This is a genomic window from Phycisphaerales bacterium (assembly GCA_029268515.1).
Taxonomy (GTDB): Bacteria; Planctomycetota; Phycisphaerae; order Phycisphaerales; family SM1A02; genus JAQWNP01.
This window is the reverse complement of sequence record JAQWNP010000012.1, coordinates 1-57,671: the sequence shown is the minus strand read 5'-3', so window position 1 is coordinate 57,671 and position 57,671 is coordinate 1. Positions and strand designations below refer to the sequence as shown.

51 protein-coding genes and 1 tRNA gene (1 of these 52 running past the window's edge) are annotated in these 57,671 nt (G+C 51.5%); 22 read left to right on the top strand and 30 right to left on the bottom strand.

Going from position 1 to position 57,671, the window contains the following annotated elements:
• Together P8J86_08880 and P8J86_08875 are read right to left on the bottom strand one after the other, a co-directional pair.
• A protein-coding gene (locus P8J86_08880; protein MDG2054808.1) for an ABC transporter ATP-binding protein crosses the window boundary here: on the bottom strand, positions 1–1,429 show its 5' portion. Its footprint begins 545 nt before the window's first position; the window shows 1,429 of its 1,974 coding nt (coding positions 1–1,429); the start codon lies at positions 1,427–1,429; the stop codon falls past the left edge of the window.
• Between the two features lie 245 nt (positions 1,430–1,674).
• Positions 1,675–1,747 (bottom strand) — tRNA-Gly (locus P8J86_08875).
• A gap of 76 nt (positions 1,748–1,823) precedes the next feature.
• On the opposite strand from P8J86_08875, the gene P8J86_08870 reads away from it, so the two are divergent.
• Positions 1,824–2,678, top strand: coding sequence for a TVP38/TMEM64 family protein (locus tag P8J86_08870; protein ID MDG2054807.1), 855 nt, complete (start codon positions 1,824–1,826; stop codon positions 2,676–2,678).
• 114 nt (positions 2,679–2,792) lie between these two features.
• Entirely contained in the window at positions 2,793–3,983 is a 1,191-nt protein-coding gene (locus P8J86_08865) for a sulfotransferase (protein MDG2054806.1), read from the top strand.
• Here the strand turns inward: P8J86_08865 and P8J86_08860 are convergent.
• From P8J86_08860 to P8J86_08825, 8 genes are all read right to left on the bottom strand, one after another.
• A complete protein-coding gene (locus tag P8J86_08860) occupies positions 3,967–5,172 on the bottom strand; it encodes an acyl-CoA dehydrogenase family protein (GenBank protein MDG2054805.1) in 1,206 nt (401 codons plus the stop codon). The genes P8J86_08865 and P8J86_08860 overlap by 17 nt on opposite strands.
• Before the next feature lie 13 nt (positions 5,173–5,185).
• Complete coding sequence (locus tag P8J86_08855) at positions 5,186–9,121, bottom strand: FtsK/SpoIIIE domain-containing protein (GenBank protein ID MDG2054804.1); 3,936 nt, start codon at positions 9,119–9,121, stop codon at positions 5,186–5,188.
• 334 nt (positions 9,122–9,455) lie between these two features.
• Positions 9,456–10,022: a hypothetical protein gene (locus tag P8J86_08850; protein MDG2054803.1), complete on the bottom strand. Its 567-nt coding sequence runs from the start codon at positions 10,020–10,022 to the stop codon at positions 9,456–9,458.
• Positions 10,023–10,048: 26 nt separating this feature from the next.
• Positions 10,049–10,321: a WXG100 family type VII secretion target gene (locus tag P8J86_08845; protein ID MDG2054802.1), complete on the bottom strand. Its 273-nt coding sequence runs from the start codon at positions 10,319–10,321 to the stop codon at positions 10,049–10,051.
• Between the two features lie 30 nt (positions 10,322–10,351).
• The gene (locus tag P8J86_08840; protein MDG2054801.1) at positions 10,352–11,080 is read right to left on the bottom strand and encodes a peptidylprolyl isomerase; all 729 of its coding nucleotides are present in this window, start codon (positions 11,078–11,080) and stop codon (positions 10,352–10,354) included.
• 36 nt (positions 11,081–11,116) lie between these two features.
• Complete coding sequence (locus tag P8J86_08835; protein ID MDG2054800.1) at positions 11,117–11,680, bottom strand: GNAT family N-acetyltransferase; 564 nt, start codon at positions 11,678–11,680, stop codon at positions 11,117–11,119.
• Positions 11,681–11,799: 119 nt separating this feature from the next.
• A complete protein-coding gene (locus P8J86_08830) occupies positions 11,800–12,804 on the bottom strand; it encodes a DUF1570 domain-containing protein (GenBank protein ID MDG2054799.1) in 1,005 nt (334 codons plus the stop codon).
• Positions 12,805–12,872: 68 nt separating this feature from the next.
• Positions 12,873–16,052, bottom strand: a complete 3,180-nt coding sequence (locus P8J86_08825) for a valine--tRNA ligase (protein ID MDG2054798.1) — start codon at positions 16,050–16,052, stop codon at positions 12,873–12,875.
• Here P8J86_08825 and P8J86_08820 point away from each other — a divergent pair.
• Positions 16,051–17,103, top strand: coding sequence for a tetratricopeptide repeat protein (locus tag P8J86_08820; protein ID MDG2054797.1), 1,053 nt, complete (start codon positions 16,051–16,053; stop codon positions 17,101–17,103). The two genes, P8J86_08825 and P8J86_08820, sit on opposite strands and share 2 nt — an antisense overlap.
• A gap of 40 nt (positions 17,104–17,143) precedes the next feature.
• On the opposite strand, the gene P8J86_08815 is transcribed toward P8J86_08820, so the two are convergent.
• Complete coding sequence (locus P8J86_08815) at positions 17,144–17,452, bottom strand: hypothetical protein (GenBank protein MDG2054796.1); 309 nt, start codon at positions 17,450–17,452, stop codon at positions 17,144–17,146.
• A 325-nt stretch (positions 17,453–17,777) separates the two neighbouring features.
• On the opposite strand from P8J86_08815, the gene P8J86_08810 reads away from it, so the two are divergent.
• The gene (locus P8J86_08810; protein ID MDG2054795.1) at positions 17,778–20,060 is read left to right on the top strand and encodes a S41 family peptidase; all 2,283 of its coding nucleotides are present in this window, start codon (positions 17,778–17,780) and stop codon (positions 20,058–20,060) included.
• Positions 20,061–20,106: 46 nt separating this feature from the next.
• On the opposite strand, the gene P8J86_08805 is transcribed toward P8J86_08810, so the two are convergent.
• Positions 20,107–20,280 (bottom strand): hypothetical protein, encoded by a 174-nt coding sequence (locus tag P8J86_08805; protein ID MDG2054794.1) that lies wholly within the window; start codon positions 20,278–20,280, stop codon positions 20,107–20,109.
• A 297-nt stretch (positions 20,281–20,577) separates the two neighbouring features.
• On the opposite strand from P8J86_08805, the gene P8J86_08800 reads away from it, so the two are divergent.
• Positions 20,578–21,663, top strand: a complete 1,086-nt coding sequence (locus P8J86_08800) for an endonuclease/exonuclease/phosphatase family protein (GenBank protein MDG2054793.1) — start codon at positions 20,578–20,580, stop codon at positions 21,661–21,663.
• On the opposite strand, the gene trpB is transcribed toward P8J86_08800, so the two are convergent.
• Together trpB and P8J86_08790 are read right to left on the bottom strand one after the other, a co-directional pair.
• Positions 21,660–22,871 carry a tryptophan synthase subunit beta gene (gene trpB, locus P8J86_08795; protein MDG2054792.1) on the bottom strand — a complete coding sequence of 404 codons (1,212 nt, stop codon included), beginning with the start codon at positions 22,869–22,871 and terminating at the stop codon, positions 21,660–21,662. The genes P8J86_08800 and trpB overlap by 4 nt on opposite strands.
• Positions 22,872–22,901: 30 nt before the next feature.
• Positions 22,902–23,756: an alpha/beta fold hydrolase gene (locus P8J86_08790; GenBank protein MDG2054791.1), complete on the bottom strand. Its 855-nt coding sequence runs from the start codon at positions 23,754–23,756 to the stop codon at positions 22,902–22,904.
• A gap of 73 nt (positions 23,757–23,829) precedes the next feature.
• On the opposite strand from P8J86_08790, the gene rsmD reads away from it, so the two are divergent.
• The 4 genes from rsmD (at position 23,830) to P8J86_08770 (ending at position 28,722) form a co-directional block, all read left to right on the top strand.
• Positions 23,830–24,441 carry a 16S rRNA (guanine(966)-N(2))-methyltransferase RsmD gene (rsmD, locus tag P8J86_08785; GenBank protein ID MDG2054790.1) on the top strand — a complete coding sequence of 204 codons (612 nt, stop codon included), beginning with the start codon at positions 23,830–23,832 and terminating at the stop codon, positions 24,439–24,441.
• Positions 24,442–24,450: 9 nt separating this feature from the next.
• Entirely contained in the window at positions 24,451–25,698 is a 1,248-nt protein-coding gene (locus P8J86_08780) for a CCA tRNA nucleotidyltransferase (protein ID MDG2054789.1), read from the top strand.
• 256 nt (positions 25,699–25,954) lie between these two features.
• Positions 25,955–27,343, top strand: coding sequence for a hypothetical protein (locus P8J86_08775; protein MDG2054788.1), 1,389 nt, complete (start codon positions 25,955–25,957; stop codon positions 27,341–27,343).
• A 77-nt stretch (positions 27,344–27,420) separates the two neighbouring features.
• Positions 27,421–28,722, top strand: a complete 1,302-nt coding sequence (locus P8J86_08770; GenBank protein ID MDG2054787.1) for a hypothetical protein — start codon at positions 27,421–27,423, stop codon at positions 28,720–28,722.
• A gap of 2 nt (positions 28,723–28,724) precedes the next feature.
• Here P8J86_08770 and P8J86_08765 read toward each other — a convergent pair whose 3' ends face one another.
• Positions 28,725–29,024, bottom strand: a complete 300-nt coding sequence (locus tag P8J86_08765; GenBank protein MDG2054786.1) for an FHA domain-containing protein — start codon at positions 29,022–29,024, stop codon at positions 28,725–28,727.
• 311 nt (positions 29,025–29,335) lie between these two features.
• Here P8J86_08765 and P8J86_08760 point away from each other — a divergent pair, with 311 nt between their 5' ends.
• The 3 genes from P8J86_08760 (at position 29,336) to tsaE (ending at position 32,583) form a co-directional block, all read left to right on the top strand.
• Entirely contained in the window at positions 29,336–30,691 is a 1,356-nt protein-coding gene (locus P8J86_08760) for a glycosyltransferase N-terminal domain-containing protein (protein ID MDG2054785.1), read from the top strand.
• Positions 30,692–31,028: 337 nt separating this feature from the next.
• Positions 31,029–31,967 carry a thiamine-phosphate kinase gene (gene thiL / locus P8J86_08755; protein MDG2054784.1) on the top strand — a complete coding sequence of 313 codons (939 nt, stop codon included), beginning with the start codon at positions 31,029–31,031 and terminating at the stop codon, positions 31,965–31,967.
• Positions 31,933–32,583 carry a tRNA (adenosine(37)-N6)-threonylcarbamoyltransferase complex ATPase subunit type 1 TsaE gene (gene tsaE, locus P8J86_08750; protein MDG2054783.1) on the top strand — a complete coding sequence of 217 codons (651 nt, stop codon included), beginning with the start codon at positions 31,933–31,935 and terminating at the stop codon, positions 32,581–32,583. Before thiL ends, tsaE begins: the two co-directional genes overlap by 35 nt.
• A 26-nt stretch (positions 32,584–32,609) precedes the next feature.
• Here the strand turns inward: tsaE and P8J86_08745 are convergent, their stop codons facing one another.
• Entirely contained in the window at positions 32,610–33,107 is a 498-nt protein-coding gene (locus tag P8J86_08745) for a transcriptional repressor (GenBank protein MDG2054782.1), read from the bottom strand.
• A gap of 76 nt (positions 33,108–33,183) precedes the next feature.
• Here P8J86_08745 and P8J86_08740 point away from each other — a divergent pair, with 76 nt between their 5' ends.
• The gene (locus tag P8J86_08740; protein ID MDG2054781.1) at positions 33,184–34,299 is read left to right on the top strand and encodes a DUF3524 domain-containing protein; all 1,116 of its coding nucleotides are present in this window, start codon (positions 33,184–33,186) and stop codon (positions 34,297–34,299) included.
• A gap of 142 nt (positions 34,300–34,441) precedes the next feature.
• Here P8J86_08740 and P8J86_08735 read toward each other — a convergent pair whose 3' ends face one another.
• From P8J86_08735 to ubiE, 3 genes are all read right to left on the bottom strand, one after another.
• Positions 34,442–35,779, bottom strand: a complete 1,338-nt coding sequence (locus tag P8J86_08735; protein ID MDG2054780.1) for an aspartate kinase — start codon at positions 35,777–35,779, stop codon at positions 34,442–34,444.
• A gap of 75 nt (positions 35,780–35,854) precedes the next feature.
• Positions 35,855–36,928 carry a protein-methionine-sulfoxide reductase catalytic subunit MsrP gene (gene msrP / locus P8J86_08730; GenBank protein MDG2054779.1) on the bottom strand — a complete coding sequence of 358 codons (1,074 nt, stop codon included), beginning with the start codon at positions 36,926–36,928 and terminating at the stop codon, positions 35,855–35,857.
• A gap of 10 nt (positions 36,929–36,938) precedes the next feature.
• Positions 36,939–37,718 (bottom strand): bifunctional demethylmenaquinone methyltransferase/2-methoxy-6-polyprenyl-1,4-benzoquinol methylase UbiE, encoded by a 780-nt coding sequence (ubiE, locus tag P8J86_08725; protein ID MDG2054778.1) that lies wholly within the window; start codon positions 37,716–37,718, stop codon positions 36,939–36,941.
• A 115-nt stretch (positions 37,719–37,833) separates the two neighbouring features.
• On the opposite strand from ubiE, the gene P8J86_08720 reads away from it, so the two are divergent.
• From P8J86_08720 to P8J86_08710, 3 genes are all read left to right on the top strand, one after another.
• Complete coding sequence (locus P8J86_08720; protein MDG2054777.1) at positions 37,834–38,703, top strand: M48 family metallopeptidase; 870 nt, start codon at positions 37,834–37,836, stop codon at positions 38,701–38,703.
• A 162-nt stretch (positions 38,704–38,865) separates the two neighbouring features.
• Complete coding sequence (locus tag P8J86_08715) at positions 38,866–39,786, top strand: amidohydrolase family protein (protein MDG2054776.1); 921 nt, start codon at positions 38,866–38,868, stop codon at positions 39,784–39,786.
• A gap of 42 nt (positions 39,787–39,828) precedes the next feature.
• Complete coding sequence (locus P8J86_08710; GenBank protein ID MDG2054775.1) at positions 39,829–40,512, top strand: hypothetical protein; 684 nt, start codon at positions 39,829–39,831, stop codon at positions 40,510–40,512.
• Positions 40,513–40,573: 61 nt separating this feature from the next.
• Here the strand turns inward: P8J86_08710 and rplU are convergent, their stop codons facing one another.
• Entirely contained in the window at positions 40,574–40,900 is a 327-nt protein-coding gene (gene rplU / locus P8J86_08705; GenBank protein MDG2054774.1) for a 50S ribosomal protein L21, read from the bottom strand.
• Between the two features lie 303 nt (positions 40,901–41,203).
• On the opposite strand from rplU, the gene P8J86_08700 reads away from it, so the two are divergent.
• The 4 genes from P8J86_08700 to P8J86_08685 are packed head-to-tail and all read left to right on the top strand — an operon-like array spanning position 41,204 to position 45,495.
• Positions 41,204–42,811, top strand: a complete 1,608-nt coding sequence (locus P8J86_08700; GenBank protein MDG2054773.1) for a hypothetical protein — start codon at positions 41,204–41,206, stop codon at positions 42,809–42,811.
• A 4-nt stretch (positions 42,812–42,815) separates the two neighbouring features.
• Entirely contained in the window at positions 42,816–43,619 is an 804-nt protein-coding gene (locus P8J86_08695) for an SDR family oxidoreductase (protein ID MDG2054772.1), read from the top strand.
• A complete protein-coding gene (locus P8J86_08690; GenBank protein MDG2054771.1) occupies positions 43,616–45,076 on the top strand; it encodes an aldehyde dehydrogenase in 1,461 nt (486 codons plus the stop codon). Before P8J86_08695 ends, P8J86_08690 begins: the two co-directional genes overlap by 4 nt.
• Positions 45,073–45,495, top strand: coding sequence for a RidA family protein (locus P8J86_08685; GenBank protein ID MDG2054770.1), 423 nt, complete (start codon positions 45,073–45,075; stop codon positions 45,493–45,495). The genes P8J86_08690 and P8J86_08685 overlap by 4 nt, the downstream gene beginning before the upstream one ends.
• Here P8J86_08685 and P8J86_08680 read toward each other — a convergent pair.
• Genes P8J86_08680 through P8J86_08655 form a run of 6 tightly spaced genes read right to left on the bottom strand, consistent with a single transcriptional unit; the run spans position 45,492 to position 51,818 of the window.
• Positions 45,492–46,115, bottom strand: coding sequence for a cyclase family protein (locus P8J86_08680; GenBank protein ID MDG2054769.1), 624 nt, complete (start codon positions 46,113–46,115; stop codon positions 45,492–45,494). The two genes, P8J86_08685 and P8J86_08680, sit on opposite strands and share 4 nt — an antisense overlap.
• A gap of 2 nt (positions 46,116–46,117) precedes the next feature.
• Positions 46,118–46,915 carry a tryptophan 2,3-dioxygenase family protein gene (locus P8J86_08675; protein MDG2054768.1) on the bottom strand — a complete coding sequence of 266 codons (798 nt, stop codon included), beginning with the start codon at positions 46,913–46,915 and terminating at the stop codon, positions 46,118–46,120.
• A gap of 14 nt (positions 46,916–46,929) precedes the next feature.
• Positions 46,930–48,258, bottom strand: a complete 1,329-nt coding sequence (locus P8J86_08670) for an NAD(P)/FAD-dependent oxidoreductase (GenBank protein ID MDG2054767.1) — start codon at positions 48,256–48,258, stop codon at positions 46,930–46,932.
• Complete coding sequence (gene kynU, locus P8J86_08665; protein ID MDG2054766.1) at positions 48,255–49,574, bottom strand: kynureninase; 1,320 nt, start codon at positions 49,572–49,574, stop codon at positions 48,255–48,257. Before kynU ends, P8J86_08670 begins: the two co-directional genes overlap by 4 nt.
• Positions 49,562–50,605: an amidohydrolase family protein gene (locus P8J86_08660; protein ID MDG2054765.1), complete on the bottom strand. Its 1,044-nt coding sequence runs from the start codon at positions 50,603–50,605 to the stop codon at positions 49,562–49,564. The genes kynU and P8J86_08660 overlap by 13 nt, the downstream gene beginning before the upstream one ends.
• A gap of 58 nt (positions 50,606–50,663) precedes the next feature.
• Positions 50,664–51,818 carry a hypothetical protein gene (locus tag P8J86_08655; protein ID MDG2054764.1) on the bottom strand — a complete coding sequence of 385 codons (1,155 nt, stop codon included), beginning with the start codon at positions 51,816–51,818 and terminating at the stop codon, positions 50,664–50,666.
• A gap of 132 nt (positions 51,819–51,950) precedes the next feature.
• Between P8J86_08655 and P8J86_08650 the strand changes: the two genes are divergently transcribed.
• Entirely contained in the window at positions 51,951–52,433 is a 483-nt protein-coding gene (locus P8J86_08650; protein ID MDG2054763.1) for a hypothetical protein, read from the top strand.
• A 6-nt stretch (positions 52,434–52,439) separates the two neighbouring features.
• Here the strand turns inward: P8J86_08650 and P8J86_08645 are convergent, their stop codons facing one another.
• Positions 52,440–53,444 carry a YHYH protein gene (locus P8J86_08645; GenBank protein MDG2054762.1) on the bottom strand — a complete coding sequence of 335 codons (1,005 nt, stop codon included), beginning with the start codon at positions 53,442–53,444 and terminating at the stop codon, positions 52,440–52,442.
• A 171-nt stretch (positions 53,445–53,615) separates the two neighbouring features.
• Entirely contained in the window at positions 53,616–55,259 is a 1,644-nt protein-coding gene (locus P8J86_08640) for a hypothetical protein (protein ID MDG2054761.1), read from the bottom strand.
• Between the two features lie 49 nt (positions 55,260–55,308).
• Here P8J86_08640 and P8J86_08635 point away from each other — a divergent pair, with 49 nt between their 5' ends.
• The gene (locus P8J86_08635) at positions 55,309–56,238 is read left to right on the top strand and encodes a sulfotransferase (GenBank protein ID MDG2054760.1); all 930 of its coding nucleotides are present in this window, start codon (positions 55,309–55,311) and stop codon (positions 56,236–56,238) included.
• Between the two features lie 4 nt (positions 56,239–56,242).
• On the opposite strand, the gene P8J86_08630 is transcribed toward P8J86_08635, so the two are convergent.
• Both P8J86_08630 and P8J86_08625 read right to left on the bottom strand, forming a co-directional pair.
• The gene (locus tag P8J86_08630) at positions 56,243–57,274 is read right to left on the bottom strand and encodes a hypothetical protein (GenBank protein ID MDG2054759.1); all 1,032 of its coding nucleotides are present in this window, start codon (positions 57,272–57,274) and stop codon (positions 56,243–56,245) included.
• A 203-nt stretch (positions 57,275–57,477) separates the two neighbouring features.
• Positions 57,478–57,671: hypothetical protein (locus tag P8J86_08625; GenBank protein MDG2054758.1), on the bottom strand; the 194-nt coding region annotated here is incomplete at its 5' end.

Here is a 57,671-nt window from a genome sequence, read left to right as displayed (position 1 = left end):
CGGTGAGATCGATGCCGTCTAGAAGAATACGCCCTTGAGTGGGGTCGTAGAATCGTGCCACAAGATTACATAGCGTCGACTTGCCGCTGCCACTGGCACCAACTAAAGCCACCACTTGGCCCGGTGCAACCTCAAAGGAAATGTCTTTCAACACTGGCTCAGTCGTACGGGGGTAACAGAAACTGACGTTTTGAAGGGTAATGCGTCCATCTACCTGGGCTGCTGAAATGAGGCGCTTCCCTGAAGTGGCATGTTCTGTTGGTTCTTCAAGTAGATCAATGAGTCGGTCTAAGCCAGCCAAACTGCTCTGGAATTGAGTGGCGCTGGCGGCGAGTGTTGCCAGCGGGGCTAGTAGCATCGCTAGATACGTTAAGAACATGACGAGATCACCAACGGTCATTGCTTTTGACTCGGCCAATGTGCCGGCCGCTACAGCAGCCCTGTCAGAGATAATTTGAGTGGCGCCGTACCATAAAAGTAGGGCCGTCGCGGCTGGAATCAGAATAGACCAAGCAATGTCCACCCCACGAGACCACCACCAGGCCAACAGCTCCTGTCGTGCGAGTAGGTGGTTGTTAAGTGCGAAGCGGTTTCGTTCAGTGGTCTCTCTTCCAAAGGCTCTGACCACGCGCATGCCACCAAATGACTCTGTGGCATGGGCATCAGTATGCTGGCGGGTATGCCGTACATCGCGCCACAATGGCCGGATGCGGTTAATCCAAGTCCGGTGGGTCAGAAACACCAATGGGAAGAGGATGATCGCCCCCAAGAGCATGGTCCAATCCACCACAGCCAAGATAAAAAGCACACCGATGAGCTGAATGATTGCTTTGGCTGGGTTATAGACCATTCCAAAAATCAACTCAGCAACAGCCCCAGCATCTTCACGAAGAATGCTTGAAGCGCCACCAGATTTGAGTTCGTAGACACGGTGCAGCGGTAGATGGGCTGCATGTCTAAACGCAAGGCGACGCACACGGACCTGCAACCGCTTGGTCGTTCGTGTGGCTCGCCAGCGTGTCCACATTCCTATGCTGAGCCCCACGATCGCAATCAGTAGGCTTCCTGCTGCCAGGCAGGCAAGGAGCCAGCCCGGTTGAGCAATGAAAGGCAGCGCATCAATTGACCAGCTCGGGAGCGGCTGGTCTCCTAAGACATTGTCAAATACAACTTTGGTGGCAGCGGGAGGTATGAGTGTGAGTATTGTCGCAACTGCTAATGCCAGTAGTGTGAGCGCAAGGCTTCTTCGCTCTTGGCGAAGTAGCCGCCAAAACCAGCCGACCAGTTTTTTAGTAGGCCTTTGTCGTACATACTGTCGGCGAGCTAGTTCAGCTGGAGCGATATCGCCACTATGCGCATTGCGCTCGCCACGTGCGGCGCGGCGATACGTGGTAAAACGTCTGCGAGAGGAGTGATGGCGAGGTTCCATAGCCACGCATCATAGCGCAATGCTTGATAAAAAAAGCAAAGTCAGGCCTGGGCATCTTGGGAGGTCTGCGGCCCATGGTCTTTTTTAAATCTTCCCAAGGCCACATTGAATCATCGATTTCACAGGAGGCGGTGGTAGCTGGAGCTTCGCCAGGTGTCCCAGGGCCAGTTTCTCTTTGATGCCGAGACATTGGACGCCTAGTGCAAAGCAACACACCCCAGTCCGGAGACTGAGGTGTGTTTATAAGCGGGTGACCGGGTTCGAACCGGCGACATTCAGCTTGGAAGGCTGACGCTCTACCAATTGAGCTACACCCGCAAGGACCTATAGGTTAGCAAGCCACCGAGCGGCTGTAATGTTGGGGCGCAGATTGCAAGGAGACGCAGAATCGCCGATGCTATGTAGGTGTTTCAATAGGATTCCGGATCTCCGCTCTTGTATGGACAACTTGCCGCAGCGAAATATGGTCTTGATTCACTCCAATCTGATAAGTGACTCGATCAAGCACACGGTTCAGGACCATCGCCGTTGGGTCAAGATCATCGTTCGCGTTGTCATTTCATTGGTCATTCTGGGCCTCATTGCCATCTTGGCGATCGTAGGGGGCCACTGGTTTGGGCCGGTCGAGGCATGGATTGAACGGCAAGGGATTTGGGCACCGGTGCTGTTTGCCGGAATCTTTCTTGTGTTGGTGATTTGTTTTATCCCTGAAGCAGTTCCTTCGCTTACGGCTGGAGCCTTATTTGGGCTGTGGTGGGGCTGGCTTTTTGTCATTGTGATGGGCTTTATCTCGGCCATCGTGTTGTTTTTTTTATCGCGATATGTGCTGAGGCGACCTGTCGAGAGGATGATGAAAAAGCACCCCAAGTTTGCGGCAATTGATAAGGCAACTGGTCGAGAGGGCTTTAAGATCATGCTTTTGTTGCGATTGGCACCCATTGCCTTCTCTCCGCTGTGTTACGGGCTTGGGGCGACGCGTGTCACTTTCAAGGCCTACTTCATGGCACTGATTGGAATGTTGCCCGGGAATTTTGTGACCGTCTATTATGGAACAGCAGCCAAGCACGTCGCCAGACTGGCCAGTGGGGAAGAGAAAGGGTCAGTCATTTACTACGTTGGACTTATTGTTGGCCTTGTGGCAGCAATAGCAGCAGTTGCCGTCGTAGCTCATGTTGCTCGTCGAGCGCTCAAGAATGCAGTGGAAGCCAGTGAAAAGGCCTCTGCTGCTATGCCTGCTGAAGGGGCTTAGGACTCGTTTTATTACGGGCTTGGCGGCAGAGATTATAATGAAATGCTGTAGATAATCGTAGGCATTTGATTGTGAATTTGAGGTCCTAGTTTATATAAGAGGCGATGCAGCTAAATGACACAAGTTGAAGTTCCAACGATCAGCCAAACAGATCGAATCGTTAAGCCGATATTTATCTCCGGATTAAGAAAATCTGGCACGTCTATGAGTTTCAATCTCTTGGATGGTGTTCCCGGCACATATACATATCCTCGAAACGAAGTGCACTTTTTTAGTTACACCGATTCATCGCACATCACGAGTAACCGGCGGCGGATTTCAGGGCCGATGGAAGATCGCGTCGAAGCAATCTGCGCTGACAAGTGGTTTAGGCCACAACCAAAGAGCAGCGGGAAAAAATCATACTATTCTGCAATTTCATTCAAAGAACAGTTGTATAAGCGACTTGATGGCGGACTTATTCAGACCGATGGTGATTTACTGGAGTCCATTCTGTGTGCTGGGGTGCATGCCACTGCTGATTATGCTGGGCAGCCTATTGATCAAATGAGTGTTGTTGTGAAAGGGGTCCAGCAAGCAGAGTTCTTTCCGGAGTTATTGTCTTACTTCCCTGATATAAAATTCATTTATGTGCTCAGGAATCCGTTTGGCCAGTTGAATTCAGCAATTCACAATCTGCGTCATGCCCAGATGGGAAAGCAAGAGCAGTCGCGGATTGACAATGACTCTAAGAAATTGCATAAGAAGCTCAAGTATCCTTATTTGGGGCAGCGCATCTTAGAGATGCGATTGAGTTATTACTTCATGCGTAAATGGGCCGGATTACATCCAGATAATTTTAGGATCCTGGTTTATGATCGGTTGCTTGATAACCCAGAAGCGGAGCTTCGCCCATTAGCAGACTGGCTGGGTGTTGAGTTTGACCCAATCATGACCCAAGTAACAGGGCAAAATGGCAGCAGTCAGCGAACACGATCTGGTTGGTCGCTTCAGGGTGAGCGTAAGGCTGGTGAGATTAGCAAGGCACCAATGACAGCTTGGAAGGAACAGTTGCCAGGTGGTGTCCAGAAGTTAGTGCGGCAGCTCTTTCGTGATGTGCTTCAGGAATTCGACTTTGACTCCAAGGGTGCGAGTGCATCGAGGTGGCGAAGATTTGATCGGTCAGAGGACCTGCGTACTTATGTAGCCAATCGGTTCTTGTTTTCAAAGGGCATACGTCGCATGGTGGGCCCCGACAACAATACCGAAAAGCCGCGCGTAGATCGTTCAGAGTTGATGGCCGGAGCAGTTATCGAAAAGCGCTGATCCCGGTCAGTGCTCTTCCTAGAATCAGGGTATGAATATCATGTGTGCCCTCATACGTGCGCACCGATTCAAGGTTGCACAGATGTCGCATCACATGATGTTCGTTTAGGATGCCGCTGCCGCCCAGTAAATCTCTTGCTTGGCGCGCAACTGTAATTGCAATCTCGACATTGGCTCGTTTTGCCAATGAGATTTGAACAGTTGTCGCATGGCCAGCATCTTTGAGTTGGCTAAGTCGCAGGCATGTGAGTTGTGCTTGGGTAATTTTTGTGGCCATGTCAGCAAGTTTGGACTGCACAAGTTGAAAGCGAGCAAGTGGTTTTCCGAATTGTATTCGTTCTAATGCGTAGTCACGCGCTTTTGTAAAGCAAGAATGGGCGGCGCCGACGACTCCAAAGGCAATTCCATATCGTGCTTGATCTAGACATGCGAGTGGGCCATTTAATCCTGTTGCGTTTGGGAGAATCGATGCTTCCTCGGCGACGCAGTTCTTTAGTTCAATGCAGCCTGTTGTACTGGCTCTCAGTGATAGTTTTCCCTTTATCTGACTTGCGGAATATCCAGTTGAAGTTGTGTCTACGAGGAATCCTCGGATTGCAGAATCCGGAATGTCACCAACGTTTGAATCGTCACGTACTTTGGCCCAGATGACGGCAACGTCAGCAATGGTCGCATGGCCGATCCATGTCTTAGAGCCGTTGATGATCCATTGGCCATTCTGAAGAGAGGCGGTGGTGTTCATGCTGCCAGGATCTGAGCCATGGCTTGGTTCTGTGAGTCCAAAGCAACCTAGTTTTTGGCCACTGGCCAAGAGCGGGAGCCAGTGTTCTTTCTGTTGTTCGCTTCCAAATAGTGCAATAGCACTCATTGCCAGTGCGCCTTGTACCGAAGCGCAGGTGCGAAGTGCACTGTCACCCGCTTCAAGTTCTTGCATGATGAGGCCGTATGTCAGTGCGTCGAGTCCTGGGCAGCCGTAGCCTTTAATAGACGTTCCAAAGGCGCCCATTGCGGCCATCGGAGCAATCAGATCGGTTGGGAAGGCATCATCTTCGTATGCATCTGGCATGCGAGGTAAGGCGCTATTTTGGACCCATTCGCGTACGCGGTCACGGCTTGCTCGCTGCTCTGGGGTAAGTAGTTCTTCAAGCCTGTAGAGGTCTAGGTTTTGCAAGGGTTCTGAAGTGGCCACTAATCATGCCTCCTTAGCCTAGGCCATTCTTATTGCCCAAATGTTGAGCTACAAATTCTAATATCGTATTTTCTGGCATCGCGTACGGGCGAAACTTCTCAGTTTGTGCTAGTTCATCCCGGTAAATAAGTGCTCTGTGCATGCCGAGATTGGCAGCAATTGGCGAATCAATAAGTGTCGCAGAATCACTTGTGCTCATTTGAAAGAGCACTCGATTTGATAGCTCTCGCAAGCTCTGCCGATCAAAGGCGCGTTCCATGTTATTGACGGTGTCGCACCAGGTGATCACATGTATCCCATGAGCTGGTCCCTCTTGAAGCAGTTCTTTGAGCTGCTTGTCGGGCGTGGGGGTCGCATCCTCGTCTACTGAGAAGCTGAAATCATCATCGCCACGGCGGAAATCTCTGAAGCGATGTAGTGCATGAATAAATACGAATACGGGTGGCTCGTCTGAGATGCGACCTTCCTGTCGACGACTCAGTTCAGCTGATACAACATCCATAAGCTCTGGCGCCTGCCGCCAATTGCCGAAGTTGTATTCATGATCGCTATGACTTAGGACACTCTGTAAGAAGCCATGTCGTGTATCTTCAGGATTGGTCGCATCGAGCAGCACAATGTTAGAGAGTTTGTCTGATATCTTCGAAGGTTTCACCTGTGCTGTAATACTGATAAGGCTGCTGGCCATCATGGCGAGCGCTGATTCATCGCGTTGCCCAACGATAATGAGATGTGAGCCAGTTTCACGTTTCAAGGCACATGCGGTGGGGTCTTTTATGGCAATAGCTTCGCCGAGCCAGCAATTGACTAATGTTGGGCTCGGTTTTCGGTGGTCTTCCTGGAGGCAAGTGGTCAGGAGCTGGTTTCTTTCAAGATGTGCTGGCACATTGCCTTCGAAGATTGCGGGTGGTGGGTAGTTGCCTTGTGGAGGTTCGGTTTGGAAACGATTCTGCACATAGCCTAAGTATTTATCTCGATCGGCATCATCAAGCCAGACAACTTGGAAGGGGCTGTTGCCTTCAACCTGTCCATTGGCATCGTTGTAGATTGCTTCGCCTGGCCGTGAAAGCAGGCGGGCGGCATCATTGTCTTCACCAAGAACCATGTGAGCATCGGCTTCACTGCACTGTAGCGCAATGCGAATATTCATTTGTCCAATCGTGCTGCGAGCCAGGGAATAGGCGCCACCGAGTGTCTGAGATCCGAGTAGTACATGAATGCCAAAAGCACGTCCTTGGCGCACAAGGCGGTCCATGAGCAATGCGGCATCTTGAGCGACTTTGTCCTCTTCGATAAAGAGCTCTTGGAATTCATCGATGATGAGCAGTGATCGCGGCATTGGTTGCTCTGGATGGGCCGCTCGGAATCCAGGTAAATCTTGAACGCCAGCATCTCTAAAAAGTGCGCCCCGACGGCGAAGCTCTGAATCTAAGCGGTCCAGAACGCTGATTCCAAATTCTCTGTCTGACTCTATGGCGATCACGCGAGCGTGTGGAAGTTCATGTGTGGCATATGTTTTGAATTCCACACCCTTCTTGAAATCGATGAGATAGCATTCGACCTCATCTGGGCTATATCGCATCGCCAAATTAGTGACCAGAACATGCAGTAGTGTGGATTTTCCGGAGCCAGTTTTGCCAGTAAGCAGGACGTGTTGAGAGGTTCCTTTGCCCAGTGCAAGGTACTGCATTTTGTTAGCACCATTGAGCCCAAGTGGAACAGTAATTGCATCAGTCGTTGATTCTTGCCAGAGGCTGTCGGCATCTGGGCTCACCATATGGAATGGGACTTCAACGCGGTTTGCAGATTGCGCAAGTGGGCCCAATACATGAAGTGTTTCAGTGAGTTGTTCTGATGAAGGAGGGAGTTCGGTCGAAAGCGGAAGGTCCGCAAAAGTCTCATCCTGCCAAGTGAACTGATCCTCCCGATGAATAAGAGTCACCGCGCCTCGCTCGAGCTCTTCAAGATCAAAGCCACTCGGTAATTTCTCAGCGGTGTCCATGGTCATCAATGTGAATACGCCACAGCGTGGCCCACTATTAATAATGCTAGCGAGGCGGCGGGTTGCAATCTCACTGAATTGATTTGGGAAGTCTGCGATAACCAGGAAGCGATATGGTTCGGCAATTGGTCCGGCTTGCTGATTGTAGTGTGCAATGGTTGGAAATTCATTGCGCAGGTACTTCTGTATCACTACTTCCATGTGGTCGGTTAGATCGGCAAGTCGCTGTTCAAAGTGGCGGGAATCTGACCAGATCTTGTCGAGTGCAAAAGCGTTTTCGTAATCAGCGAGATGCATAAAGCCTGCAAAGCTTTGGCCAAGCCCAATGGGATCAAAAATGGTAAAGCGAACTTTGCCTGGCGGTAGTGCCGTAAGGAGTCTAAACATGGTCGCACTAATGACATCAATTCCATTTGCCCTTGAAGCGCCCGTTGTTTTGATCAATAAAGAGCTGGCAATAGGGAAGTCCAGGATTGCTGGCAGTGCAACCTTTTTAGGGCAAGGGAATGCAAGGCGTGCATCTGTTGGGATTGCATGAGGGATTGCTGAAAAATCAAGATCCAGCGAACCAAACTGAATCATGTCGGGAAATGTTGTAGGCGCTTGGTATGGACGGCTCTCGTGGTCTGAGCCGAAAATAGTCTTAGCTCGCTCGTTGATCTTTAGGAGCGTTGACCAATGTTTTTCAATGCCTGTGTCCCACTGTTTTTTTAGTGACTCAAAATCCTCGTCATGCGTCGAGTGGATTTTATCTGCCTTCTGCTTATGTTCGTGTTGTTCCTTTGAGAGATCGTCTTGATGGGTTTGAGTTGTGGTGGCAACCAGTTGCTCGTATTCGCTCTCAATAAGGGGGAGTGTTTCCTTCTTTTTTTTGTCGATATGCTCAAGTCGCTGTTCGTAGCGGATCTGTGCTTGATCTTGCCGTCGTTGGCGGTGCTCGCCGAGTCCTTCGATACGGGGCTCATAGGTATCCTTGACTCGAGTAATCTCCTTGTCTCGCTCGCTTTGGAGCGAAAACTCCATTTGTTGCATTGCTTGTTCAGCTGCTTCAATGCAGTCATTTACGGATGCAAGTCCGCGCCGGATACTCTTTTCTAGATGGAGGCGTATCTCGGCAGTTTGCCGGCGTGTGACAAGGTATGCGATCAATGTCCAAACAATAAGAATGCCTACAGTTACAGCGGAGCTGGTCGTGATCCATGTCGACAATTGATTGCTAAATACAAGCCAGCCGCAACCAAAGATAATGGTGCCTGTAATAATAAGAACGAGAAGAATACTGAGTGGATTGAGGCATTTTGGGATCCAAAGTTGGCGGAGATTTGCAAAGCCCCGCTGCGCATCTTGGAGTGATGAGTGCAGTGTGTGTGTGGGGTTGTCGCCTTTTTCCACACGTTCAAGATTTGTACTGTTGATGCGAGGCTGCCAATACCTCTTTAGTGTTCGTGAGCTTAGGCGTGCGATCTCTGAGATTTGCTTTGCGGTTTCTTCAATGTTGTCTTTGCGAACCAGGAACTGCTCTCTCGGTTGTTGCTGATTGGCCTCATAGACTGACTCAGCGATCCACTGGCCAAACTCTAGGTTGTCCTTTGACTTTTTAGATTGGGTCAGGTCTCGCTGATGGATGCTCTTGAGCCGATTCTGGAGTCCTTCCTCAGCCGACTTAACGCTCAACTTGAAAGTTGATTCGCACTGATGAATTGCTTTTGTTCGCTTTTCTTTCGCCTTGATGAGTCCTGATTTGTGGGCCGTCTCAATTGCCGAAAGAGTGTCAGCGTGTTCTTTTTCGAGATGGGCAAGGCCGCTTTCTTTGGCTTCGTTGGTCGCTCTTTCAGCAGCATGCCGCTGCTCAGTGAGTTGCTTGATCTGCTGAATCGCCAGTCGCTGCTTGGCGCTCAGAGTTTCGTTGTTGCCATCAGCGTTGATGGAGTTGGGATCAGCGGTCATCAGGTCGGGCTCCAAGGGCAATAAGATTCTGCTTTAGCAGCCTCTACGCAGCGGCTATTCTAAATCAGAATTGGCCTGTTGGTGCGTGGGGTGGGTCCATTGGTGGAGTATGAGTTTCATGGGTCAGGGCATCATCCGCAGTCACGCTTGACTTGTTGAATGATCTGGGACATCTGTTCCATGCCGTCGCAGGCTGACTTGACGCAAGGTCGGAGCGATTCGATATACCGTTCTCCGAAGCTCTTGGCGGTTGCATCGCCCCAGACAGTGGAGGTCTTTTCCCAGGCTATACATAGTTCCTTATAGGTGAGCTGAAGCTTACTTCGTCCTGCACTCATTCTGATTCCTCTGATTTTGGAGACATGTTCCCATCTTGGCCGGCCGAGGGTCGTCGTGGCGAGGGGCTCGACTTGCCATGTACGGGCTTGGTTTGAACATATGCTTCGAGTGCTCTGGCCATCCGTTCGAGCTCAGCCACCGCCACAGGTACTTGGTGATCGGCTGCATGTCCGAGTTGTCCCGTCTGAGCCTTGTACAAAGCGACTTCTCTCGGAAACATCTGTCGCCATTTTCGAATCGCAACAAGTTTCTGTTTAGCTTCCTCAACGGCTCGTTCGCATTTATCAAATCTTCGTTTCTCGAGAAGGCATCGGCCTCGATCATTTCGGTTATTCATGAGGCACCGTTGAAGATCGAGTTTGGCATCCGCCATCGCTCGTTCCCTCCGTTTGAGCTCACGTTTCCAATGCTGGGGTCGGTCATTCTCCAGCCAGCTCATCATCTTCTTGACATTTGCATCCACATCACCAAGTGACGCCCTCGCATTTTCTGCGAACGAGATAAGTGCCACTCGGGTGTCGAGTAATGCTTCGAAACTTCGAATGTCGGCAGGGTTAGACATTTTATCGAACGGCGTAGCGTTTAGTTCTATCGCTGTTGTAGGTACTCATCAATCCGATCTGCTTTGCGAAGAAGGAACGGAATGTGTTGATTGCTTACCTCTACAAATTGCCCCAGTGCGCGAGCGGTATGCTCAAACTCATCTGCAAACTTCTTATGTTCTTGGTCTCTCCAGGTCTCACCCAAGCTACGCCATCGCCCTTGAAGTGACGTGAGTCTCTGTTGTAGCTCATTATTAAATCGCTTGAGTTCGCTGGCGAAACGACGAAGTTCTTCAGGATCGACAATTGCCTTGCCCATGGGAGCCTTTCGGTTTGGCGATGTAAGAGATTAGCTGTCAGTGGTTGAAGTCGGAAGCGACTGGCCTGGTGATGTTGACGTAGAGGATTCCTCTGCTGGTGCCGCTGGAGGGTATTTTGGCAAGTCGGGGTGCTTTTTGTCTAGCACTGCATTCCATGCATCGATTTGTTTCTTTTGCCGATCCATCAAGTTGGTCGTATCGCTTTCAATGATGATGGTTTTAATGGTGTCGCCTTTTTGGATCTTATTGACAATGGCTTGATCTTTTTCATTCACGACTTCACCAAAGACGGTGTGCTTTCCATTGAGGTGCGGCGTTGGTGTATGGGTGATGAAGAACTGGCTGCCATTGGTGCCTGGGCCTGCATTTGCCATCGAAAGGATGCCTGGCTTGCTATGTCGCAGATCGGTATCGGTTTCGTCACGAAAGCGGTATCCAGGGCCGCCTCTACCGGTACCCGTTGGGTCGCCGCCCTGAATCATGAAGTTGGGAATGACGCGATGGAAGCTTACATTGTCATAGAATTTTCGATGAGAGAGATTGACGAAGTTCGCCACTGTGAGTGGGGCTTTCTCTGGATAGAGCTTCATATGTATCGGGCCACGAGTTGTGTCGATCGTTAGCAGAATAACTTCCTCGGTTGCTGGCGCCGTGCCTGGGTCTGCTTGCATGTTTGGGGTAAGTTCTTGGGCGATCCCATGAAGCGTAAAGGTGGCCAAAGTGAAAAGTGTCAGCATAAATAGCGAACGGGTGGTCATGATGTTGCCTTTTTAAAGATTCGTTGTAAACAATTTTTATGAGCTGCTTGGATCACGATACAGATCCATATAAAAGTCGAGTAATTTCTTTCCGTCAATGTCTCTGGTTCTTGCCAGGGCAAAGCCAAATTTGTCAAACATTGCAATAGCTGGTGAACGTTCAATTCGTACGTCGAGCGAAACTTTTAGAAACCCTAGTGCTGAGCAGTGCTTAAGTGCTTGTTCCATAAGCAATGTTCCGATGCCTTGGCGACGAAAATTGTTTCTGACTCGAAGTCTGCAAATTTCTGCTCGGTCATCTGAGATGAGTTTTACGCCAATCATGCCTACGACCTGCGACTTGTGCTTCGCGACCCACAGGCCACTATTGGTTTCAGTATTGAGGTAGTTTGTTTCAATCTCTTTTAAATCAACACCATTATCTCCAACATGTGTGTGTCCTTCGAGCCGGCCATCTTCAAAGAGTTGCTTGATAATACCCTGGTCATTAATTGAAGCGATCTCAATCGTTACCAAGGGAGGGTCCTTGCGCTCTGCCTGTGCCGCAGGCGCACGCATTTTGGATGGAGGCTTGGGTGAGTTGGAGTCGCCGTTGTTCATAAGAAATTCAACCGCGTACGCGTAAAAAGGGCACTCCAGTATACCGCGTCCAAGCGATCTCCAAAGATCCAATTTCAAGCGGGTTCTTGGCTCTGCCGCCAGCGTGCGTTTTTGAAGGCCTACTCCTGATTGGCCTGTTGCCTCGTAAAACGCCAGTATCCGGCCTCAAACTGATCGAATGCAGGATCCAAATACTCTTGGACGATTGCATGCCCCAGGGTTGTGTTCCTGGGGAGCGGTGTTGTCAGCGTCATGGAGGAAAGGCGATGTTTCAGGTGATCGGTCAAGACGCCGCTCTGGGCATCGAGAAGGATTTGCTGCAGCCCCGTGCGATAAATGGGGTGTTGCATCAAATAATGGATGAGCGTCCAGGTCTGGGCGTAGTAGAGCAAGACGCCTTTTTGGCCTGACTTCAGGAAGGCCTCGGGTGATTCGTTCATGAGTTGTCGCAATGGAATGACTTGGCCTGAAGCCATGCTCGCCTTGAGCATATCGAGCCGAGCATTATTGACTGCTGGGTCAAACTGCTGAATGCCCATGGTTGTTCGGTGGCTTTCAAGATAGGTGGCAATACCCTCATCAAGCCAGGCAGGTAACGGACATGCAAAGGTCGCTTGCATGTACTGGTGCCAGCCCTCATGGGCGGCAATCGTCATCGTGTCTTTGCTCAGGCTATTCCAGTCGATGAAAAACAAAATGGCGATGCCATTGGTTGTGAACCCACCGCGTTGGACCATCTCAAGTAGGGTGGCATGCTCGGGTAGCAGTTGGCGACTCAAATTTTTCCATTGACGCCGATCTTCCATGATGTACATGATTAGTTTTTTAGGCACATTATCTAGCGGCCCAAAAGTTGTTCGATACTGGCGAAGTGCGCTCTCCATAAACGCAGGAAAACGTTGTCGTACTTCTTGGTTGTTTATGGTTGTATAGATCCGATAGTGTTCAGATATCAGTTGCACGCCATCGATGTCCATAAATTTCCACGGCTCGGTCCTGTAGGTTGTGGGCGTCACTATGGCTTCTGTGCGAATCGTCGGTGTCTGTTGGACGGCTCTATTTGGGCGACTTCGCGTATGGGTATGGGTGCAGCCCAAGATAAACATGACGATCCCCAGTGTCATGCACAATCTCATCGCATTTTTATGAGCTCGTAAAACAAGAGGCCAAGTGAAGCCGATGTTCAGGCCCCTCATGGTTTGCTGGTGCTCAAGGATTCCAGTGATTGCTGTGCAGCAGCCAGATCAACCTTGTTTTTTTCGAGTTGAGCGCGACTCTCTTCCACGAGTTGTGGCGGGGCTTTCTTGACGTAGCCGGGGTTATTGAGCCGCCCCTCCAGCATGGCAATGGCCTGTTGTTGCTTTTTGATCACGGTGTTCAATCGATTGATTTCTTGGTCCGTGTCAATATCTGCGGCTCGAAGGATGACGGCATGCCCCTCAACGGTAGTGCTTAGGCCTCCGGTAGAGGATTGGTCAGTATCAAAATCCACCGTTACTTTTGTGAGTGTGCTGAGGATTTCTTCCGTGCCATCGAGTAATGGAAGAAGGTCATCTGAAAGTTGGACCGTCAGCAATTCCCTTGGTGGGATCTTGTGCTCAGCCCGGAGTTGCCGGATTGCATTAACGAGTACTTGCAGTCGTTGGATCTGTTTGCTTGCGGGCACATCTTCAATATCTGATTCAAAGGTAGGCCAGGCTGTGAGCATGAGTGAGTCGGCAACTGGAAGTATCACGCCTTGGATTGGCTCAAGTCGTTTTTCGAGAAAAGCAGGCCACAAGGTTTCTGTCACAAAAGGGCAGATTGGATGCAGGAGTCTTAGGATCACGTCCAAAGCCGTAGAAAGTACTCGTTGCTGTCCAGGGGAATCGGCGACTGTTGGCTTGATCGACTCAAGATACCAGTCGCAAAAGTCTCTCCAGATAAGATCGTAGAGTGTTTCGATACATTGGCTAAATTGATATTGGCCCAGCAGTTCATTGACAGATCTTGTTGCGATCGATAATTGCGTCAACATCCAGCGATCGATGGGGCTCAGTGGAGCCTCGTTGTCGCTGTCTTGTGCACTCTCTGGTAATTTGCTTAGTACGAATCGGGTTGCATTCCAAAGTTTGTTAGAGAAGTTACGGCCGAGATCAAACTTGCTTGAGGAGTTCTTTGCCAATGGTTGTTCTGGTGTGGGCTGAACTTCTCCAATAGCAACGCCATAAGATGTCGCCATGGTTTTGTTTGGATCACTTGGGCATACTTGGGTTGGCGCTGTGACTTGATAGCCCGCTGGTGATGTTATGAACTTGGGCTGGAAGACTTCGCCAGTGAATGGGCAAATGAGATCGAGCGACAGCCGGACATCTTGCGTGTTGGTTGCGATTTGGGCCATGGTAAATCTCAACGCATCGACACCATGCGTTGCAATAATGTCACGTGGATCTACGCCATTGCCCAGACTCTTGCTCATGCGCTGGCCGAAACCATCTTGGACCATTGGGTGAATGTAGACATCTCGAAATGGAAGGTTTCCATTCATAAAGAAGCGATTGAACATCACCATCCGACTCACCCAAAGAGTGATGATGTCGCGGCCTGTTGAGAGCACGCTGGTTGGGTTGAATCTCTCTAGGAGTCCAGTCATGTCTTCAAAGCGATCTGGATCAGGCCAGCCCATGGTTGATATCGGCCATAGTGCACTAGAGAACCAAGTGTCGAGCACATCAGGATCGCGGTGGGCGCCTGCTGCATCCAAGGCCTTGGCAATCTCAGTGTCATCGCACTCACTATCGCGAACGCAGATGAATGTTTTGCCAGCATCACTGCTGTCCTCAGGTGCTTCAATCGTGGAGACTCGTTTGTCGGCAGTCCAAATTTGGAGTTGGTCGGCAAGATCTGCAATTACTTTTGGCTCAGCTCGCCATACCGGAATCTGATGTCCCCACCAAAGCTGGCGGCTAATGCACCAGTCGCGGAGCTGATCATGCCATGACTGATACATTCGTGCGTATCGGGGAGGGAAGAACTTCAGCTGGCCGTCACCTTCACGGTGGCTGTGGTCAGCACGTTCTGGGGCGCAGCCATCATATTGATTGGGGTCTTGGGCTCGCTGGGCTTCGCCGACGAGGCGATCGTCGGTGACTTTTACATACCATTGATCTGAAAGGTAAGGTTCGATCGGCACGTGGCTTCGATAACTGTGGCCAACAGCGTGGCTATACGGTCGGATTTCCTCTAGCAAGTCATTGTCTTGGAACCATTGCACGATCGCAGTTCGAGCATCTTCTCGTGACAGTCCGATGAATGGCTTGGCGTCATCGGCTTGTCCATTTTCGAATTCATTGGCCGGCCATCCATGGTCACTTGAGATAGAACCATCTGGTGCCATCACGTTAATGATTGGCAGCTCATGTCGCCGGCCGATGTCCCAGTCGTTTGGATCATGAGCTGGCGTCACCTTGAGGAAGCCTGATGCGAATGCCGCCTTTGGATCTTCGTTTTCATCGCCCGTGCCTGGCATGATCACATAGTCATCTTCAATGATAGGAATGGTTCGATTGACAATCGGGACGATGACGTTCATTCCAACCAGTTGTTTCGCACGAGGGTCTGCGGGGTTAATTGCTATGGCCGTATCGCCCAGCATGGTCTCGGGGCGTGTGGTTGCTACGGTGACAGTTGTGAGCGTACCGGCGTTGGTCTCGATGGCGTGTTCTAGGGGATAGCGCAAGTACCACATGAAGCTGTCAATGTCTTGCATTTCAACTTCATCATCAGCCAACGCAGTGAGGGTTACCGGATCCCAGTTGACTAATCTCTTGCCGCGTTCAATAAGGCTCGCTTGGAAGAGTTGAAAGAATGCTTCATGAACTGCACGGGCGCACACCGGGTCCATGGTGAAACGCGTTCGCGGCCAATCACAGCTTGCGCCAAGCGCTTTGAGCTGATTGAGGATGGTGGCTTCATATTCGTCTTTCCACTCCTGAACCCGGGCTACGAACGCCTCTCGGGAGAAATCGGTTCTGCGTTTTCCTTCTTGGAGCAAACGTTTTTCAACAACGGTTTGAGTGGCAATGCCAGCATGGTCAGTGCCAGCCATCCAAAGGGCTTCGTCGCCAGACATGCGGTGGTAACGAATCAAGATATCTTGCAGCGTATTATTCAGGGCATGGCCAAGATGGAGTGCCGCAGTCACATTGGGTGGCGGTATGAGAATCGAAAAGCAATCCTGATCGTGGTGGGGGGTTGCCGGGATATGGGTGGCATCTGTCTCCTCCCAACGCTGCATCACAATGGCCTCTTGCTCTTGAGGTACATAGGATGTGGGCAGCGTACTTGGACCGACGGCTTGAGACGGAGCGGATTTTTTGCTGGGTGTTGACATGAGCGTTGCATCATACCCCTGGAATAGGTTCGTGCCTGGAGCGAGTCTGCGCCGTGGCGCACAGGCCATCATGGTCGCCGTTTTAGTAGGCCAGGCATCATGCGGCGGTGATCCTGGGACAACTGTCGACAAAACGCAGCCCAGCAACATTCGTGAGTCAGACATTCAGGCTGCATTAGAGTCCGCTGAGACCTATATGGTGACAGGCCGATCGCCTGAAGCTCGTGCTATTTTGACGGTCCTGACAGAGCGTGCCGCTGAAGATTGGCGAGCCCATGAGATGCTTGGCAGATTGCACTTTCGATTGGCGTCCGATGCGAAGAAAGCGGGGCTCGGTGAACAGGCGCAGCTCTACCATCGGCGAGCATACGATTCCTATCTTCAGGCTTGCTTGTTATCTCCCCAGGATGTAAATCTTCAACAAAGTGCTGGAGAGATTGCAGTCGTTGCTGGATTGTCCACCGAGTCTCTGATGCATTTCAAGGAGGCAGTCCGTCTTGAGCCTTTGAATCCGAGGGCGGCCTTGCTCTATGGTCAGCAGCTCCTGTCTCTTGGGCAAGAAGACGAGGCACGTGCAATGCTTGAGCAAGTCTTGGTGCTGAACCCTGGTGAAGTCTATGCGCATGCAACCTTGGCGCTGATTGATTCAAAGCGTGGCAATCGAGATTCCGCAGTGGAGCACATTGCGATGGCGTTGCGGAATGATCCTACAAACACTGGTATCCGTCTTATTGAAGCAAAGGTCTATCGTTCTTTGGATGAACCGCAGATGATCCTGGAGCGATTAGGGCCACTTTCTAAGATGCAACGCGCCCATCCCGGTATGGCGTATGAACTGGCTTGGGCATGGAAAAAGCTTGATCGCCCTCGTCCAGCTGCTGAAGCCTGGATTCTTGTTTTTGATGCAAGCCCAACCCATCCAGATGCGTGGCAATGGGCGAGAGATGCGGCGATCGGTTTGCGAGAAGCTGGTGATGAGGTTGCCGCTGGGGTATGGCAACGAAAAGCTGAGCTTCTCGCGCCCCGAGATGTTCGCTTCGATCAGGAGTAGGCAATCTGAAGATTCTTGGTTCAGGATGAACGCTTCCGTTCTAATCCAGTGGTTCTCGATCAGCGTGATTGTCAACGCGATGGGCTGCCTCAACCCACGGATCTAACGGTGGCTGATCTTGCTCATTTTTTGGAGAGGTCATTTTTTTCCCCGATGGAGACGCTCTTCGAAGCACTCGAAACATCACGGTCAGAAAAACAGTGGCCACAACAAGCCAAAAGACCACGATTCCAAGTAACACCAGCCCACTCATGACCTCAGTGTTCTCGTGCAGGGCTGAGTTCTCAGTAGGTGAAGCTGGGAGAGCGTTCACGATATATGGGAGGGTGATTAGTAGGTTCATGGTCATAAATCGTCTTCCAGCAGCATCTCTTCGCTTTTTGTAGCCCTTTCAGCCTGTCATGCTCATTGTATGAGGCGAACAGGAGTGGCTTCAGTACGTATGATCTTATACGTGGTCCCCTCATGATTGGTTGTGGCTGCAGAATCTGATGCTGGTATTCGGGATATTTGCTGGAGGCAGCACCCAGGGCAGCCGATTCTTGATTGGGAATGGACTAAGAAATGCCTTCTTTCGGAAGGCAGGCAGGCTTCGGGAGGCGATGACAAGGAGTCAAGCGTCTCAAAATGCCCAAAAATGAAAGGGGCGCACTGTGTTGAGATCAGGAAATAGTATGTGGCAAATCAGTCGTTTTGCGATGACTGGCCTGATATCCGTATCACTATCAAGCCAACTGCTGGCTTCTTCGGAAGCACAAGACCGCCCAGCTGCTGCTGATGATGGAAATGATCCGTCAGCATGGGCAGCGAAAATCTGGTCGGCAGCAGATATGGGCGATCGAGCTCAAGTTGAGGCATTGCTTGCGGATACCCCTGAGTCTCTGACAACCGAGTCTGAAAAAGACATGGATGCTGCCTACGAGTTGTGGGCACAAAACATCAATAAGGCGATCGGCAACAAGTCGCAATCTTACGATGAGGCGATGGTCGAGCTGATCGAGCATCGGGATGCAGGTGAGCTTGAGATGGCCCTGAGAAAGGCCGTGGAGGTTCAATCCTACAGTGACGAATTTGATTCGGCCCTTCAAGAGCAGCATATTGCCCAACTCGTTCAATGGGCTGAAAAGGAAATCCCGAAAGCTGAATCCGAAGGTGATTGGCTTCAGGTCCAATCGCTTACGTTTTTGTTGCGTACGTTGTATGAGGACACAAGTCGGACAGCCTCGTTTAATGCATATGAAGACGCGCTCGAAAAAGTAAACCGGCGTGTCTCACTCTTGGCTCGTTATGCGCCGGAGCGACTTCACGAACTTCGCAGCATACAAGCGGAGCGAAATGGTGAGGATCCTCCTGAGCCACTTAATCCAGCAACAGTCATTAACTGGCAGGACCGATTGGATGGCATCAAGTTTCGAATGCTAGTCGACTCTCTTGATACAGCAGCGACTGAGCACATCAGCTCCAGCGGTTGGCATCCCTTGCTGCAAGGTGGGCTTAATTCGCTGCACCTGGTGGCGACAATGCCGTCTCTCTCTGAGTCATTCCCGCTGCTCGCCGAGGACGAGAAGCGAATGGCATGGATCGAGCAAATCGAGCATGAGTTGGCACAGCCTGGTGACTACCAAAGCTGGTTTGAAGGACGGCGTAAGTGTCTTGGCTGTCTCAATAGGCTCCTGGAGACCAATGAAAATGCGGTTGGGCTGCCTCCTGAGTTTCTCTATAGAGAATTCGGTGATGGAGCGACCTATGAGCTAGATCGATTTTCTGAAATCATTTGGCCCGACAAGGTGCGTCGTTTTCAGCAGGCCACAGAGGGTAATTTTGTTGGGGTCGGCATTCTGATTCGGCCCAATGAAAAGGGTGAAATCGAAGTTGTTAATCCATTGGAAGGGACGCCTGCCTACTTCGGTGGCATTAAGCCGGATGATGTGATTGTAGAAGTCAATGGCGAGGCCACGGTTGGCTGGTCGACCAATGATGCAGTTGATCGAATTACCGGCGCCAGAGGTACTGAGGTTGAACTTGGCGTACGTCGAGAGGGGCATGATGATCTTGTGCGGTTGCCACTCCGGCGTGATGTGATCAAGATTCACTCGGTCAAGGGTTGGCATAAGTATGGATTAGATAGTCAAGGGCAACCGCTTTGGGATTGGTACATCGATCCTAAAGATCAGATTGCCTATGTAAAGCTGACGCAGTTTACAGCGGAGACCTACAGTGACTTGCTCAAGGCGTTGAAGCAGCTGAGCAAAGATGGTCAAGAGCCAAATGGCTTGATCCTTGATCTTCGATACAACCCAGGCGGGTTGCTTCCCTCTGCTGTCGACATTAGTAATCTCTTTGTCGAAGAGGGCACGATCGTGTCCGGCGAGGATAAGGCGGAGAATCCAGTCTTTGAAATGAGAGCAGTCGAAAGCAAAGCAGTGCTATCTGATATGCCGACTATTGTCTTGATCAACAAAGGTTCAGCATCTGCCAGCGAGATTGTTGCTGGTTGCGTTCAGGCTCATGATGCAGGCCTTGTGATTGGTGAGCGGAGCTATGGGAAGGGGTCTGTGCAGTCAGTTCATCATGTTGGCCGAAGTGGTGGAGCCAGATTCAAGGTCACGACGCAGTACTACCGCCTTCCATCTGTAGATGGTGTTTCGCCAGGGCGATTGGTACATCGCGTGCCAGGCTCAACGGACTGGGGCGTCTCGCCCGATATTCAGATTGTGATGACGCCGTCGCAGGTGATCGATTCAATCAAGTTACGTCAAGAAGCAGACATCATTCCCACTGACGGGGACGGCAAGGTCATTTTAGATTCTCCTGAGCGTCCTAATGAAGATCAGTTGCTAAGTGATGGTCTGGATCCACAGCTTGAGTTCGCTTTGTTGTTGTTGAAATCGCAAGTGGCCGCTGCTGCAAGTCAAAGGCAGGCAAGCTTGCAGTCAGATGAGTCGACACCGAACTAGTGCCCTCAATCAATGTGCTGGCAAAGCGTTCTTCACTTTGGTGAAGCTATTCTGTAAGCGAGTCAGCTGAGGCGCTCATTGGAACGTCAGATATTTGGGCGAGGCCGAAGGCCTCCTCAATGGCGATGTTCACGCGATCTACCTGTGGAAGCAGGTGCTCATAGCGATGTGCAACGACTGATTCCATGGAAGTGACGCATCCGGAAAGGGCGATTGCCATACAGGTAACCGTTCCAATTCCAAGCCAGGATTGCTTTCTATTTGGCCTTTTCACTGAGTCATTCCTTCCAGTTGTCTTGCTAGAGCATCGGATCGAAATCTGAGCTACTTCTGTGTTCTTGGCATATTTCTGGATGTTGAAAGCAAGCGAGATGTTGCAGTTCTTCTAATTGCTACCTGCTAACGAGGTTTAACACCGTTTCGCCAGCCTTGAATTGAGAAAACGGTCTTTAGGCACGTAATTCGGGTGGGCCTATCGCATACACTACGCGCCTCATACCACTGAAGGAGGCCGCATATGTCCAGTAGGCATATTCCGAAGATCCATCGATACAGCACTCGAGTCGCATTTGTTCTGTCGGTGGCAGTTATTTTGGTTCTTATGACGGTTCGTACGGGCATAGGGCAGGAGTCCTCTCCGGATCAAAAACCGCCGGTTAATCGATATGGGCTATCGCAATCACTAGCGAAGACACCCCAAAGTCTTCGAATTGCAACTTATAACATGCTTAATTTGGCAGATCACAATGATGACCCTGCATTGAGTGGCGAGCATGATGACATGCAATATGCACTCACCAAGCAGCGCGGTGAGAAGTTGGCAGAAGCGATCGCTGAAATTGATGCCGACGTGCTTGCGCTGCAAGAAATTGAATCACTGGAGGCATTGACGTGGTTTCGTGATACGTATCTAGATGGCATGGGTTATGACTACATTGCATCGGAAGATGTGGGTTATTACCGAGGCTTTGAGTGCGCTGTCCTGAGTCGTTATCCATTGAGCGAGATCAAGACATGGCCTGATTCAAATCTTATGGATTTGCCGAAGCCAGGTGTGGGCTGGACCCCAGTTCCTGAAGGGACAGCTGAGTTAACTTATGCGCGAAGTCCGCTTAAGGTCATGGTTGAGGGGCCAGATGGATACAAGGTCATTCTTATCGTCTTGCATCACAAGTCTGGCGGATCATTTAAGTGGCATCGAGAAGCAGAGGCTATTAGAACCAATCAACTCGTTGCAGAAATGCGAAAGCAAGATCCTGCAATGAATATTATTGTGCTTGGCGATTTTAATGCGGCCCCATGGGATAAGTCCTATCGACTCTATCTTGAAAATGGGATGATTGACTCACTTTCACACCGTACGATGAAAATCAAATACGATCCCGACGCGTATGACTATAAGACCCATGAATCGAATCGAGTGCTTGATTATGTCTTACTTAATAGCGCTGCGCATCGTGAACTAGTGCTTGGGTCGCCGCATGTCTATGGCACGCTTATGCCGCCGGACACGTATGACTGGCGTACGGATCCACATCCAAAAGGATACGCAGCAGATCACTATCCAGTTGTCATTGAATTAATGCCTCAAGAAAAGCCCTAAGACGTTTTCTGCTTTGCTTCGAGCAAGCGTAAAACCTCTTGGACATCTTTGTCGCCACGACCAGAGACATTGATCACCAAGTTCTGCTCAGCGGACATCTTTGAGGCCAATTGGACTGCCGCAGCGATGGCGTGTGCAGTTTCAAGGGCGGGAATAATGCCGTCGCAGCGAGAGAGCAGCTGAAAGGCCTCGAGCGATTGGTCATCAGTCACAGATAAGTACTTCACGCGACCTTGTTCTTTCCACCAAGCATGTTCTGGACCCACGCCTGGGTAATCAAGTCCAGCTGAGCAACTGTGGGCAGGTAGTGTTTGGCCATCTGCATCCTGAAGTACAAAGCTCATGCAGCCATGGAGTATCCCAATGTCGCCATGGCACAATGGGGCAGCATGATCGCCTGGCTGATCAGAGCGGCCACCAGCCTCAACACCAACCAATTCTACCGAGGGATCAGCAATGAAAGGCGCGAAGATGCCCGCTGCATTTGAGCCTCCGCCAACACAAGCCACAATGCAGTCGGGAAGTTGTCCGATGTGAGTTCTGCACTGTTCTTTGCATTCGTCGCCAACGACAGATTGGAAGTCCCGGACCATTCCTGGAAATGGGTGTGGCCCAACGACTGAGCCAAGGATGTAATGGGTATCACCAACCGTCTCCATCCAGTCTCGCATTGCCGCGTTGGTTGCATCTTTTAAAGTGCGTGTGCCATCTTCGATGACGCGCACAGTGGCCCCAAGTAGTTCCATACGGAAGACGTTCAATGATTGACGGCGGACATCCTCTGCGCCCATGAAGATTTCACAATCAAGATCGAAGTGAGCGCATGCTGTTGCAGTCGCTACGCCGTGTTGCCCTGCACCAGTTTCAGCGATGATGCGTTTCTTTCCCATGCGTTTTGCCAGAAGTGCCTGGCCCATGGTGTTGTTGATCTTGTGTGCCCCGGTGTGCGCAAGATCCTCTCGTTTGAGAAAAATGCGAGCACCTCCAGCAGCGGCGGTGAGTCCTGGCGCTTGAGTCAGGGGTGTTGGGCGGCCAACATAGTTGGCAAGAAGTTCATTGAGTGTCTCATTGAAATCAGGGTCAACGCTGGCGGCTTGATACGCATCCGTTAACTCATCAAGCGCTGCGATTAGTGTTTCAGGTACAAAGCGGCCACCGAAGGGGCCAAATGTACCAACGGTCTCTGCGGTGATATCCGTGCTGTTCATGTTGGCATGATAGGCCCCAAAGGGGGCGGCTTAGGTGTTCGTGGCAGGGTTCTCTGATTGAAGGTCAGATTCATCACTTTGGGGCGCCCTTTGGCGGTCCAGACCCAGTAGCCAATGTGCAAGAAAGTCTCGTTGTCGATCTTTGGCCACTGCAGCTCGGCGGCCGAATCCAGAGTGCTCCTGAGGTGCACCAGTTCGTCCGTAGGTCGTGAGCTCAATGAGATCAGGTCGACGGGTCTCGCGGCCAATTGCGTCAAGGAACGCCTTTTGGCCTTGATAGTCGACCCACTGATCAAAGCGAGAGTGCTGCGCTTGTAATGGAATGGGGCGCCAGGTTGAAAGGTGTTCCATCGGATTGCGGTGATGAAATTCTTGGTGGCCCCGTTCACTGAGGTTGGGGCGACGCTGTTGAAAACGCCAAGCACCCGTCGTGGCTTCGACAGAGCAGCACTTAAATGGGTGGGGGCTTGTGAGCCTGGAAAGTGAGACCATGCCACCGGCTGAGATACCCCCAATACCGATACGCGATAGATCAAATCCCTGGTACTCCTGCAGAGCAATCAGCAGTGGGTCGATCTCCTCGACGGCTTGTAGAACGACGTCAAGGACTGCATAGGGGCTCTGGAGCGCCTCGCTGGCACGCTGTCCATGCCCAGGTAGGTCAATTGCAACCACAGCAATCCCAGCTCTGATCAGTCGTAGGTAGCGTCCGGGATCTGTCTCCTTATTGGAGGTGCGCCCATGCATCCAAATCATGGTGGGGGCGAGCGCCGATGCATCGGGATCGGGATGAATGAGCATTGCAGGTATGTCCACGCTGGAGAGGCGGGTCCAGGTAGCGCACTTTTGGATTGCTGCAGGCAGTCTGTTGAATCGATCATCCATATGAGATCGGATCATACACTTCTGGTTCAGAATGATCGGGTCAAGTGTAGACAGCTTGACTTGGTTGGTTCTGATGTCCATGCTGACTGGAATGTTGAAGATCGCAGGGGGCATTTATCGGGGTAGGAAATTGGTTTCGCCACCAGACGCGGCGCTGACAAGGCCATGGCCTCAGCGTGTTCGTGAGTCTGCCTTTAACCTCTTGCGTGGTTGGTTTGAAGATGCCAATGTGCTTGATCTTTACGCTGGCGTTGGGTCAATGGGTCTTGAAGCAGTCAGCAGGGGTGCCAAATCAGTCTTGTTGGTTGAAAGACAGCGGGCCATTTTCTCACTCCTGGAAGAAAATATTCAGTCGCTGGATTGTGGTGATCGAGCGACAGCGCTCATGGGAGATGCACTCGGTCAAATTGTGGCAGTGCGGGCACCTCGTCCAATTGAAGTTGTCTTCATCGATCCGCCTTACGCGTTCATGAAGGATGATGAGACAAGGCAAAGAATATTGGCACATCCACAGTCCTTATCTCCAATCATGACTGACCAGGGTTGGCTGGTCCTACGGACGCCGCTTGATCCATCTCAAGTTGATCATGAGATTACGGGATTTGAGGGGCCTGAAGTACATAAGTACGGCGCCTCTATGTGGATGCTGCTCTATCAACAAAGCACAGCCCCACAGTCCGAATAGAATGCGTGCATGACGTCAACGCAGGGAAAAGAAAAAGGTCAGTCACGTCCGATGCGAGATGCGGCTATTGACGTGGTGCGTCGCCTCGTAAAAGAAGGGTACACAGCCTACTTTGCGGGCGGCTGTGTGCGTGATCGCTTGCTGGGCATTACGCCGAAAGACTATGACATTGCAACCGATGCTCGTCCCGAACAAGTGGCAGCTCTCTTTTCAAATGCTCAAATGGTTGGGATGTCTTTTGGTGTGACCTTAGTGCCGCAGGGAGGGCATCGTTTTGATGTCGCTGCGTTTCGGTCCGATGGCCAATATGAGGACCATCGTCACCCCTCATCGATTGAGTATGTGGGAGAAACTGAAGATGCGAGTCGACGTGACTTTACGATTAATGGGCTCTTTGAAGATCCCGTTGCGGAGAAGATCATTGATCATGTGGGTGGGCAAGCAGATCTAAAGGCGAGGTTGATTCGGGCCATTGGATCGGCTCAGGATCGTTTTGAGGAAGATCATCTCCGAATGTTAAGGGCAGTTCGATTTCAAGCTCGGTTCGGTTTTGCTCTTGAAGCGAAAACAGAGCGGGCGATCACCCAATTGGCACCAGCACTCTCTGGTATCAGTCGTGAGCGCATCGGCCAAGAAATAAATCTCATGCTTGGCCATGAGGGAAGAGCTATTGCCGTTGCCCAGCTGCAGCGTTTGGGTTTGGATGGGCCGGTCCTGAAGGATGAGAGTCGTAAGGGGGCGCCAATGCGGGTCAGTCGAATGAAGCCGAATACGGAGGCAATCATTGCCTTGGCCGCTTGGCTGCTCGATCGGCATGAACCCGGTATTGATCTCAGTGCTCAAGTTCATCAGTATGCAGAAGCCCTCATGCTCTCAAATGCCGATCACCGAATGCTGGATTCGATCATTACGATCCACGCCGCACTGACCAGTGAATCAGATCAGCCACGTGCCTGGGATGGGCTCGAAATGGCTCAGCAGAAGCGGCTAGCAGTGAAGCTGGGCTTTCTCTCTGCTCTGGCGATTCTCCAAGCCGTGGACAGCCCCGGCGCTATGGCGATCAGGGCGCGAGTTGATGAGCTAGAAAGGACTGGTCTTCAGCCAGAGCCCTTTCTCAACGGTACTGACCTCATTGGAATGGGCCTAGAGCCTTCGGAGCGTACAGGTCAGGTTCTCGCTGAGATCTATGATGCTCAGCTTGAGCAGCGGGTCACAGATCGCGATTCAGCTCTAGAAATGGCACATCGTTTGATCTGATTCTCTCGTAAAGAGGCTATGAAGGGCACGGTGCCCCTATAATCGTCTATGAAAACGATATCTAAGGTCATTGTTGGGGGAACCTTGCCCTTGCCGATGCGTCGGATACAGTAACTAGGTTGTTAGAGCCTGCGTCAATGTTGATGTTCAGACCTCAATCACAAGAGCTCTCCTAAAGGGACTTTTTATGCATGGACGGACTTACCTGCCACTGACTTGGTGTGCCTTGACTCTCGCGACAGGATTGTTGAGTTACGTGACCCCTCTTTCCATGTCTGCGCAAGCAGCGGTCTGGCAAGATGAGCAGGGCCAAAAAGCGACCGTTCATCTGGCAGATGGGCGCAAGCTAGACGGAGTGATCCTCAAAGAAACAGATAGTTATATCGTTTTCGAGTATCAGCCTGAGGGGCTCAGTTTTTCAGCTCAGATGGAGTTGCAGAAGAGTGAGATTGTGAAGATCGACCGGCATGGTGCTGTGGGGACTCAGGATGCCGCTAGCCCAACGGCATCAACAGGTGGTACCGCATCCCCATCAGAGAATGCAAGTGATGCAGCCCAAGCTGACGAATCGGTTGCTCGGTTCTATGTGATTCCAATCCGCGGCCAGATGAATACAGATATTCGTTCCGAAGTCTATTCGGAAATTGCTGAAGAAATAGCGGCAAGTGAAAAGAAACCCGACGTTCTGATTTTCAAACTCAACAGTGAAGATAAAGGCGAGACGCTCCGGGCCAAGATGATGGGTGATTTTGATCCCATGGAATACAGCATGCTGAACATGGATGACTCCGAAGCGCTGTTGCGACATTTTCGTGTCGGGCCACTGAGAGATATTCGGCAGGTGCTATGGATTGAGGATGCAGTCGGTACCAGCTCATTGCTCGCGATGGGATGGGACGAAATTTACATGATGCCTGAAGCTCGGTTGGGTGGGATGATTCAGGTCTTAATGCAGAGTGGTGCTGCAAGTTGGTCAGATAGCCAAGTGCGTGCCAAGATGATGGCTGCCTGGCTCGGGCATGCCAAAGGTCACTTTGAATACGGTGGCCAACCAATGGAGTTGGCTGATGCGATGCTCGATCCAAGATATTACTTAACAGCCTCTTGGAAAGGGCGTGAGGTAGAGTGGCGTCTCAATAAACCTGGCGACTACACCGTTGATGGTACGGACAAAGCCACCACGCAATTTACGGCGGAGAAGGCAGAGCAGTTCTGCCTTAGTTCGGGCACAGCAGATTCGCTTGCTGATCTAGCATTGCTCCTGAATTACCGCGAATTTGAAGAGTTCGACGGTCAAGCAAAGACGAAAGTTGACAGCTATATCGAAGGCTGGCGAAAGGTGCTGGCGGTTTCTGAAGATCTTTGGCTTGAGTATCAGGATCTTCGGAATTGGGCGACCGGTGCTGATGCGATGAATTATCTTGCTCAAGCACGCGGCGTACTATTGAAAATTCTTCGCAACATGAAGAAGTATGAGGCCGTTCAGGTTCGACTCGCACGGAGCATTGGTATTACGCCTGGGTACATTGAAGATCAGATTGCCATCCTTGATGAACAGCTTAAGCAGATGCGTCAAGGTGGCGGTGGTGGTAGCCGTGGTGGTGGCGGTGGAATGAGTGGTGGCGGTGGTGGTGGCCGGAACTAGTAGGCCAGTCATTAAGTAGTCTTCAGTAACTCGGTTTAAGAGAGCGTTCGCAGGTAGATCGGATGGAAAGGATTGTGATGGATTTCAATTCTCGCGTACAAAAAATGATGGCAATGATTCTGTTGGTATTGCTTACAGGATCGGTCGCATTTGGAGATCGAGTACGGATCAACTTGGAAGATGGATCGAGATGGCGTGGTGAGATCGGGCAGGAGATCAGCGTTGTCTACAGTAGTGGGCAAGGCAAAAAGGTTGCTGTTGGAAAGCTGGCAAAGGCGACAGATCTTTTCTTGCAGATCAGTGATGTTCAAGGGGCAGAAGATGGGGCGCCAATAACGATCCTTGTTGCCAGAGTGATCTCTATTTCAGAGCCTGGGCAATCCACACCATCGCCGGCAGTAGATGGGCAGAACGATACTGAAAACGAACCAGTTCTGACTGATGCGGCCAGTGAGCCTGCTTCAGGAGAAAAGAGTAATTCGAAGGGTGTCTTTGTGCTGCCCTTGAGCGGTACAGTCGGTGTTGAGTTTCGAAGCGATGAAATTCGAAAAATGGCCGAGGAAGCGGATAAGCGCGGGCATGGGCAAATTATTGTGCTGCACATCGACTCTGGTGGCGGCAGTCTGTTTGAATACGACATCATTGCTGAGCAGATGGAGGATATTAAGAAGCGTCACCGTGTGGTGGCGTGGATCAAATCCGCTATCTCGGCAGCGGCAGCCACTGCGATGTGTTGCCACGAAATCTACTTCCAGACCGGGGGGACGCTCGGGGCAGCAACGGGCTTTAATGGCGCGACTGGTGTATCGATTACCGGGCAACCACTGCAGGATTGGATTAATCGTCTTGCGGAAGTAACGGCCAATGGTAATCGGAGTGCCTATATCGGCCCGGCCATGATTGATCACCGATACTCGCTGTCTTATTCCAGAGATCCAGAAACCGGTGATGTCACCTGGTACAACGACTTATCCGGCGATGTGAGTTTAAGTACTCCAGGCAAGAACCTGGTGTTCAATGTCACGACAGCAATCGATTCTGGATTTGCTGACGGTCGAGCAGATACGGTCGACGAGTTAGCGGAGAATTTAGAAATTGACCAATGGGTCGAGATCAGCGACTACGGTCGTGAGCTGCATGACAATTGGTTAGAGACAATCGAAAAATGCACACGCGACCTGAAGACACTTCAGCGTGACACCCAGATCAAGTCATTTCCAAATGAAGCCGCTCGAATCGGATGGCTTATTGAGCGCAATAAGAAGTATATTCGCTGGCTTGATCGGTGCCCACCAGTTGCGAGAAACATTGGTCGGACCAAAGAAGATCTCGAACGTGAGAATAAGTATCTGCAAAAGCAGTTACGCGACATGCGCTAGTGCTAAAAATCAGCGTCTAGGAATTTGAGTATGGCTGGTCCCACCGAGACCTCCATGCCGTCTTCAATGCGCACATTCTCAACGCGTTGGCCATTAAGATAGGTGCCACCGCTGGATTCTAGGTCGCGCAGCATCATTTCTTCGCCGATGTACTCGATGGAGCAGTGTTCCCTTGAGACCGTCTGAGACCGAATCTGAATGTCGCAAGATTCATCTCGGCCGATGATCAGCTCTGCATTATCACCGATAGCAAATGCTCGAAGCATTTCTCCTTCTCGGGTGCAGACGTGTAGCTCCATCATGACCAACAGCTCCAGAAACCAATTGTCGGGCAGCCGACAAGTTGTCCCGCGATCCAAATAGTTCGCAGGCACGTGGGGATGGAGGTCACTAAAAAGCAGAAATGTACTGCCAGATCATCCCAAGCCCACTTTCTATTCTAGGTTAAAAAGTCAATGAGGCGAGTAGGAATGCTGAAATGCCTCCCTATCAGGAACAGAAAAACTGGACTTTTTAACAGGCTGCATAAGCAAAGGTAATCCCAATTTCGTTGGCAAGAATGGGTATTCGACGGGACAGGACCGGTAATCCATCGACTTTGCTGAGAATACGCTTGGCCCGCAATTCACTAGACTTTCGCCAAATGCGATGGCTTGCTGATGTAATTTACTTGGTTGTCCTCATTGTGCTCTCACCCGTGCTTCTGCCGCGCATGGCGTGGCGGGGGAAGTTGCGCACAGATTGGGCGGGGCGATTTGGGCATGTGCCTCCCTTAACGAAAACCAGAACGAGAATACTGCTCCATGCTGTATCTGTTGGTGAGGTGAATGCAATTCGTACGCTCGTTGATGTTCTAGATCAACGTGGCCTCGACATTGTTGTGTCAGTCACAACGGACACTGGTATTGCGAGGGCTGAATCACTTTTTGGTGACCGGCACCAAGTGGTGCGATATCCATATGATTTTTCTTGGGTTGTTTCCCGTTTTCTTCGTCGGATCGAGCCAGATGTCATTGCATTGGTCGAACTTGAGATCTGGCCCAATATGGTGGCGACTTGTCAACGCAGGAGAATTCCGGTTTGTGTGATCAATGGTCGTCTAAGTCATCGCAGTTTCCGTCGCTATCGTCTTGTTCGTTGGATGGTTCGGCCATCGTTTGGTCGCTTAGCAGTCAGTGGTGTTCAGTCAGAAGCATATGCCGAGCATTTTCGTGCTTTGGGAGCGTCGCCTGTGCTCGTTACAGATTCCATGAAATGGGATAACGCGGTGACAGAAGAAGTGGTACCGGGGGCTACTGAACTTGCAGAAGAACTTGGTATTGACCAGGACATTCCACTGGTGGTGGCCGGATCGACTGGGCCCAACGAGCCCGCATTATTACACCAGGCAGTGCCTTCTGATGTGCAACTACTTTGTGCGCCCAGGCGGCCGGAGTGGTTTGATGCAGCAGCCAGAGCAATGCCAGGTTGTATTCGGCGAACGGTTGTTACAGAAAAGCGTTTGCCGGAAAAGTCAAAAGCAACACGAAGATTTCTTCTTGACACAATAGGTGAGTTACGCCAGGCCTATGCACTGGCGGACATTGTGGTTGTTGGTCGCAGCTTTGGCAATCTATTTGGATCAGATGTGACTGAGCCAATCGGCCTAGGCAAACCAACAATAGTTGGGCCTGCTGTGAGTGACTTTACAGAAATGGTTACGGTGTTAGTAAAAGGGGGCGGTCTGATTCAGATCCCGGCCTCTGAATTAGCAGTGCAAATAAAAAAAATGCTTGATAACCCTGCCTATGCAACTGAGATTGGAAAGAGAGGTAGGGCTGTTATTCGTTCTCGTCAGGGCGCAGCCCTACGGCATGCCCGCCTCCTGCAAGCGTTGGTTAACGGTTGTGATCTACACAAGATGAGTACAAAAGAGGTCGCCGCCCTCATACAAGATGAGAGCGACGACGGAGAAGAAAGAGCAATGTAATATGAGCAAGATGTTTCTTGCGTTAAGAATCGCATTCTTGCTTGCAGATAAATTAAGCAGGTAGCCCGCCACAAGTGTTGCCACGCTTTCACCGGCAAGGAGCCGATCGTGACTGCGATCGTATGATATGACTTGTTGGGCACTCCAGTACCAAGAAGTGTTGTTTCGCTTGATGGAATTTGCGTAGATAGATAGGGTGCCCTACGCAAGTTTTGCGCCTCAGGGCAGCAGGTAGTCAATCATTTCGGTTTGAGCGTGATATAAGTGTGTGTGATTGAAACAACAATCATTGCATCGGAGTTTGAGGAAAGTGATGTGTTGCTACTGAGTTGTGATCATGCGTGAATCAGAATTACTCTCGCACATTTTCAAGAAGACCCCCGGTCCAACTGGGCCAGTGGTGGTCGGTCCAGGTGATGACATGGCTCAGCTCAAGCTAGATGAGATGAATCTTCTCATTGGTGTTGATCAGGTCATTGCAGGTCGGCACGTAGACATCAGTCGGGTCGGGCCAGAACTCGTTGGTCGAAAGGCAGTTTGTCGTTGTCTCAGTGATGTGGCTGCGATGGGGGCGAAGCCGATTGCAGGCGTCGTCACGGTGGCAATTCCAACCGGTGATGAAATGATCAATGACGCATGGATTAAGAAGCTCTCTGATTCGGTACATCAGGTGGGGCAGTCCTTCGGTTGTCCTATTGTTGGCGGTGATATTGCGGTGCTTCCGGAAAAGGGGCAGGCATTGGTTTTGACGGTAACCGTCTTGGCAACCAGCAATGATGGCCGGGTGCTTCTGCGGAGCGGTGCAGAAGTTGGTGATGGTGTTTATGTGACAGGTGAACTAGGTCGTACACTTGAGGCCGATGGGCACGGGCATCACTTACATTTCGTGCCGCGGATTGAATTATCGCTGCGTCTAAAGAAGGTTCTGGGAGAAGATCTCCATGCGATGATCGATCTCAGTGATGGTCTCGCACGGGATGCGGGACACATTGCCAAGGCATCTGGGGTTGGTATCGAGCTCGAAGGGGCCATGATTCCCCGAAGGAACGGTGCGTCACTCCATGAAGCAATTGCTGATGGAGAAGACTATGAACTGTGCTTTACATCCTCGTCAGCTGTCAATGAGGTCGATGGCATTCCAGTGGCGCGCGTGGGAACAGTTGTAGATGCCGCGCGATGTCATCCGTGTCGTGTGATCGTCAATGATGGCGCCACCTCCCAGTGTGTTGATGACCTTGGCTATGAACACATTTCAAGGGCACCCAATGCAGACTGAGTTCTTTACAGAATGTCCTGAGCAGACCCAGTCCTTGGCAGGGCGACTCGCTGTCGCACTGCCGCGTGGCGGATGCGTGGCTTTGGTGGGGGATCTGGGTGCCGGAAAGACGTGTTTTGTCCAGGGGTTACTCGAGGGATTGGGCGGCGACGCGGCTATGGCCAATAGTCCGACGTTTGTCATTTCAAGTGAGCACCCCTGCGGTGAGCAGGCTCAGTTGGCTCATATCGATGCCTATCGTCTTAGTGGTGAGGATGAATTAGCCAGTATCGGCTGGTCAGAACTTGTGGCCGATCCAGAAACCTGGATTGCAGTGGAGTGGGCCGATCGTATTGCCGGGCAGCTTCCCGCTTCAAGTATTACGGTGACGATCGAGCATGTTGGTCAGAGCCAGCGACGGATCATCATCAAATGGCCACCAGCGGCAGGGGCTCTACCTGATTGGCTGCAGAATGCGGCGTCTTCTCAAGTGTGTGTGGTCTGCGGGGTGGCTATTGACCAGGATTCCATTCCGTTTTGCAGTGATCGCTGCAAGATGGCAGATCTTGGCCGTTGGTTTAGTGGGTCTTACACCTTGTCGCGACCGCTGAAGGACGTTGATTGGGAAGATGCATAAGTCAGTGCTGAGTGCGATGCGATGACTTAGTCGCTGGTGGTGCTTTGGGCTTCTTCGCTAATGCCATAGATTTGGAAGCGGTGGCCAACAGCACTCCAGCCAGCCTCTTTGCACAGACGATCTCGGAGTGCGTTGAGTTCGGGGGCATTGAATTGCCGAGTCTTGCCCGTCTTGATGCAAACCATAGTATCGATCGGAGAGCGGCCATAGATGAGTTGGTAGTGCTCTTGCTTTGAGTCAAAAAGGGCGCCAGTAATGATTCCGGCGTCTTGTAGTAGCTTGATTGTTCGATAGATGGTTGCCTTGGAGACACGGTGGCCTTGTGACCGAAGTGTTCGCATCAGTTCGTCCGCTTCAAAAATCTCATCGCGTTCAATAATCGCATTGAGTATGTCAGCTCGCTCAGGCGTGTACTTGAGATTTTGAGATTTCAAGTAGCGACGAAAGATCGAACACAGCGGCGTCATGGCAGCGAGGTCGATTGATTCTGGAAGAGAAATTGATGGCTGAGGTTCGTTCGTCACAGTGGAAAGTGTAACGCGGTGCGAGCAACTATGGTGGCAGTAGGTGCATTTGGGAATGTAAAGGTACAGTGGGGCGATGGGACAGTCGCTTTCTATACTCGCATTTGAGCCATTTGATACGGGGTCACACCAGGCAACTCGGCAAGCAATATCACGGCACTCTCGGCATCAGTGGAGATGGCTGACGCGCCCCGGACGAGCATGGAAATGGCGAATGAGGTTGGGCAGCCTTGAGCTCTTGCAACAAATACGATTGCTGGGGCAAGAGATAGAGCAGCAACGTTTTGATGCAGTTTTTGCGACCAGCTTGTTGAATCTCGGTGACCTCAGGGCAGGCTTGCCATCACCAATGCGAATGATTCCCGTCGCGTTCTATCTTCACGAGAACCAGGCTGCTTACCCAAGCCGTCGAATCGAAGGCGTCGAAAAAGAAGCCCAGAAAACATGGGATGCCCAATTTGCTCTCACCAATCTTACGAGTTGCGCTGCAGCAGACATGGTGCTGTTCAATTCTCGTTTCAACCGCCATAGTTTTATAGAGGGCATTCGTGCCTTGGTTGCCCATAGTCCAGATGCCGAGCTAGGCAGCCTTATCGATCGCATTGAGTCAAATGCTCAAGTCGCATGGCCACCTGTTGAGGTGCCCGAAGATTTAGAGCCCGATCGCCTTGAGCGTGGTATTAACAAGCCGACTTTGGTGGTTTGGCCACATCGTTGGGAGCACGACAAGGGGCCTGATGAGCTTTTGGAAATAGCGATGCGTTTATCCGAGCCCTTGGATCTAAGGTGGATCATTCTCGGAGAGTCTTTTCGAGACATCCCACCATCAATGCGGCAACTGAAACAATCTTTGGCTGGACGGATTGAACACTGGGGTTATGTTCCTGAGCGTTGCGACTATTGGAGCCTCCTCAATAAAGCCGACTGGGTGCTCTCGACGGCTGACCATGAGTTCTTTGGGATTGCCGTCGTCGAAGCTTTGTTTGCTGGGTGCTTGCCGTGGCTTCCAAACCGATTGAGTTATCCTGAGTTGCTTCCAACCCAAGCCCAAGGACTCGCGCCAACGAATCCGCCTGCCTGTCCATCTGATCTTCGTCGTGAAATCGCCCAGCACCTGGAGCCTGCAAGAGCCCAGGCGGCCGTCGCAAGACTTGATGATCTGATGGAGCGAATGGTTCAAGCGAGCCAGTAAGGCGATCCTGGGGCCCAAGCTCAGAATCAGCCCTGGCAGTATCACCAGCCTAGGCCGCCGATAATACATATTATGTTAAATGGACTCAGTGGGCTCTAAAAGGGCTTTGGGCTTTCGAGTTCTCGATCAAGTGGTCTGTCGCCTAATTAGCCCGGGCTTGTCGTGTCTCTGTGCCAGCCCGCTGTTGTGGTTGGGTGTCCAGGCGGAATGCATCGTGGATGACCTTCAGGGCGTTGGGGCCATCGGCCTCCCTGACAAGACATGAGATTTTGACTGGCGTCGTTGTAATGGCTGAGACATTGATGCCGGCCTCTGCAAGGCTACTGAGCATGGTAGCTGTGCCTTTTGAGCTGGAGCCAAGGTGGGCACCAACCACGGAGACTCGGGCAAGGTCTATCTCCACATGGACATCGACTTGGCCATAGTCGGCCAGGGCCTGATCAACCATCTCACGCGTCTCCTGAAGGTTCTCGCGAGCAACCGTGAATCGCACTGCAGAATCTGCGGGATCTCCGGTGGCCCTGGAGTGCTGTGAAAGGTCGTGAATGAGGAGATCGGCTTCATCGAGGCGCTCGTAAAACGACGCGTGGGCACTTGCGTCGCCTGGGAGGCCTCTCACATGAATTCGAGCAAGATCTGGCGTCAAAGCGCCACCGATAACAGCAACCTCTTCCATGAGGTGTGACTCCTTTACGATCCGCGTTCCCGGGCCTGGCAAGGCACTATGCCTGACATGGACCGGCACGCCATAGCGTTGCGCAATCATGACGGCGCGAGGGTGTACAACCGCCGCACCAAGAGTTGCGAGCTCGACCATGAGCTCGTATGGGATTTCATCAAGTCGGCGTGCATTGGTGACATGCCGTGGGTCTGCTGTGTAGATGCCATCGACATCTGTCAGGATCTCACAGGTGCCGGATGGGGCCTCATGTGCCCCCCCACTTTTGAGTTCGGTATCAGAATAGGGCTCTTTTTGGGTACCAACCCCCAACGTGGCGGCCAATACCACGGCAGTAATGTCTGAGCCACCACGACCGAGCGTGGTGATATGGCCCTCGTTGGTCACGCCTTGGAAGCCAGCTGCGACCACGACCCGCCCAGCATCTAAATGGGCTTGTATTCCAGCACGGTCGACGGACTGGACTCGTGCCCGGCCATGGGCGTCGTCCGTGGTAATGCCCAACTGACGCCCTGTCAGACAAATGGCATCAGCCCCATGATCCTTGAGAGCCATGGCCATGAGGGCTGTGGAGACCTGCTCGCCGGTGGCCATCAGCGTATCGAGCTCGATACGTCCTGGATGATGGCTGACCTGTCGGGCGAGATCAAGAAGATGATCGGTGGTACGCCCCATTGCCGAGACAACCACAACGACTTGGTGCCCCTGCTGAGAGACCGCATGGGCCCGAGCTGCACATTGCATAATGCGCTCTGGGTCGCTGAGTGAGGAGCCGCCGTACTTCTGAATGATTGTTGCCATGAAGTCACTATCTATATCGGCGATTCTTAAGACGCGACGCAAAAACTGTTCAAAAGAGAATCTTGGAAAGGATGGCTAGCGAGCAGTCTCGCTGCGTGTTAATGGTTTCTGTGGTGTGGTGGGTTCATCTGGATAGAGGTGAGAAACGTACTTTCCATAGCCATTGAAGATTGGTGTTGGGAATGTTTCTCGAGGTTTAGAACCGAGCCAGAACGAGGTTGATTGAGGCCATCGTGGGTGCGGTATGTTTGGATTAACATTTGAAAGAAAACCATACTCACTCTTGTACGGTCCACCTGACCAGAAGGTTGCTGGCTGCTTTTCCGTCAACTCAATCCGGACGATTGACTTTGGATTCTTGTATCCATACTTCCAAGGGACAATGATTCGCACTGGGCTTCCATTCTGCTTTAAGAGTGGCTGCCCATACATGCCAGTGACCAACATTGCCAGTTCATTCATGGCTTCATCCATGCGAAGAGCTTCATGGTATGGCCACTGGTAACCAGCGCCACCCATTCGGATGCCTGGCATTTGTGCTGGTCGATCTGCCGAGACGAATGCGACATACTTGGCATCTGATTTTGGCTCGACTTTTTCTAGCAGTTTGGAAAGTGGCGAGCCAACCCAAGGCACATTCATGGCCCATCGCTCAACACAGCGGAATGTGTAGAGTCGTTCTTCAAGGCCAAGTTTAATGATGTCATCAAGATCAAATGTCTGTGGCTTGTTGCATTGGCCTGTGACTTCTATTTTCCAGGGTGTGACCTCGAACTTGTCTGTTAACGGATAGACGAAGCCGCCTTGTCCTGGCAAGAACTCATAGAAATTATTATGTGAAGCAGATACGATTTTCTTCGTGGTTTTTTGTGGAACCGTCTTTGGTAGCGGGAACGACTTGTTTTCTGTGACTGTTGCGCCTGCCGGCCATTGCAATGGCGGCGCCGTGACTTTGGCCTGCTCGGCGCTCGTCAGGTCGTCAGACTGTGCATTGGCGGCGCAGGCGCTCATCTCTAAGGCCATTCCGGCGCCAGCGCTGATCGCCATTGTCTTAAGGACTGAGCGGCGAGAAAAAACGATGTCAGGCGAAGTGGTACGCGCGTCACTGGTGAGTGATGTTTGCCATTTGTGGTCGGTTTTCTTTGTCATGGCCGAGTGGTCATCCTTTGTTGTTCTCGCATCGAAGTCCTTGATAAATACAGCAAATACCCATGGTCATGGGATGCACGCTTAGGTCACTAAAGCCGCCTGATTCGAGTAAGTCCAGCATCTTTTTGCGTGACATAAAAGTTTCAATTGATCGAGGAAGATAGCGGTATGCACCAGATCGGTCCCGCGCAATCCAGCTTGCAGTCCGAGGCATCACATGGTGACAGTAGAAATGATTGAGCAAACGAAAAGGTGTGAATTGTGGTTCAGAAAATTCGAGTACAAGCAGTCGGCCACCAGGCGCTAAGACACGGTGGAACTCGCGGATTGCAGCCTCAGGTGAGGTGACATTGCGAATGCCAAAGGCAATGCTCAAGATGTCAAAGCTGCCGGATTCAAAAGGGAGGTCCATGGCATCCCCAAGAACATAGGTGGGGTGTGTGGGCCAGCGACGCCTCGTCATTTTCTGGTTGGCAACATCGAGCATGGCTTGGTTGAAGTCCATGCCTGTCACGGAAGTAGGATTCGAGCGTGCGAAAGCTTCGGTGAGGTCACCGGTGCCACATGCGATATCAAGGATTCGATCTGAAGGTTTTACGGAGGCCCTTCTGACCAAAGCCCGTCGCCAAGCTTGATCTCGGCCAAAGGAGTGAAGCCGATTATTGAGGTCATAATGTGGGGCAATGGCCGTGAACATGTCGCTGACTTTCTCAGCCTTACCAGCATTGCCATGCGGGTCTGCTTGTAGATCACTTGTGGACCAGCCAGTTTGTTGTGGTGAATTGCCCATCAGTTGTAATCATAGAGGAGAAATCAATGGAAGCGCCGATCAAGTCATATCTTGTGGTTTGAGGTGGAGCGTGCTGGCTGGCCCTGAGTGCCCCAAATTAAGGTGATTATGCATCATGAGTAAGCGAACCAAGCCAGACGTCCGGCCAAAGAGATCAATCCATTGCCGAATTGGGGCCGCGGTTTGTGTGGCCTTAATTAGTTTAGGCGGCTGTACGAAGAATCCCGCGACTGGGCGCAGTCAGCTGCTGGTCCTGAGTCAGAGTCAAGAAATTGCCATTGGGCGTGAGGCAGCGCCGGAGTTAATCAAAACATATGGGGGAAAGCTCCGCAATTCAGCAGTCCAGAAATATGTCACCAAGGTTGGCAAAAACATCGTTCAGCAAGTTGAGGGGCAATATCAGGATCTGCCTTGGACCTTCACGGTTCTTGATTCTGATGTGATCAATGCTTTTGCGCTCCCAGGAGGGCAAACATTTATTACCCGAGGATTGTTGGAGCGTCTCGATTCAGAGTCAGCGCTCGCCGGTGTTTTGGCTCATGAGATTGGACATGTCACAGGGCAACACATTGATGAGCAGATTTCTCACTCCACCGTTGCGGGCGCTGTGATCGCCGGTGTCGGGATTGCGGTCGGGCAAGATCAAGATGGCATCGCCTCCTATGTGCCCCTCTTTGTCAATGTGGGTGGCCAGATGTATTTGCTTAACTTCAGTCGCGACCATGAATCTGAAGCCGACACCTTGGGGGTTCGCTACATGGTGGAAGCTGGTTACGATCCCGAGGGTATGGTCGATGTTCTTCGGGTTCTGGGCGAGGCTTCCGAGGGCGGTTTGCCCCCAGAGTTTCTCTCAACGCACCCTCATCCCGATACGCGGATTGAAACCATTACGAGGTTGCTGAGAGGTCGGTATGCGTTTGCGGTGAATAATCCTGAATATAAAACTGGTCGGGGTGCCTATCAGAAGATGCTTGAGAGGCTCTGAGTGGTGGTTACCTCGTCAATCATGGCTTTTTCAGAAAAACCAGGGGTATGGTTTCTTTCTCTGAGGTATACAATTCTCGAAGTCTGAAGCAGCTAGCCGATCAACTCTTTCCGGGCCCCCTAGTTTTGGGGATCCATTTGATCTCACTGGAGTACCGAACCCATGATCATTGATCTTCATACTCAGATCTGGTCCCATCTTGACCAACTGGGGCCGAACGTGGCGGCCTTGTTTCGAGAGCGAGATAAGCAGCAGTCTGGTCGCTCTGATGGCGCCCCTCAGAGACATGAAAGAGAAATGCAGTGCGTCGATATCAGTGTGGTCCTGGGATACCGTTCACAGCGAACCGGTGCCCTTGTTCCAAATGAGCTGGTGGCTGAATATGTCGCGGCGAAGCCGAAGGCGAGGCTTGGAATAGGTGCTGTCGATCCCCTGATGGATGATCCTGTTGGTCAGATCAATCAGATCAGCGACCTAGGGCTTGTTGGCGTGACGATGTCACCTGCCGGCCAGGGGTTTCACCCTACTCACTCTCAGGCGATGCGAGTCTACGAGCGCTGTTGCGAGCTCGGCATGCCAATCTTCATCACACTTCATGCGCCAATGGATACACAGGCTGTGCTGGAATTTGGGCGACCAATGCTCTGGGATGAGGTTGCGAGGAACTATCCTGATCTCTCTATCCTCATTGGGCACCTGGGCCACCCATGGATTGATGAAACGCTGCTGCTGTTAGATAAGCATTCCGGTATCTATGCTGACGTCGCTGGCGTCGCATCTTCGCCATGGCAGCTCTATCAGGCGCTTCTGTCGGCCCAAAGTCTCGGTGTCATGAACAAACTGCTGTTTGGCTCCGGATTTCCTCGAGAGACGCCCGCCAAGGCCATTGAGTACATGTACTCAGTCAACCAGTTTAGTCAGGGCACAGGCTTGCCAAATGTGCCTCGTTCGCTCGTTCGTGATATTGTTGAGCGCAATAGCCTGGCATGTCTGGGCATTGATGTTGAGTTACCCACGCCTCAAGTGGAGATCGACAGGGAAATACCTGTGATTTCCGAAGTAGGCAATCAATTGACGGATTGATAGTCCTCCCTGCTGATCTTTGATTTGGCATGGGAATTAAGGATGCGACCTGTGCGACAACTGGCGATCGTCTTGTTCTGGATATTTGCCGTAACCACCGGAGGCTGCTCGCCTCAACTTGTTTATGAAGCAGTTGTGCCCGCCGGTACTTTTTATGCCAGTAGCCTGCGTGATGACCCGGTCGTCCTTTCGGCGGATTTTTCCCAGGTGGTCTTTTCTGGTGACGAGTACACAGAGGCAACCTTTTGGATGAGCACCGTCTCAACAGAAAGTCTGCTCAAGGGCGAGATTGAAGATGGCCAGATTGTTCATGTAACTATTCTGTGGACACCTCTTCCCGGGATGACACCGATTGACTCGTCTGCCACGAATGCAAGTATTCGTTACATCCTTTTTGTAGATGGCGAGGTTGGTATTTATCAAGGGGGCGGTTTTGCGATGACTGTTTCGCCGTTCTGGTCCAGCGAAACTCGCATTTCGTTGCGGGATGCAACGCTGCGCCTGGCGACGTCAAGTCCAGGTTTTCAAGATCTTCTTTCGCCGGCTCAGTTGACTGGTATTGCCAGCGCAGTCGATAATGCAAGGGAGACGCGCCGGTTTTATTATGGAACTAGTCAATTAGTGACTGACCGATTGGGTGTTCCCTGGTTAGTGCGATCGAGGGGTTCCTATTCAGCGTTCCAGTTAGCATTGCAGCGACTAAAGAGCGCAGCGGCGCTGCAATAACGCCACACGCGTTGGCAATATGAGTAGCGGTATTCTTTTTGAGATACTGGTGGCCGCAGTTTTAGGCAGCAGTGATCTTGCTTACACGTACACGCAGGTAGCCTTGGCGGTGGCCTTGTTTACGCTTGTAGCCCTTGCGACGTTTGAACTTGATGACATCAATTTTGTCATCTTTGATTTGGTCAAGAACGTCAGCTTTTACTGATGCGCCATCAAGATAAGGTTGGCCCACCTTGGCAGCACTCTTCTTGTTGGTATCGCTGACAAGAAGGACGCGATCGAATGTGACCGTCTTGGCTTTTTCGCCAAGGTCACGTAGATCGATATCAATGACCTCGCCTTCGGTCATTCTGATCTGAGTTCCGCTGTCTTCGACGATGGCGTACATGGGTCACTCCTGATTATGGCATCCCAGGTCGCAGCAATCACTGCTCAATGTTGCCTGGTGCCGTTGGCCCCCGATTGTCGGGCCGGGCATCTTACCGATCAAACAGCGCCGGTTCAATATTCTGGGCTCTAGAAAACCCTGCTGGTGGGGAAAGTCCTCATCAAAAGGGTAGGATCCGCCCTCTCAGCTTCTCCCCTGTCGGGATCGCTGGCCCGCTGGTGACTACTTGTAGACATCCCAGTAGATGCCTTACAGTGCTTCTAGGGGGCTTATGGAACCTCTCACGTCAGATGGGCTGCACGGATGCTGCGAACGGTCGATAACCTTGCCTGGGTGACACCATTGTTAGCGGACACCAGCTTTAGCCCTTGGGATTGGGTGATTGTCGGAGTTTATCTGGTGGTGGTGGTCGCGGTGGGCGCCATCGTCGGGCGTACCAATCGAACCAAAGATGAGTTCTTTTTGGCCAGTCGACAAATGCCGGTTTGGGCAGTCGCGCTGAGTGTGCTAGCAACAAGCCAATCGGCAGCCACATTTATTGGTGGTCCGCAACAGGCCTACGTTGGCAATCTGACCTACTTCGCCGGTAATCTTGGGGCGCTCATAGCAGTGCTCATCGTTGGCCTGGTCTTTTTGCCGGTCTTCTACCGGCAAGGTGTGACCAGCATCTATGAAGTGGTGGGTCATACGTGCGGGCCGGTCGCTCAAAAATGCGCCAGTGGCATGTTCATGGTTGGGCGGGTCTTTGCATCCGGGGCTCGCCTTTACATTGTTGGTATCCCCTTTTCGCTGATTGCATTTGGTGATATTGAACCTGCGCAGATGATGTTCTCTTTGATCATCATTGCGTCTGGTGCAACGATTTATACGGTGCTTGGGGGCATACGCGCTGTGATTTGGACTGATGTTCTCCAGTCCATTGTCTATATCTCTACCGTTGTGGTGGCTTTGATTATCTTGTGGAACAAGATTCCGCTCTCGGCCACTGAGACCTTTGATGCACTGAAAACGACATCTGATGGCAATAAGCTCACTCTGATTAATACCAGTTTGAGTTTGACTGAGCCATGGACGATCTGGTCAATTGTCTTCGGTATGACGCTCTTTAATTTGGCGGCATACGGTACAGATCAAGATCTTGCGCAGCGCATGTTGACTTGCCGTACCGCTCGCAGTGGCATGTGGGCGATTATTTGGGCCAATATCGTGACCTGGCCGGTCCTGCTTTTATTCCTTGCTATTGGACTATTGCTCGCCATCTTTTATGGCATGCCTGAGCTCATGGGCGATGCTGGCGGAAGACTACCTGATAACGATACGCGGAAAGTGTTTCTTGTTTTTATCCTCGAAGAACTTCCAACTGGGATTCGTGGATTGATGCTGGCAGGTCTTTTTGCTGCGGCCATGAGTAGCATTGACTCTGCGCTGAATGCCATGGCATCTACTTCGGTCGCAGATTTTTATCGTCCTTGGCATCGTTGGCGCCATCAGCGAGATCCGGCCCCTGCAAGCGAGCTTCGCGTGAGCCGTTTTGCCGTTGTTGTCTGGGCAGTGACCTTAGCGCTCTTTGCAATGGGGTGCGTCCTGGTGCAACACAATGCCGAAAACAGGGTCTCTCTTATCGATTTTGCTTTAGGCGTGATGGTCTTCGCCTATAGCGGGTTGCTGGGGGTCTTTCTTACTATTCTGCTGACGCCCCGAGGCAATGCTTGGTCTGCCATCGCAGCCCTGATTGTGGGTTTCATTGCAGTTTGGCTCTTACAACAAGATTTCATGAGAATTGAGGTTGAGACAGCGGTCTACCGCCCGCTCTGGTTCGGTTGGCAGATGCTAGTTGCGACCAGCTTGAGCTTCTTTGTGTGCGCAATGGGGTCACGTGGCCCAGGCCAGGCGACAAAGACGGTATCCTGATGGCATGCTTGATCTCACAGGAAAACGTGCTCTGGTTGCTGGAGCGAGTCGTGGTATTGGACGTGCAACCGCCGAGGCCCTTGCTCGGCATGGTGCCGCCGTAACACTCTTGGCTCGCGATGGCGAAATGTTGGCTTCGGTTCATGCTGGCTTGGCAGATGTTGAGGGGCGCTGCCATCACTGGTTCTCAGCCGACTTCTTGCAGCTCGAGCAGTTGCGGAAGCTTGTCGAGAAGCATGTCGATGAATCTGGTGGTATTGATATCTTGATCAATAACTCTGGAGGGCCGGCGCCTGGCCCTGCAATTGAAGCTGATGTTGAGGCTTATGCTGCAGCCTTTTCGCAGCACTTGCTCTGTAATCAGGTGCTTGCTCAGACGGTGACGCCGTCAATGCGAAATCAGAGCTGGGGAAGAATTATCAATATTATTTCTACTTCAGTCATCATGCCAATTGGCAACCTTGGTGTTTCAAATACGATTCGGGGTGCAGTAGGCAATTGGTCGCGCACACTCGCTCGAGAGCTCGGTCCCGATGGTATTACGGTCAATAATGTTCTTCCGGGTTTTACAAGAACAGATCGTTTAAAAGGCATGATGAGTAAGTTGGCGGAACGTCAGGGCACAACACAAAAAGAAGCAGAAGAAATGGTCATGGCCACTGTGCCAGCCCGGCGTTTTGCTGAGCCAGGAGAGTTGGCAGATCTTGTTGTTTATCTTTCCTCACAACAGGCTGGTTACATTAATGGAGTGAGTATTCCTGTTGATGGTGGCCGACTTGCGGCGCAGCCAGGATTGGGTCAGAAGTGAAACGCCTCGATCATTACATTGACGGCAAGTTAGTGGCGCCTTTGAATGGGGCCTATTTACCAAATGTCGAGCCCGCGACCGGAGCGGTCTATTGTGAAGTTGCTGCAGGCGATGAACAAGATGTGAGTCGTGCGGTTGAGGCAGCTCACCGCGCGTTTCCAGCTTGGCGTTTAATGCCGGTCAGGCAAAGAAGTGATTTGTTGCTGGCCATGGCTGCAGGAATTGAGCGTCGTCTTGAAGTGCTCGCCAAGGCAGAGACGATTGATAATGGTAAGCCGATTGGGCTATCGAAAGGTGTCGATATTCCCCGAGCTGCTGAGAACTTTCGTTTCTTTGCAACCAGTATCTTGCACGTCAATGAAGAGGCCTATGTCTCAGACAATATGGCACTCAATTACACGCTGCGGCAGCCCCTTGGTGTGGTCGGTTGTATCTCTCCCTGGAATTTGCCTCTGTATCTCCTGACATGGAAGATTGCACCAGCTTTAGCAGCTGGTAATACAGTGGTTGCCAAGCCGTCTGAGGTCACGCCCATGACGGCTTTCTTGCTGGCCGAAATTATTGACGAAGCTGGTTTGCCGCCGGGGGTCCTCAATATTGTGCATGGGCGCGGTGACCAAGCAGGGATCGCCCTGGTTGAACATCCCAAAGTCAAGGCAGTTTCTTTTACTGGCGGCACAAGTACAGGTGCCATCATTGGCAAGGCAGCGGCGGCAGGCCTAAAGAAGGTTTCTCTTGAGTTAGGTGGCAAGAATCCTAATGTTGTCTTTGCTGATGCAGACTTTGATCAGTCAGTCTCGCTGGCATGCCGTGCAGCATTTGCTAACCAGGGGCAAATTTGCCTCTGTGGCTCACGCCTTTTTGTTGAAGCGCCCATCATGGATCGATTCGTTGATGCATTATGCCAACAGGCTGTCGCATTGAGAATAGGCGATCCACTTGAGCCCACTACGCAGCAAGGCGCGTTGGTCTCTCAGTCGCATCAAGAGAAGGTGCTCTCGGCCATTCAAAGAGCCCGTGACGAGGGTGCTGTAGTGCACGTGGGTGGTGTCCCACCGCGTGATTTGCCTCGGCGATGCAAGGATGGCTTCTTTTGTGAGCCAACAGTGCTCTCTGGACTTTCTCACACCTGCCTTACGAACCAAGAAGAGATCTTTGGTCCCGTCGTGTCTGTGATTCCTTTTGAAAACGAATCTGAGTTGATCGCTATGGCCAATAGCACGGTCTACGGTTTGTCTGCCAGCGTCTTTACGAAAGATGTTGCTCGGGCCCATCGCGTGGCCGCTGAGCTGGATGCGGGTACGGTTTGGATCAACTGTTGGATGCTGAGAGATCTGCGCGTCCCCTTTGGTGGAATGAAAGCCAGTGGCATCGGGCGTGAAGGTGGCGATGAAGCATTACGATTTTTCACAGAACCAAAAAATATTTGCCTCGCAATGGAGCCATCGCCTTCATGACTGGAATTGAATCATCAAGAGCACCTGAGCCAGTTGGCGCCTATCCACACGCACGCCGCGTTGGCAACTTGCTCTTCCTTTCTGGCATTGGCCCCAGGGAGCGTGGCAGTAGTCAAATTCCCGGTGTGACTTTAGATGATCAGGGGCGCGTCGTTCATAAGGACATTGAAGCTCAGTGTCGATCATGCTTTCGTAATGTTCGGCACGTTCTTGAAGACGCCGGCTCTTCATGGGATCAAATCGTTGACGTGCTGGTGTTTCTTACCGATATGCAGGGCGACTTCAAAACTTACAACAAGATTTACGCCGAGTGCTTTGCTGGTGCGGGTAATCCGAATCCGACAAGAACAACGATTGAGATTAGTTCGCTTCCAACGCCCATTGCCGTTGAAGTCAAGGTGATTGCCACCATTCGCTAGAGCGAGCAAAGCGCGGCGCGCACAGGACTGCCATCAAAGCCAGCAAGCTTCAGTGGCGGAGCCACCAATTGATATAAACCATCGGGCACCCCTTCAAGGCGGAGGGTCTCAATAATCGCCATTTCATTGTGGTAGAAACGGGTGTGGGCTTGTAAATCTTTTGAGTCGAATGGGTCAACGCTCGGAGTGTCGACACCAACAGTCATCACCCCTTCCGCATGCAAGTGATCGACCAGAGCGGGATCGAGGGCGCAGAAGTCCTCATTAAAGTGGGTTGGATCTGGATAGGTGCCGCCGGCAAGGATGATTCTGCCAGCTTGTATCTCGCCAGTTAAGTGTTGTATACCAACAAGGTCGCCTGGTTTGACATCAACATGCATGACCTGGCATGGGCCAATGAAATAAGACAGTGGCCATTGTTCGATGCCGGCACCATCCATTGCATAGTGAGAAGGTGCATCGGCATGGGATCCCAGGTGAACGGTTGCAGTCATGGTCGAGAGGCGAACTGAATCACCCTTCTCGATATCCATGAGGACTCGTCGGGAAATTGGTGTGTCTCCTGGCCAGACAGCCAGGTCAGAATCGATCGATGGTGAAATATCGTAGAGCACTTCCATGGTTAGAGCTGATTCCGAATTTGCCAAAGGTCGGGGAAGACAGGAGTGAACAACGATCGCTTTAGGAATTCGATGCCTGGGGACCCTCCAGTCCCAGGCCTCTGCCCAATCGTGCGTTCGGCAAGTTTGACATGGCGGTATCGCCATTCCTGTAGGCCCTCGTCAATGTCGGTCATCAGTTCAAACAGCAAGGCGAGGTCGGGGCGTTCTCGGTAAAGACGGACCAATTCATGCTGTACTTGCTCATTGGCACTATTGGGTTGGGTTATGTCGCGATCCAATACCTCCTGCGGTATTTTTGCATCGTTGGCAATGAGAAAGGTATGAAAGTGATCAGTGAGTGAAGGCTCATTGAGTCTTCTTATGACGGCTTCATATCCAAGCATGCTTGGCTTGATATATTTTGAAACTTCTGGACGTTTAGCACCAAGGACAAATTCCAACTCTCTGAACTGCATTGATTGAAATCCAGAGGCGGTATCAAGGCGATCCCGAAAGCTCTGGAAAGAAACCGGGGTCATGGTTTCCAGGATGTCGATCTGGCCAACGAGTGTTTTGAGAATCATGCGAACTCGTTTGAAGGTTCCTAGTGCCCCGTAAAGTTCATTGTTGGCTAGATGCTCTTTTGCCCTGTCTAGTTCATGAAGTGCTTGCTTAAACCACAGTTCATACGTCTGGTGAATAATGATAAAAAGCATTTCATCGTGTTCAGCAGGATTTGATTGCGCTTGCTGAAGATGCAGGAGTGAATCTAGATGAAGATAGCGAGCATACGTCAATGGTGGTTGCGTCTCGGTCATTTGGCGAAGAACACCTAAAAAGTAGAGCCAATGGCAAGTAGGCCACAGATAATAAGAACGGCGGTGAGAGTGAACAGAGCAGCTAATAGAATACGCTGGCGACGGCGAGCTCGCTGGCAGACTTTGGCATAAGGGATGGTCGTGAAAGACACCATCTCATAGAGCGACTTGTACCGACCTCTTGAGATCTGAGTGAGGAATCGCTCAATCTTCTTTTTTACATTGAATATTGGCGATCGAACCGTATCTCGCATCTCTATGAAGTTACTAAGTGCAAGATCTGCAATTGCCTCAGCGTTTGGCTTCTGCTCAGCGTAGAAGCCTGCGATTGCCTGGGCAACTGAATCAGAAGCCGAAAGATGACGCGTGAGAACAGTGCAGTCCTCAAAGGCGGCATTCATGCCTTGGCCAAAAAAAGGAACAATGGCATGAGCAGAATCTCCAATCAGAACAACTTTGTCACCAAAATGCCAAGGCCCACAACGAATGGTTTGTAGTGAACTTGTTGGGTTCTTCATGTAGAGTTCGACAAGATCTGGCATCAGTGGGACCACGTCTTTAAAGTGCGCCTCAAAGAGTGGTTGTACGTCTTCAGATCGCTTGATGGCATTGAAGCTGATTGGGCCATTCCAAGGCCAAAAGAGTGTGCATGTAAAGGAGCCATCCTGATTGGCCAATGCAATCATCATTGACTCGCCATGTGGCCAGATATGAAGTGCCTCCGGATCAAGCACATGACTTCCATCGGCGGCCGCTGGAATCGTCAGTTCCTTATAGCCATGATCAATATAGGAAATCGAGTGGCTGAACCCTGCCTGTGTGGCCATGCTCTCTCGCACTTTCGAGAAAGCGCCGTCGGCGCCGATCAATAGATCGCACTCCGGCGTTGTTGAGGTCTGGTTTTTGAGATCACACACGGTCGCAATGCCCTGCTTGAGGTCGATTCCAGTGCAGCTCCGTTCGAAATGTAGTGTGACCGAATCATAATCATCGGCCGCCTTGAGAAGGGTGATGTTGAGTCCGCCCCGCGAGACCGAATTGATGAAATTGTTCTGTTTGCCTGAATAGGGCTGAAAGGTCTGGCGGCCCTCTTTGTCATGGAGCATACGGCCAGGCATTGCAACAGCGTCTTTGAGAACGCGCTCTGCAAGCCCCACTTGATTCAGCGCGTCAATACCACGGGTCGAAAGAGCGAGGTTAATTGATCTGCCGCCAATGAAACCGGCGTTTCTTGGATCGGGGCGACCCTCATAGACATCGACCTTCCACCCTGCGCGGGCGAGATGGCAGGCAAGTAGACTCCCAGCCAGGCCAGCCCCCACGATGACGGCGTGTTGGGTCATTGATTTTTTGCCTGTTGTGCTGAGAGTACATCTGCTAAGACCCAGACATCTTCAAAGGTATTGTAGAGCGGTGTTGGCGCAACCCGTATGACATTTGGGGTTCTAAAGTCACACACCATGTGTGCGGCGCGTACGGCCTCAAAACGTTCTCGCGGTTGATCGTGGACGAGCAGTGAGAGTTGGCACCCACATAAATGAGGGTCAGAGGGAGTGATAATTTCGAATGGCTTTCCTTCGGCCTGTTCCAGTAACCATCGCAAATACCCAGTCAGTGCAATACTCTTGGCCCGAAGCTTTTTTATGGAAGCCTGCTGAAAAAGATCAAGCGAGGCTCGCAGTGGCGCCATGGCGAGAATCGGTGGATTGCTGAGTTGCCATCCATCGGCGCCCCGCTGGGGATAAAAGGCATCATTGAATTCAAATCGTGTTTCAGGATCATTCCCCCACCATCCGCTGTAGCGATTGAGTTCGAGTGAATGTTCATGTCGCTGATGAATAAAACAACCGGCAATGGCGCCGGGTCCTGAATTGAGATATTTGTAAGAGCACCAAACAGCAAAATCTGGTCCCCATTCATGCAGTTCAAGCGGCATGTTGCCAACGGCATGTGCGAGGTCCCATCCCACAATGCAACCTGCAGCATGGCCAGCCTGCGTAATGCGATCGATTTCCATGAATTGACCGGTGAAATAGTTCACACCAGCCAGCATGACAAGCGCAATCTCACTGCCATGATCTCGCAGCAGTTGCTCCACATCTTCAGTGTGAATTAAGTGCTCGTTGGGTCGCGGGCGAATCCATATGACGTGTTCGTTTGGATCAAGGCCACGCGATCGGATATGTGAGGCTATCGCGTACCGATCTGATGGAAAGATCGGCTCCTCGAGCAAAATCTTTGTGCGGCCGCTCGGCAAATCAGGCTGATAGAAGCTGACTAACATCAGATGAAGATTGACCGTCAGCGAGTTCATCATGACGGTTTCGCCGGCCTGAGCGCCGACCATTGCGGCGCCAGTCTCACGGAATAATTCGTGGTAACGGTACCAGGCTGAATCACCATGCTGGTGGCCGTCGACACCATGCTTCGCCCAATCATCAAGCTCTTGCGCAACGAGCTGTTTTGCCTTCTTTGGCATCAGCCCCAGGCTGTTGCCTGCAAAGTAGCGAATTGAATTTCCGTTCTCGTCAAATGGGTGCTCAAACTCATCTCGAAGGAGATGGAGTGGATCGCACTCATCAGCAGCAACAGCAAATGCTCTTGTTCCTGAAAAATCATCAGCAGGCATTGGATGTTTGATGGGTGCTAGTCGCTGCATGCTGTCTGAAAATCTCTCGCTACGGTGTGGGTTGGGTTGATGCCTAGGAACTCAAGAGCTGTTCCAGCCAACATTCGGCCACGCTGCGTCTTGGTGAGCTCGGGCAGTGATTCGACCAGCATGCCAGGCCTTGATTCACCGAGAGGAAATGGATAGTCGGAGCCAACTGCGATGCGATCAAAGCCAAACAAGTCAATGAGTAAATTCAAAGCCAATGGATCATGGACGAGAGAGTCTACGTAGAGTCGCTCAAGGTAGCTTCGCGGGTCATTGCAATTGTTGACCGCACATAAATCCGGCCGCACATTGAATCCATGCTCAACACGGCCAATGATATTTGGAAAGCCACCCCCACCATGAGCAAAAGCAATCCGAAGTCGCGGAAGCCGGTCAAGTACGCCGCCAAAGATCAGGGAGCACATCGCCAACGCTGTTTCAGCGGGCATGCCAACCAGCCATTGGAGCCAGTATTGCTGCATCCGATTCGCGCCAAGCATGTCCCATGGATGCACAAAGACTGCGGCATTGTTTGCTTCGGCTGCTTGAAGGAACGGAAAAATTGAATCGTCATCTAAATTGCAGCCATTGACATGGGTGCCAATCTGCACGCCAGCCAGGCCCAGTTCACCAATACACCGTTCAAGTTCAGCAATGGCTAGATCAGGGGATTGCAGAGGCACCGTTCCCAGTCCTAAAAAACGGGTTGGAAATTCGCGTACGACTTGTGCGACATGATCGTTGAGAATCTTTGCGAGCTCGAGTGCCTTGTCGCCGTCTGCCCAGTAATTAAACATGACGGGAACGGTAGAAAGCACCTGGACATTGACCCCCGTCTCATCGCATTCCTCAATGCGACGTTGGGGATCCCAACAATTAGACTCGATTTGCCTGAACTTACTTCCTTGACACATTAAATCAGCACAGCATGGAGATGTCTGTGTCATCGTGACCCAGCGGTCATCAGCCCACTTCTTTGCAAAATCAGGCCACTTCGGAGGCAGGATATGTGTATGCAGATCTACTTTATACAATTCGGCGGCTCGCTTTATTGCGCCGCGAGGACGCTATGGGTTGCGCCTATGTCACGCATTAGTCAGAGCAAATTTGTGTATCAGATTTGGCTACGACGTTGCCATTCGTGTTGCCGCCTTCATTTTTGCAAACACGTGAATCATAGAGTTTCACCCTGGCGTTGTTTGCATCAACTCCGCCACCATTGACCGAGGTGTTCTTTGTGATCGTGAGATAATTAAACGTCAAGTTTTTGTACGCAACATAAAGGCCGCCGCCATTATCAAAAGCAACGTTTCGCTTGATCGTATTGAATTTTCCAACGCTGTTGCGTAGGCGATCAAAAGCAAGTCCGCCACCATTTGTTGTGGCAGTGTTCTTTTTGAAGAGAGAGTATTTTACGGTGAATTTGGCGTCGCCTGTTCCATAGAAGCCGCCTCCCAGCTTGGCGCTGTTACTGGAGAATGCACAATTGTATAAATCGACTTTAAAGCCCTCGCCACAGTCCATGTTGAGGCCGCCGCCATTTTCTGGCGCCACGTTTATGTTGAAACTGCAACCAGTGATGGTTGCATCAGCATCAGATATATTGAGTCCGCCACCGGACGCTGAAGTAAGGCCACCTGCGGCATTGCGTTGGAAGCGACAGCCTTCGAGCGTAACCACCGCGTCAATCTCGATAGTCATTCCCCCGCCATTACCGCCTGCGCTATTGTTGGAGAACGTGCAATTCGTAAATGTGACAAGGCTATTCGCTCCACTCACTGAAACACCGGCGCCGTTTTCGTCGGTTTGGTTACGTGAAACGACGCAGCGTTGAAAAATAAGGGTTCTGGTTTCTGCGGTGCTGTTTTCGATCCTGATGCCGGCGCCATTGCCTGTGGTCACACCGTTGCGGATGTCGAAGCCGATGATTGTTGAGTTCACATTGCCACTTGTAATAGAAACAACAGGCTCATCGGGTGTGCCTGGGGCAGGCTTGAGGATGACGAACAATTCGTCTTCACTTGAGGTGAGCGTGATCTCTTTGCCATTCAGATTGATGTTCTCCCGATACTCATCAGGCGTCACGATGACCGAATCCCCTGGGCCCGCAGCGTCAATGCCGGCTTGGATGGTTGCTTGATCGCACCCTGCTGGGCAAACCGTAATCTCGACCGCTTGGAGACTGGCACCTATTGATAGTGTCAACGTGGCAAGCAGAATTTGGGTGGAGGTGGATATCTGTGGCATTAAAGGGCTCCTTCGGCCGATTCTTTTTCGGGGCTGAACCCCTATTGAACCACCCCAGGCAGTTACCAGCAAGTGTGGGTATGTGGCCTTTGGGGTCGCGTGTGACGTGTTGCTTCGCTACAGTACCCTCCTATGGCTAAATACTTGATTATCGCAGTGGTTTTTGTTGGTATTGCAATCTGGATTGTGGGCTGGGTCATGAACCCCGGCGACGACGAGACCATCACCGGAAAAGAGAGCGTTCCAGCCTCAACAGCCGCCGTTGAGCCACTCCTGGAAGGGAATGTGCAGCCGGCGATTTGGACCAAAGGCGATCCGCCACCTGCATGGCTACCCACATCAGCTCAGGATCATGTTTTTACCGAGCGGATGCAGGATCTCATGGCCACTGATGTGATTACTGGCATGGGCCTCAAGCCGACCCGCTTGTATGTCAATGCCGATAATTGGAATGCCCTCAATGATCTTGAGCGTCAGACCATTGGCCAAATGGTGCTGATGATGGGAAATCGTCTTGCAAGCACCACTGATACGTCTGTGACCATTCTGTCCTCAGACATGATCAAGGTGCCCCAAAATGAGTGGAAGCCACTGGGCCAAATTACGCCTGAGTAATTTGACCTAGCGTCCCCCGCGACCATCGCCCGGTCGACGAGGCGGGCGTCCTGGTTGCTGATTTGGACGACCTGGCCGGCCGCCGCGACCTTCTCGGCCACGTCGATCGCTACCACCTTTGGACATAAAGGTTTGATTCGGAATGCCTTTCCAGGACCGTGCCACATTTGGAAAGGCATCAGTCACCACGTAGTAATAGGTGCCTTCTGGGAATTCAGGGGTGCGACCATAGCGGCCATTGAACTCATCTAAGTCACCTGAGTCAGCGACATAAACAAAGTCCTCCTCATAGCGTCCATCGAAGCGTCCGCCAGGCCCACTTGGCGGTTCGGGTCGTGTGCCTGGTTTGAGTTGGTAGCTGGGTTGCAATGATTTTATTTCGCTTTGTGGATCCATTGGATCGCTATACCCAAGCTGCGCATAGATGGGATAGCCATCAGCGGCCCAACCGAGGTGTTGTGGTGCGCGTGCTCCGGGTTGATTGCCCAATGTTTCTAGCCAGACTGTGGGGAGCCCGTGGTAGTGATAGGAACCATTTGGTTGAACATGGGCATGGTTCATATCCAGTCCGAGATCGGCAAATCCAGTATTCGCTTCAATATGCCAGCCTGAGCGGCGATCATTGTTCCACCACTCGGCCGTGCCCGCTTCAAATGGGATGCCATTGGTAGCAACACCGAAGAAAGCCATTCCGACAGGCTGAGAAGAAGAAGCAATCGTGGGCGTCACTGGCATCATGAAGTGATATTGCTGCGCCGAAATAGAGTTCGGATTGCGACGGCCTGGAAACTTGCCGGTGACATGATTGGGAATGCCATTGGCTTTGATGTGCCTTACGCCATCCTTAATCTCCATGCGTACTTGAGGTTTTGGCAGCGTCTGTTCGTTTTCATTGATGGGTGGCCGGTTTGGCCTTGCAGGATCCTGGTTTGAAAGTTCCGTATGAACTGGGTGGGCCAGTGCCATACCAGCAATCCCTGTCAGCGTGGCAATCGCAATTGTCTTAATCATGATCATGGTCTCCCGTTGGTACAAGTCCACTGAATGGCGACTTGCCCAGCCTCACACTAAGCAATCCCACTATTGAAAGTTGTTCTTAGATTGGGCATGGGGACAACTATCTTTAATTTGGACTCCAAGGGCATCATCCTTCTTGGCAGGCCCTCTATATATCGTTGGAGGCTAAAGATGGGACATGCTTTGTGGTGATTGTTTTCGCTTTAGCAACTGGGATACCCCTTTTCGTTCCGATGGTTCCAAGCCAAGGAAAAAACAGAGGATCGCATACAGTAGGCAGTAGCAACTGCAAACAATGAGTACGACCCACCAGAGTGTAGAGGTGAGCGCAATCAGGTAAACCACGCTTGCAATGGCAGCGATCCAAAATGGTCGCCAAAGTGCGCCCAGCATCTGTGCCCATGTCATACCCAACTTAGACGCGCCCGCAGCTGGAAGCAGCAAGAAGTGTGCAATGACGAGAGAAAAAGCAAAACCCCAAGCAGCACCTTGGTAGCGACTTCCCTCGGGCAGCGAGTAGATCAGTGCAAATGTAATGAGTGGATTGGCAATGCCTCCAGCAAAGATGATTGGTGCATAGCGCCTTATATGGCCAGCTCCATAGAGAATTTTCATCCACCCATCCGCAATCGCTCGGCTTGCCATGCCAAACACCATGATTTGAACCAATACGGCAGCAGCGGAGATGACGGCTCGACCTGTCTCAGGATCAGGATCTGTCACTGTTCCGCCAATCCAGATTCGTAAAAGCGGCTCGGCTAGTAAAAAGACTGTGATGGCAGCAGGAAATGCAACATAGCCATGCAGTCTTGTGGAGTGATGCACGATTGCCCGAAGTGTGCCCTGTGTGGCATCATCTTCATGGCCAGTGGATGATGTCGTGAGACGTGCGCTTACCGCGTCGAGCCCAAATGAGAGCCCTAGTGTGAGCATGCGAACGTAACCGACGAGCCTGAGGGCAAGAGCAAACACGGTCGAGCCCCATAGTCCAAAGGTACCCAACATAATCCACAAGCCGATGCGTTCATGTAGATTCATGGCGGTGATCACACCGCCGTTCCATCCAAATGTTCCACCTATTTCGCGCATCGCTGACCACTTCGCTTTACCCAGGTGTGGCCGGGTCAGCGGCATCTGAATCATAATGAGGGCAACAGCGATAAGAAGAAGTATGACACAAAGGCCTGCTGAACAGACGCCGTAAAGGATCAAACTCTGTTCAGGATTACTTGTGCCAAGAATACTAAACAGCACAACCGCCGATATGAGATAGCAGGCCCTTCTCAGTGTGTCCCAGATATTGTTGGCGAGAAAACGTTCTGTGACCACATACATGTTGTAGGCAGGTGCGAGCAAAACCAGGAGTGTGGTTCCAATTCCCTCGCTAATGAGAATCCACAAACCACCCTCGCGGTAGGCCTCAGGCATTTCCTCAAAAGGCCAGATGGCATTCTCAAGTAAGGCGGCAAAGCCCACAAAAATCAAAGCCGTGACAATGGAGGCTCCGGCGCAGAGCCAGAATGCCGCCGCATAGACACTGCGGAATTTTTCGCGATCCTCAGATGTTGCATTCTCGCTAATAGCCAGATGCCAGACAGCGCCAAGCTCTCGCACCATAGAATGCCGAATGATGTCTCGGAGCATGGCAGCCAAGCCCACCGTTGCCCCTACCGCCATAAGCAGCCCAAAGCCATTGGTGCCGAGCCACGCCAGCTGAATTGGCACCAAGGCCAAGCCGATGGCTAATGTCGAGAAAAGTCTTCCGTAGTTAGTTGTAATGCGAATAATGCCACGGCGGACTTCAGACATAGGGCAGTTCTCGGTGCTATGGTGCAGATGTGTCTGAGAGGCGATCCGGATGGCAAACCTTCAGCCAGACTCTGTATCGTATGCTGGCCTGTGCTTTGGACAAGAAACAGGCTACTTAATTAATGGGCTTGTCCTGAGGTGCCTTATCACTACAGAAAAGCAAAACAGCGCTGCTCAACTTCCCCTGAACTTCTTAGTTGTAGGGTGTCAACGCTGTGGTACCACTTGGCTCGACGCCGCATTACGAGATCATCCTCAGGTGTATCTCCCTCCACAAAAGCAAACATATTTTTTTGATCGTACGTTTGATCTTGGGCTTCCCTGGTACATGGAACAGTTCGCTGGCGTGAGTCACGCGCATCAGGCAGTTGGTGAAGTCGCAACTGGCTACTGCCTACTTGACGCGATACCACGAATGGCTCAAGCATTGCCTGATGTGCGTCTTCTGATGATTATGCGCCATCCGGTCGATCGGGCGTACAGCAACTATCAGGCTCGCTGTGTCGAGCAAGGATGGTCATCCTTTGCTCAGGCGGTCAAAGATGATGATGATTTACTGGCACGGGGTCGCTACAGCGAACAGCTTGAAAAGCTGCTGGAGTATTATCCACAAGAGCGCATCAAGCTGCTGTTCTATGATGACTTAGCTCTTGATGACCGTGAGTTTATAAGCGCGATCTATGAGTTTATTGGCGTTGATCCGCAACATACGCCTGCAGCCATCGGGCAGATGAAAAATGCAGCTATGTTTCCACTCATTCGTTCAGCTGCCAAGCGGCTTGGCGTGGCGCCGCTTCTGGGAGCAATTAGCAAGACGGCAGTTGGTACGGCGGTACGCAAAACGCACAAGCGATCTGGTAAACGTGGCTACGAACCAATGTCGCCAGCGATGCGACAAGAGTTACTGGAATACTTCAAGCCCTACAACAAGCGACTTGCCGAGATTGCCGATCGTGATTTGAGCGACTGGGAAGTCTAGTCATTTAAGGTGACCGTTGATTAGAAAGTATTGCTTCGATATGAAAGTCATCAAAGAGTACGGTCTCATCCTTTGAAGTAGCCCAAGTTGAATTGCTGCCGCCGAAGAAGGTGCTGAAGTACAGCCCATCAATGCCAAAATCAGCAATATCGCGAAAACGCATTGCCTCGGCCTCAAGGGCTTTGACACCATCAAACCAGCAGGTCACATGTCCATCGTTTTGGCCTGGCGTATTCATCTTGATCTCATGGACGACCTCATGCCATTGCCCAGGCGTGAACTGCACCACCTGGTCCTCGATTGTCCAAGGTAAATCTTCTCCATAATTATTGGGTTGGTCGGGATGGTAGACGTACTGGACGGCATTGCCTTGTGTGCGCCACATCATCCTGGCACTCCAGCCATCGGTGCCCGTTGGGATGCCCCCGCCGGTATTGCCTTCGCCGCCAATCAGTCCCGGCAGCTTGCCACCCTTCACAAAATCAAATGGAGCCTGGAATTGAATCCGGTAGGTTAGTCGAACAGATTCATATGACTGATCAAAAAGGAGTTTCCATTGTGCACCTGTTTGAGATGTGCCAAACGCGCCTTGAGGGTATTGGATTGCCAATGCATGATTATTTTCATCATCAGTTGAAACAATGCTCACCCTGCCCTCATCGATTCCCTGCGACCAAGTTGGTGACTGCCAGTCTGCGTCCAGCATCTCCTCGGTATACAGTCCGGATTGGTGGTGTTCAAAGTCTTGTTCAAAGATGATCTCAGCCTCTTCATTTTGGCAGGGTCCCCAGCTCAATAACAACTGACTGAAGTCTGCAAGATCGACCACCAGATCGCCGTTAATGTCTGCGATGTTCACGCCAATCTGGCCAAAGTGAATCAAAAATATTGAGAAGTCATCGAGGTCAACCACGCCTGACTGATTGATGTCAGCAGTGCAGTTCTGATGAGTTGTGGCATTGACGGCGACTGGAATGCCCCCAATCGCCGCCACAACAGGCAAGGCGCGTAATACACATGCCTGATATCGAGACATAAGCGTTCTTTCAATCTCAGAGTGCAAAAAGGTGTTGAGGCCATTTTGGAAAGCCATAGGCCATGAGGTACGACAGCAGTCGGTACGCACCAAACTTGGTCATCGTTCGATGACTGCACTTGATTGGCGGAGAAAAGAGTCACCACAATCCTGTGGCAGATTGCGTGCTCTTGGGCTGGTCTTCAAAATACGAGCTGCTCAGCTCACGGCCTGCTTGAGGCACGTTGACGGCGTTGAGGGGATACTTCCCTTTGGCTTCGATTGTCCTCACAAGCGTTGCCGTAGGCCACAAGAAAGGCGCTGAAGTCCACAAGATCGACGACAAGATCGCCATTGATGTCTGCTGGGTTCTCGCCAGTGGCTCCGAAGTTGACGAGAAAATCAGAGAAGTCAGCAA

What these genes read in the sequence shown, in the direction of transcription:
- P8J86_08740 (MDG2054781.1), top strand. Translation starts at nt 33,184, where the DNA reads ATGGGACAGTCGCTTTCTATACTCGCATTTGAGCCATTTGATACGGGG.
- P8J86_08670 (MDG2054767.1), bottom strand. Translation starts at nt 48,258, where the DNA reads ATGACCCAACACGCCGTCATCGTGGGGGCTGGCCTGGCTGGGAGTCTA.
- P8J86_08710 (MDG2054775.1), top strand. Translation starts at nt 39,829, where the DNA reads ATGCGACCTGTGCGACAACTGGCGATCGTCTTGTTCTGGATATTTGCC.
- rplU (MDG2054774.1), bottom strand. Translation starts at nt 40,900, where the DNA reads ATGTACGCCATCGTCGAAGACAGCGGAACTCAGATCAGAATGACCGAA.
- P8J86_08810 (MDG2054795.1), top strand. Translation starts at nt 17,778, where the DNA reads ATGTGGCAAATCAGTCGTTTTGCGATGACTGGCCTGATATCCGTATCA.
- P8J86_08680 (MDG2054769.1), bottom strand. Translation starts at nt 46,115, where the DNA reads ATGGAAGTGCTCTACGATATTTCACCATCGATCGATTCTGACCTGGCT.
- rsmD (MDG2054790.1), top strand. Translation starts at nt 23,830, where the DNA reads ATGTCCATGCTGACTGGAATGTTGAAGATCGCAGGGGGCATTTATCGG.
- P8J86_08650 (MDG2054763.1), top strand. Translation starts at nt 51,951, where the DNA reads ATGGCTAAATACTTGATTATCGCAGTGGTTTTTGTTGGTATTGCAATC.
- P8J86_08685 (MDG2054770.1), top strand. Translation starts at nt 45,073, where the DNA reads ATGACTGGAATTGAATCATCAAGAGCACCTGAGCCAGTTGGCGCCTAT.
- P8J86_08825 (MDG2054798.1), bottom strand. Translation starts at nt 16,052, where the DNA reads ATGTCAACACCCAGCAAAAAATCCGCTCCGTCTCAAGCCGTCGGTCCA.
- P8J86_08640 (MDG2054761.1), bottom strand. Translation starts at nt 55,259, where the DNA reads ATGTCTGAAGTCCGCCGTGGCATTATTCGCATTACAACTAACTACGGA.
- P8J86_08845 (MDG2054802.1), bottom strand. Translation starts at nt 10,321, where the DNA reads ATGGGCAAGGCAATTGTCGATCCTGAAGAACTTCGTCGTTTCGCCAGC.
- P8J86_08715 (MDG2054776.1), top strand. Translation starts at nt 38,866, where the DNA reads ATGATCATTGATCTTCATACTCAGATCTGGTCCCATCTTGACCAACTG.
- P8J86_08805 (MDG2054794.1), bottom strand. Translation starts at nt 20,280, where the DNA reads ATGGCAATCGCCCTTTCCGGATGCGTCACTTCCATGGAATCAGTCGTT.
- P8J86_08800 (MDG2054793.1), top strand. Translation starts at nt 20,578, where the DNA reads ATGTCCAGTAGGCATATTCCGAAGATCCATCGATACAGCACTCGAGTC.
- ubiE (MDG2054778.1), bottom strand. Translation starts at nt 37,718, where the DNA reads ATGGGCAATTCACCACAACAAACTGGCTGGTCCACAAGTGATCTACAA.
- trpB (MDG2054792.1), bottom strand. Translation starts at nt 22,871, where the DNA reads ATGAACAGCACGGATATCACCGCAGAGACCGTTGGTACATTTGGCCCC.
- P8J86_08695 (MDG2054772.1), top strand. Translation starts at nt 42,816, where the DNA reads ATGCTTGATCTCACAGGAAAACGTGCTCTGGTTGCTGGAGCGAGTCGT.
- kynU (MDG2054766.1), bottom strand. Translation starts at nt 49,574, where the DNA reads ATGCAGCGACTAGCACCCATCAAACATCCAATGCCTGCTGATGATTTT.
- P8J86_08850 (MDG2054803.1), bottom strand. Translation starts at nt 10,022, where the DNA reads ATGTCTAACCCTGCCGACATTCGAAGTTTCGAAGCATTACTCGACACC.
- P8J86_08870 (MDG2054807.1), top strand. Translation starts at nt 1,824, where the DNA reads ATGCTATGTAGGTGTTTCAATAGGATTCCGGATCTCCGCTCTTGTATG.
- P8J86_08675 (MDG2054768.1), bottom strand. Translation starts at nt 46,915, where the DNA reads ATGACCGAGACGCAACCACCATTGACGTATGCTCGCTATCTTCATCTA.
- P8J86_08720 (MDG2054777.1), top strand. Translation starts at nt 37,834, where the DNA reads ATGAGTAAGCGAACCAAGCCAGACGTCCGGCCAAAGAGATCAATCCAT.
- P8J86_08700 (MDG2054773.1), top strand. Translation starts at nt 41,204, where the DNA reads ATGCTGCGAACGGTCGATAACCTTGCCTGGGTGACACCATTGTTAGCG.
- P8J86_08865 (MDG2054806.1), top strand. Translation starts at nt 2,793, where the DNA reads ATGACACAAGTTGAAGTTCCAACGATCAGCCAAACAGATCGAATCGTT.
- P8J86_08645 (MDG2054762.1), bottom strand. Translation starts at nt 53,444, where the DNA reads ATGATTAAGACAATTGCGATTGCCACGCTGACAGGGATTGCTGGTATG.
- thiL (MDG2054784.1), top strand. Translation starts at nt 31,029, where the DNA reads ATGCGTGAATCAGAATTACTCTCGCACATTTTCAAGAAGACCCCCGGT.
- tsaE (MDG2054783.1), top strand. Translation starts at nt 31,933, where the DNA reads ATGAACACATTTCAAGGGCACCCAATGCAGACTGAGTTCTTTACAGAA.
- P8J86_08790 (MDG2054791.1), bottom strand. Translation starts at nt 23,756, where the DNA reads ATGGATGATCGATTCAACAGACTGCCTGCAGCAATCCAAAAGTGCGCT.
- P8J86_08770 (MDG2054787.1), top strand. Translation starts at nt 27,421, where the DNA reads ATGGATTTCAATTCTCGCGTACAAAAAATGATGGCAATGATTCTGTTG.
- P8J86_08780 (MDG2054789.1), top strand. Translation starts at nt 24,451, where the DNA reads ATGACGTCAACGCAGGGAAAAGAAAAAGGTCAGTCACGTCCGATGCGA.
- P8J86_08835 (MDG2054800.1), bottom strand. Translation starts at nt 11,680, where the DNA reads ATGAACAACGGCGACTCCAACTCACCCAAGCCTCCATCCAAAATGCGT.
- P8J86_08815 (MDG2054796.1), bottom strand. Translation starts at nt 17,452, where the DNA reads ATGACCATGAACCTACTAATCACCCTCCCATATATCGTGAACGCTCTC.
- P8J86_08840 (MDG2054801.1), bottom strand. Translation starts at nt 11,080, where the DNA reads ATGACCACCCGTTCGCTATTTATGCTGACACTTTTCACTTTGGCCACC.
- P8J86_08830 (MDG2054799.1), bottom strand. Translation starts at nt 12,804, where the DNA reads ATGACACTGGGGATCGTCATGTTTATCTTGGGCTGCACCCATACCCAT.
- P8J86_08820 (MDG2054797.1), top strand. Translation starts at nt 16,051, where the DNA reads ATGAGCGTTGCATCATACCCCTGGAATAGGTTCGTGCCTGGAGCGAGT.
- msrP (MDG2054779.1), bottom strand. Translation starts at nt 36,928, where the DNA reads ATGACAAAGAAAACCGACCACAAATGGCAAACATCACTCACCAGTGAC.
- P8J86_08765 (MDG2054786.1), bottom strand. Translation starts at nt 29,024, where the DNA reads ATGATGGAGCTACACGTCTGCACCCGAGAAGGAGAAATGCTTCGAGCA.
- P8J86_08855 (MDG2054804.1), bottom strand. Translation starts at nt 9,121, where the DNA reads ATGACCGCTGATCCCAACTCCATCAACGCTGATGGCAACAACGAAACT.
- P8J86_08655 (MDG2054764.1), bottom strand. Translation starts at nt 51,818, where the DNA reads ATGCCACAGATATCCACCTCCACCCAAATTCTGCTTGCCACGTTGACA.
- P8J86_08735 (MDG2054780.1), bottom strand. Translation starts at nt 35,779, where the DNA reads ATGGCAACAATCATTCAGAAGTACGGCGGCTCCTCACTCAGCGACCCA.
- P8J86_08630 (MDG2054759.1), bottom strand. Translation starts at nt 57,274, where the DNA reads ATGTCTCGATATCAGGCATGTGTATTACGCGCCTTGCCTGTTGTGGCG.
- P8J86_08635 (MDG2054760.1), top strand. Translation starts at nt 55,309, where the DNA reads ATGGCAAACCTTCAGCCAGACTCTGTATCGTATGCTGGCCTGTGCTTT.